This is a genomic window from Thiemannella venezuelensis (assembly GCF_014203605.1).
Classification (GTDB): domain Bacteria; phylum Actinomycetota; class Actinomycetes; order Streptosporangiales; family Streptosporangiaceae; genus Planomonospora_A; species Planomonospora_A venezuelensis.
The window spans coordinates 56,471-114,141 of record NZ_JACHJJ010000025.1 but is presented as its reverse complement, the minus strand read 5'-3'; the positions used below and the strand labels follow the sequence as shown (position 1 = coordinate 114,141).

Genomic DNA, 57,671 nt, shown 5'->3' with positions numbered 1-57,671 from the left:
TCCGTCGCGGCCTCGAACCAGCACCGGCCGGCCTCGGGGGTGTCGGGTCCCAGGAAGCGGATCCGGACGGTCCGGCCGCTCTCGCGGAGCCGGGCCTCGATCGTGTCGCCGTCCACGATCCGCACGACGGTCGCCTTCCTGACGCCCTTCGGCAGGCCGGACGGGGCCGCGGCGGCCGGTCCGGCCGTCACGGCGGTCACGGGAACGGCGGTGAGGACGGCGCCGGCCAGCAGGGACAGGCGGAGAAGACGTCGCACGGAGAACCTCTCGCTGACGGGGCGGACGGACCGGGCGCGGCGGCCGGTCCGGAGCATGCGGGAGGTCCCCCGCACAGCCCCGGCCAAACGCGGCCCCGCCCTCCGGCGGAGCCCCGAAAAGCCCGGTCTCACCGCAGAAGGCCCGTACCCCTCGTGATCGTCGAGGTAATCACCGCATTCGGTGAAGTGATCCCCTTGCTCGCGGAGGGTCCCGGCCGCGCGGCGCCCGCCTCCCGGACCGGCCGCCCACCGGGGAGGCCGGTCCGGGAGACGGGCGCCGGGAGCCGCGGGAAGGGTCCGGCTCCCCCCTCCGCGGAGCCGCGCGTTTGCGCTATGCGGAACATTCCGGCTTTCTCGTTGACGAGATAAATCGAATTCCTGTTGATTGGCATCGATCCTGTGGAGGTCTCCAGCGGAGTTCCCGGTCGCGATGTCTCCATCCGTCCAGGGTTGGTCCCCTGTTGTTTTTCGTATGCGACTTTCCGTCGCATGAAGGAGTAAGCAGATGTTGAGAAACCGCATCACGGCGTCCCTCTCCGCCATGGCGGTCGCGGGAGCGCTGACGGCGGTGCTCCCGGCGTCCCCCGCCCTGGCGGACTCCCCGGCGGTCACCCCGATCTGCGCGAGCGAGTGGAGCCCCGCGAAGGCGTACGCCGGCGGGCTGGTCGCCTCCCACAACGGCCGCAACTGGCGGGCGAAGTGGTGGAACCAGAACAACGTCCCGGGCGGGCCGTCCGGCAACTGGACGGACAAGGGGGCCTGCGAGCAGAGCGAGGGCAACTTCGTCGTCACCGAGGCCCAGTTCGAGCAGATGTTCCCGAAGCGCAAGCCCTTCTACACCTACGGCGGCCTGGTCACGGCCCTGAGCGCCTATCCGGAGTTCGCGAACGCGGGCTCCGACACCGCCAAGAGGCAGGAGGCCGCGGCCTTCCTCGCCAACATCAGCCACGAGACCGGCGGCCTGGTCCACATCGTGGAGGTGAACACCGCGAACTACTCCCACTACTGCCGGGACACCGAGCCCTACGGCTGTCCCGCGGGCCGGTCGTCCTACTACGGCCGCGGGCCGATCCAGCTGAGCTGGAACTTCAACTACAAGGCGGCGGGCGACGCACTGGAGATCGACCTGCTCAACAACCCGAACCTGGTGCAGAACGAGGCCTCGGTGTCGTGGATGACCGCCATCTGGTACTGGATGACCCAGAACGGTCCCGGCACGATGACGGCGCACGAGGCGATGGTCGGCGGGCACGGTTTCGGCGAGACGATCCGCAGCATCAACGGCTTCCTGGAGTGCGACGGCGCCGGCCCCCGGCAGGTGGACAACCGGGTGCGGCTCTATCTGGAGTTCGCCGGGATCCTGGGTGTCGACCCGGGCCCCGGCCTGCGGTGCTGACCGTGTGCGGGCACCCTGTTCCGCCCGGCGGCGGAACAGGGTGAGGGAAAGGGCGCCGACCGGGTTCCGCGCCCTTTCCCTGGTCACTCCTCCGCGTCGCCTCACTGATTCTCCATACCTTCGTCCGGAGAGGCGGACAGGTATGTGAGAAAAGTGATCGAGGCTTTCCGCCCTCAATCCGGAGCGACTGGGAAAGCCTTCCTAAGGAAGTCTCGCGACCGCGACCTTTCCATTTTCCCACAGGGCCGAGGCCCGGGTCGGCATTTGTTCCGCAGCTTCCAGAAACTGCAGGTGGAACAGAACCTGCATGACGTCGTTGAGCGCGCGTGCCGAGGCGCCGAGATCCTGCTGGACGTCGAGGAATCGACCGACCGCCGTCCCGGCGTCGTGGCCGAGGCAGGCCGAGGTGAAGATTCTACGGCTTCTGTCGCCTCGCTATGCTGACCTTTAATTCGTGATGTTAAGTGATCATGTGACCGCGCTGGGTTGTCGTGGTATGCCCAGAACATGCGGTACGCGCGAGGCGGCGGGCTGACCGCCGAACAACGAGTCAAACGCGAACAGGTACGGCTGCGCGCGGCCGAGCTGTTCGCCCGCGACTACACCGATGCCCAGGTGGCCAAGGAGCTGCGGGTCAGTCGGATGTCGGCCAACCGCTGGCGGCGCGCCTGGACCCGCGGCGGGGATGCGGCGCTGGCCTCCAAAGGCCCGGCCTCGCTGCCGGTGCTGGATGAGGCGCGCTTCGCCCGGCTGGAGGCCGCGCTGCTGCGCGGCCCGGCCGCGCACGGCTGGGACGACCGGTACTGGACCCTGGCCCGGATCCGGCGGGTGATCGGGCGGATGTTCCACCTGACCTACTCCTTGGCCGGGGTGTGGAAGCTGCTGCGGCGGCACGGCTGGTCGTGTCAGGTACCGGCACGCCGGGCCAGTGAGCGCGATGAGCAGGCCGTCGTGGTGTGGAAGACGCAAGGTGTGGCCGCTCGTGGAACAACCGCGGCGGACCTGGGTGCCTGGGTCTGCTTCGAAGACGAGTGCGGCCGGACGTTGAGGCCGTCGATCGCCCGTACCTGGGCTCTGTGCGGCGCCACGCCGGTGGTGAAGGTGCCGGGCGCACGCGCGGGCCGCATCTCGGTGGCCGCGCTGACCTGCTACCGGCCCGGCCGGCGGTCCCGGCTGATCTACCGGGTGCACGTCTACCGGCGACGCAAGGATGAGACGGCGAGCTTCACCTGGAGCGACTACCGCGATCTGATCATCATGGCGCGCCGGCAGCTCGACGCGCCGATCGCGGGTGATCTGGGACAACCTGAATCGGCACACCTGTACCCAGATGCGGCGGTTCATCGCCGACAACACCGGCTGGCTGCGGGTCATCCAGTTGCCGGCCTATGCACCCGATCTCAACCCGGTGGAGGGCATCTGGTCGCTGCTGAATCGCGGCGGGCTGGGCAACCTTGCGGTGACCGGCCTGGATCAGCTGGTGCGGGTGGTCAAGCGAGGGCTGAAGAAGATCCAGTACCGGCCGCACCTGATCGAGGGTTGCCTGGCCGAGACCGGCCTGGTCCTCAAACCGCTGTAACTTCACGGATTAAAGCTTAGTGAGCGTCATCCCGATCTCTACCTGGCCTTTCTCGCCCTTGGGGATCGAGCCGGGACGCCGGAACGGTGGGCGCCCGGCTCCGGGAGCAGGTGGTATGGCTGCGGCGGCATCTCGGGGAGCTGAGAGCGCGGGGGTACGGATGGTGGCGGGCGCGCCGCGGCACCCTTCTCGCTGACGGCAGTACGTGGGCCCGGAGAAGGCACGTGTGATGGGCAGCCTCTTCGAGGACCGCCTGGCGAAGGCGCTGGCCGCGCGTTCTCTGGAGTAGGACCCCTTGGGAGCTTAGATGTGACGTGAGGGATGGCGTGGTTTTGCAGGGGGTTTGCAAGGTCTCTGGAGGGTACGGGTGGACGCACGGCCTCTGGCGAGGGGGAGGAGTCGGTGAGGCGCCGTCCGTCCACGTTCGCGCTGGTGATCCTGATCGTCGACCTCCTGCTACTGATCCCGTTCACGATGAACGTGGCCACTGACGCGCTGCCGCCCGAGTGGGATCCCTATCTGTGGATCGCCCTGCCGGTGGTGGCGCTGCTGGGCGTCCCTGCCGTCGTCGTCGAGGTCCGCAACCGGCGTGCCGTGGGCGGTGTCGCGGACGGCGATGTGCCGGAGGCGGACCGGGCACCCTTCCCCGCCGACGGAAGGGCCTGGAACATTCCTGCGCCGACCCGGCTGTTCGGTGGGCGGGTGCAGGCGATGAAGGACCTCGTCCGGGCCTTCACCGTCGGTTGGAGCGGCGGCCCGCTTCGTGTGGTGGCGCTGTGGGGGCTGGCCGGGGTCGGCAAGACCCAGCTCGCCCTGGCGTATGCGGCCAGGCGGCGTCCGAAGCTGGAGGTGGGCTGGCTGGTCCCCGCGGCGGACCGGGTGGCGGCCGTGGCCGCGCTGGCGGAGCTGGCCGAGCGCCTGGGCGTGGGTGACGCAGATCAGGAGCGAGCCTGCCGGCGGGTGGTGGACCTGCTGGCCGGGCGCGCGAACTGGCTGTTGATCTTCGACTCGGTACTGGATCCCGCTGTGCTGGCCGACCTGCTCCCAACCGGGCCAGGCCAGGTCCTCATCGTCTCCACTCGCCCGGACTGGGGCGATCTGGCTCGATCACTGAAGGTGCCCCCACTCTCCCGGGAGGACTCGATCGAACTGTTGCAGGCCTTTCGGGGCCGGCCGTCTGGTCAGGAGCCGAACAGTGAGGAGGGGGAGTCGCTGGCGCAGGTGGCGGAGGAACTGGGCGGCCTGCCGCTGGCCCTGCGGCAGGCCGGCGCCTACGCGAAGGCCACCGCGCTCACCTGGACGAAGCTGCTGGAGCGCTACCACGAGAGCCGCACTGAGATCCTCACTCTGGCTCGCGGCGTGCCCGTGAACTACCCCGCGGCGGTCACGGTGACCTGGCGGCTTGCACTGCGGCGAGTCGACCGGACCTGCCGACCGGCGGGCCAGTTACTGCGACTCCTCGCCCATTTCGCTGCCGCGCCGATCCCGCGCGACCTGCCCCTTCGGCAGGTGACCGCGCTGCCGCGCGCGTTGCGCCGCGCCGCCGCCGGCCCGCTCCGGCTGGACGAGGCGGTCGCCGTCCTGCTGTCGTCCTCGCTGGTGACCGCTACCGATCCTGATGATGACTCGCCCGGTTCGGACCTGTCCGTCCACCAACTGGTGCAGGCCGTCGTACGCGATCACATCGGCGCCGACACGTCCGGGATCACCGGGCCGAGGTCCTTGCTGAGCCAGTTACCGCGGGCGTCTCAGCGCTGGGGAACACACCGCTGGCTGGAGGCGGCGGCCTCCGTACTGCTGGCCGCCACCCCCGAGGAGAATCACGATGCCCGTGTCTGGCCTCGGTACGCCGCGCTGCTCCCGCACGCCCAAGCCGTCTCCGCGCGCTCCGACCGGCTGGAGCTGCTCTCTCCCGCCATCGCCGCACTCCAGCACCTGTACGGGGAATACCTCGATCGTCGGCGACAGGACGCGGCAGCCCGTCAGCTGCTGGAACAGGCGCTACGCGCGCGTACCAGGCTACTCGGCGATGATCACCTCGACACCCTCAAGACCATGAGTCTTCTGGGTTTCGTCCTCCACCGAGATCCCGGTCAATTGCAGCGGGCGCACGATCTGGCCTTGCAGGCCGTGGCCGCCCATCAACAGCGGTACGGAAGCGGTGATCTGAACGCCTTCATGCTCATGCACAATCTCGCCCACACGTTGGGGGTGCTGGGGGAGTGGAAGGAGGCGCGACTGGTGGATGAGAAGGTACTGCGTGGTCGTCGGCTGATGCTGGGAGAGGATCACCCTGACACCTTGCGCGTCATGAGTAACCTCGCCTACGCGTTGTGCCGCTTGGAGGAGTGGGAGGAGGCACGTCGGCTGCATGAGCAGACACTGGAGCGGCGCCGGGTGGTGCTGGGGGAGGATCATCCGGACACCTTGCGGTCCATGGGAAACCTGGCCGACGCTCTGGGCGGGCTGGGAAGGTGGGAGGAGGCACGCTGGCTGCATGAGCAGACACTGGAGCGGCGCCGGGTGGTGCTGGGGGAGGATCATCCGGACACCTTGCGGTCCATGAACAATCTCGATGACATGGTCCGCCGGATGGAAGCGGAACGAGACGACCCGGGCGGTCCGACGGGCGAGGACGGGTAGCCGTAGGGTGCACGGGGACACGGGCGTCGTCTCGACCACGGTCGGACCCGGTGCCAGGCTGGAGGACGGGGGCTCTACGGACGAAGAACGCCGCGGGCTACTATCTCCTCGACTGCGGAGACGGCACCCTGGGCGCGAGCGCCGCGCTTCGGAGCCGGAAGCAGCCGCAGCCGCGGTGGCCGCCGTTAGTGCCCGCGCCGCCCGGCCTGCCGGACCCGCTCCAGGTAGCGGACCAGTTCGCGCATCCGCTCCGCCGGCCACGGCAGGCTCCGTCCGAGCTCCTCGCTGTGCTCCTCCCACATCCGCCGCGCCGCGGCCTTCGTCCGCTCGCCGTCCGCGCCCGTGCTGTGGAACCGGTTCCCCAGCGCGTCCCAGCGGCCGACCAGCTCCCGCACCCGCGGGTCGTCGGCGGGAGTGCCGTCCTGCACGTGCCGGAGGAGTTCCTCGACGAGTTCCTTCCATTCCAGCCCGGCGGCTTCGACGGCCTCCGGGCCGAGCTCGGCCCTCCTCCGGGCCAGTTGCTCCCGCTGCTCCGGGGTGAACGAGGCCTCGAACACAGAGATCATCTCCAGGGTCGTCATGAACTGGTCCGGATCGGGCATCGACGCGCCGTCGAGCCGCTCCAGCAGCCCGCGCAGCCGGTCGGTGAGCTGCCGGAGCCGTACGGCGTGCGCCTCCAGCCCGTGGAGCTGGGCCGCCAGCAGCCCGCGCATCGCCTCCAGGTCGTCCGCGGAGCCGTCGAGCACGTCCGCGATCTCCTCCAGCGAGAGCCCGAGCGTGCGCAGGGCCCGCACCCGGTACAGCCGCCGCACGTCGCGCCCGGTGTAGCGGCGGTGCCCCGAGGCGGTGCGCTCGCTCGCGCGCAGCAGGCCGATCTCGTCGTAGTGGTGCAGCGCCCGCACGGTCATCCCGCTCGCCCGCGCCACCTCGCCGATGCTCCACCGCCGCCCGGCGCCGTCTCTCCCGGTCACGGTCACCACGCTAGGACCTTCCGTCGCGTCAGGTTCAAGCCCGTCCGCCCGCCCGCGACGGAGCCGGTGGCCGGTGCGGCCGGAGGCCCGGCGCAGTGATCGGCAAGCGTCCCGCAAGAACGCGCCGCCACGCTTGCTCCCAGGAGAGCGAGGAGAGCGGATGCGGAGCACGAAGAGCGCGGCCCTGTGCCTGCTGGCGTCGGCCCTGTGCCAGCTGGCGGTCGCGGGAGCCGGCCTGGCCCTGATGCCCGGCCTCAGGGCGGAACTGGAGGAACAGGAGAGAACCGGCGACGGAACGAGCTTCTTCACCGAGTTCGCGCTCGGCAAGACCGAGGATTTCCTGTGGGCCTTTTCCGCGGCCGGCGCGGTCACGCTGGCCCTGGCGTCCATGGTGCGGTGGCGGGGCGGGACCCGGGCGGCGCGGAGCGCCATGGCGGTGAGTCTCCTGCCGGGCACGGTGTTCGGTCTTGTCCAGGCGTTCTCCGCGCTGTTCAGGGCCGAGGAGACGCTGACCGGATACTCGTACACGACCGCCTGGCTGACGGGCGCCGCGTGGCTCCTTCATCTCGCGGGCACGGTCCTGCTGCTCCTCCCGGCCGCCGTGACGTCCCGCGCGGGCCGTATGGGCCGGGGACCCGGCGCCGCGGCTTGACGCCTTGCGCGTCTAGGGGAAGTGTCCAGGTTGGAGGGGATTGTCGAGCGGTGGAGGGACCTGCGGTGCGGGATGTCCTGGACGCGATCCTGAGGTGGTACTCGGCGGGGGAGACGTTCGCCCTCGCCACGGTGGTGAGCACGTTCAGGAGCGCGCCGCGCGGACCGGGGGCGGCGATGGCGGTCTCCGCCGGGGGCGAGGTCGTCGGCAGCGTCTCCGGCGGCTGCGTCGAGGGCGCGGTGTACGAGGCGGCCCGGCAGGTCATGGAGTCGGGGCGGCCGGTCCTGGAGAGGTACGGCGTCAGCGACGACGACGCGTTCGCCGTCGGGCTCACCTGCGGCGGCATCCTGCACGTCTTCGTCGAACCGGTGAACCGGGAGACCTTCCCCGAACTGGCCGAGGTGGCGGCGGCGGTGGCCGGGCACCGCCCGGTCGCCGTCGCGACGACCGTCACCGCTCCCGGCACGGACGTCGCCGCTCCCGGCACGGACACCATGGCTCCTGCGGCTTCTACGGCTCCTGCGGACCCCGGTACGGCCGCCGCCGTGCTCGGCGGACGCCGGGTGATCTGGCCGGAGCACGCCTCGGGCTCGCTCGGCGCCGAAGGACTGGACGTGGCCGTGGACGACGACGCGCGCGGCATGCTCGCCCAGGGCCTGACCGGCGAGCGCCACTACGGGCGGCGCGGCGAGCGGCGCATGGACGAGGTCGCGGTGTTCGTGCAGTCGTTCGCGCCGCCGCCGAGGATGCTCGTCTTCGGGGCGATCGACTTCGCCGCCGCCGTGGCCCGTGTCGGCAGGTTCCTCGGCTACCACGTCACCGTCTGCGACGCCCGCGGCGTCTTCGCCACCCGCAAGCGCTTCCCGGACGCCGACGAGGTCGTGGTGCGCTGGCCGCACCAGTACCTCCGGGAGACCGAGGTCGACGGGCGCACGGCGATCTGCGTGCTCACCCACGACCCCAAGTTCGACGTCCCGCTGCTGGAGGTGGCGCTGCGCACCCCGGCGGGCTACATCGGCGCGATGGGCAGCCGCCGTACCCACGACGACCGGATGAAGCGGCTGCGCGAGGCGGGCTTGACGGAGGCGGAGCTGGACCGGCTGCACTCCCCGATCGGCCTCGACATCGGGGCCCGCACTCCGGAGGAGACGGCGGTGTCGATCGCGGCCGAGCTCACGCAGCACCGCTGGGGCGGCACCGGCATGCCGCTGAAGCGGACCGAGGGCCGCATCCACGGGACGCCGCCGGAGTGACGGAACGGGCCGCGTCCGGGTGGAGGGACGGGGGAGCGCGGTGGCGGCGGATCGGGTGGCGCGCCCTGGCCGCCGGCCGTCTCCGGCGGGTGCGACCCCGCCGGGTCACTCCGCCGGGGCCGCGAGCCGGTCGAAGAGTTCGAGGGCGGCCTGCCGTACCTCGTCGGGGGTGAGCCCGTCGAGGACGGCGCGGGCGTGGGCGGCGTCCCGGGTGGTGGCGCAGGTGATGGCTACCGAGGCGGCGGCGGCGTGGTCGATCGAGCCGGCCTGGGCGCCGTCGGCGATCTCCTGGGCGGTCGCGGCGAGGTCGAGGTTGTCCCTCTCGGATGCGGCGGTCAACGGGATCCTCCTGGGAAAGGTGGTGACTTTGAGTCATTGTGATGCTCTCAGATCCTCATGAGAATCCGGTTTACGGGATTCACCGTTATGCAGGGTCTTGCCCAGTAGTACGTTGGAGACCGTCCGGTCGGCCCGGCCCGGCCCGGCTCGCCGCCTCGGCCTCCGGCCCGGCCTGGGCCTGTCATGACCCGGCCGGGGCTCAGGCCGAGGCGGCGTGATCCTGCGCCTGCTCGCCCTGGCCGACCGGGCACGGCTCCGGCGCGAGCTCCCGGCCGAGCACCCCGGCGGCTCCCCCTGCACGCCCCTGCCGGATATCCTTGGAGGCGGCGCCGTCCCGCGCCGGACCTCCTGAGCCCGTGCCCACGCCGCGGGCCCCCGCGGAGGCAGAGGGGATCGTTGTCCTCGGGGCGTGATGGGTGTCATCCGGTCTGACTCGGCCCGTACGGCGCGGCGAGCACCGAGCGTGGGAGAGGTGCGCGCGTGCCGCCGCCCAGGAGCAGATCATGACCGACCGCAAGCACCTCAAGCGCCGGGTCCGCGAGCGCATGGCCAGGACCGGCGAGTCCTACACCGACGCGCTCCGCCACGTCCTCGCCGCCCGCGGCGCCGCCCCGGAGGGGCACCCGGCGGGCGGCCACCACGACGCGGCCCTCCTGCACCACCTGCTGCCCGGCCACAGCGAGGCGATGCTCGCCGGGCTCGGCGGCGGCATCGGGTTCATGTACGCCGTCTTCGAGTACAAGGGCCACCACCCGATGATGACGATCGTCGCCCAGGCCCACCCCGAACCGATGATCCCCGCGGCGCTCGCCCGCGCCGGCGTCGCCCACGAGGTGCGGCAGACCGGCTCCGCCCGCGTCGCCGAGCGCGCCCTGCGCGAGACCCTCCAGGCGGGCCGGACGGCGGTCTGCCGGGTCGGCCGGTTCTCCCTGCCCTGGCGGCCGGGCCTGCCGTTCCCCGACCCGCTGGAGGTCGCCGTCGTCGGCCTCGACGGCGGCGACGTGCTGGTCCGCGACGCGCGCTCCGAACCGGAGCGGCTCCCGCTCGGGGAGTTCATGACCGCCTGGTCCGCCCTGAAGAAGGCCAGGCACCACCTGGTCTCGGTCACCGGCCCGGCGGGTGCCGACCCGGCGGAGGCCGTGCGGAAGGCGATCGCCGCCACCGCGGCCGGGATGACCGGGCCGGTGCTGGGCAACGCCTTCGACGTCAACTTCGGGCTCTCCGGCATGAACCGGTTCGCCGGGCAGCTCGGCGACGCCAGGGGCAGGACCGGCTGGGCGCGGCGGTTCGCCCACCCCGAGGCGTTCTTCACCGCGATGACCCGGCTGCACGAGTGCCTGGAGAGCGAGTACACCGCGCCCGGCGCGACCCGCCCGCTGTACGCCGCCTTCCTGGACGAGGCCGGGGTCCTGCTCGGCGGTACGGCCTGCGCCCGGGCGGCCGGGCTCTACCGCGAGGCGGGCGGGCTGTGGTCGCGGATCGCGGCCCGGGCCGCCGAGCCGTTCCCGCGCTACCGGGAGCTGGCGGAGGAGAAGGCGGAGCTGCTGCTCACCGAGGGGGCCGGGGCCGCCGGGCGGCTCCGGGAGATCGCCGCGACGGGCGCCTACGAGGGGCCGCTGGGCGAGGACGAGCGGAGCGGCCTGCTGGCCGAGCTGGCCGAGCTGGCGGCGCGGGCCGTACGGGTCGAGGAGGAGGCCGCGGCGGCGCTGCGGGCCGCCTGACCCGGCCCCGCCGTCCGGGAGGCGGCCCCGGCCGGCGCCCCGCCGCCCGGGCCGCGGGCCCGCCGGGACTTCGGCGTGCCGGACGTCCGGCCGGGGCGGAATTAATCGGATGCGGCGTATTCCGATCGCCGCTACCGTTGTAAACGCCTCAGGTGCGAAGGTTCCGGCTACTTCTTCTCCCAAAAGAAACCCGCCGGGACCGATGTCGAACTCTGCGGCGTAATAAACCAGAGGACCTGATAAATGAATATGCGCTTCCCCGGTGCGAAGGAGACGGTTACTTCTCCTCTCAAGAGCGGGACGCGGGTTCGAATCCCGCCGTCGGCTACGGCCGACGTCGGCTGGCGGCCCACGTCACGTGCCGTCACCGGATCCGATCTCGGGGAAGCCGACCGATGCACCGGGCCTTCCCGGTGCGAAGGCCACGGATACTTCGATTAGGGATCGAGAAGCCCGGGTTCGACTCCCGGCGCGCCGCCGGAGACGTGCGGCGCGTGGTGTAGGGGCAGCACGCTTCGTACCGTCGCCGATCTTTTTGAACTCGGGAAGGCCCCGCAATTCCGTACGACAATTCCATACGCACCCCCGGTGCGAAGACAGCGGATACTTCGAGGTTCGACTCCCCGCGGCCCGACCCCGTCGGGCCGATGCCCGGCAGGCCGGGCGGTCCGCCGTCATCCCGACCTCGGGGGGACCGACGTTCCAGAACGTGCCCGGTGCGCAGGCGAGGGATACTTCCGCTGTCAACGGGGTGGTCGCCGGTTCGAATCCGGCCGGGGCCTCACAGCTGGTGGCCCCGTAGCTCAGCTGGCAGAGCACCTGATGTGCCTTCGCCGCTTCGACCTCGGGCACGTTCCGCACGGACGCCGGTCCCTCCTGCCTCACCGCGAAAGGAGCCGCGTCCATGTCCAAGTTCAACAGGATCCTCAACCCCGTGACGAGCCGCTCCGCCGTCTCCAGCCCGGTGACGACCGAGCGCGCGCCGTCCGGCCGCACCCACGAGGGAGCCCCCGGATACGTCCGCGAGGCCAAGGGGGAGCTCTTCCTGCTCGCGGTCTCGAACATGGTCGGCGAGGACACCTTCTACGAGGGGGCCGGTGAGCGCGACGAGCGCTTCCGCGCCCTCGTCCACCGGGTCGCCGTCTCCGACGGCGAGTGGATGGCCCGCTTCCTGCCCTGGCTGCGCGGGACGGCGAACATGCGTACCGCGCCGATCGTCGCCGCGCTGGAGTCGGTCAGGGCACGCCTGGCCGCCGGCGAGCACGGCCTCAACCGGCGGCTGGTGAGCAGCGTCCTGCAGCGCGCCGACGAGCCCGGCGAGGCGCTCGCGTACTGGATGTCCCGGTACGGCCGCGCCGTGCCCAAGCCGGTCAAGCGCGGCGTCGCCGACGCCGTCCGGCGGCTGTACGGCGAGCGCAGCCTGCTCAAGTACGACAGCGACGCCCGGGGCTTCCGGTTCGGCGACGTGATCGACCTCGTGCACCCCGCCCCCGCGGCGGACAGGCCGTGGCAGGGCGAGCTGTTCGCGCACGCCCTGGACCGCAGGCACGGCCGGGACAGGCCGATCCCCGAGGCGCTGGTGACGCTGCGCGCCCGCGCCGGGCTGACGGCCCTGCCGGTGGGCGAGCGCCGCGCCGTCCTGGCGGACCGCGACCGGCTGGCCGCCGCGGGCATGACCTGGGAGGCCCTCGCAGGGTGGCTGCAGGGCCCGATGGACGCCGGGGCGTGGGAGTCGGTGATCCCGTCCATGGGCTACATGGCGCTGCTCAGGAACCTCAGGAACTTCGACGAGGCGGGCGTCTCCGACGAGGCCGCGGAGCGGATCACCGCCAAGCTCGCCGACCCGGACGAGGTCGCCCGCTCCCGGCAGCTGCCCTTCCGGTTCTACTCCGCGTACCGGACGGCGCCCTCGCTGCGCTGGGGGCACGCGCTGGACCGGGCGCTGACGTCGGCGACGCGCAACGTCCCGTCGTTCGGCGGGCGGACCCTCGTCCTGGTGGACACCTCGTCGTCCATGACGGGCGGTGCGGTCTCGGCGCGCTCCACCGTCACACCGGCCCAGGCCGCCGCGCTGTTCGGCGTCGTGCTCGCCGCCCGCGGTGAGCGGGTGGACCTGTACGGCTTCGCCGACGGCGTGTTCCGGCACGAGGTCGGCCAGGGCGCGTCCGTGCTGAGGGAGGTGGAGAGGTTCTGCGCGCGGATCGGCGAGGTGGGCCACGGTACGCAGATCGCCGCCTCGGTCCGCAGGACGTACTCCGGGCACGACAGGGTCGTCATCCTGTCCGACATGCAGACGATGAGCGGCTACTCCAGCGAGGGCGTCGCCGGCGCGGCGCCGGGCCACGTCCCGATGTACGGCTTCAACCTGCAGGGGTACCGGCACGCGGCGATGCCGACCGGATCGGGCAACCGCCACGAGTTCGGCGGCTTCTCCGACGCGACGTTCCGGCTGATCCCCCTGCTGGAGGCGGGCGGGGCGGCGGGCTGGCCGTTCTGAGGCGGTCCGCCGGCGCCTCGCGGAGGTGCGGGCCGTACCCGGCGGGGCGGCCCGTGCCCCGGAAGCCGGGGTCCGGCCCGCATCCCCCGTGAGGCGGGGTGCGGGCCGTACGGACGGGCAGACGGACAGACCTCGTTTTTCACTCATGTACCGGGCGTGAGCATGTGTTTGGCAAACAGAGCGTCTTCGTTCTGGAATGATCGTCCCGATATCCCCCGGACATCGAGCTGACGGACCGTGACGTATGCCCCTTATCGATGAAATCGCCACCTATGTCTCGGACCAGCCGGTCAGAACGGTCATCATCTGCGTGGTCGGTCTGATCCTCGCGGTCCTCGCCTACTTCGTCCTGCGCACCGTCACCCGCGTGGCGACGGGGCTCTTCCACCGCTACGTCGCCCCCCGCCCGGTGGAGGACATCCTCACCATCGTCGCCGCCAGCATCGCCACCGGCGTCTCCGCCCAGGGCATGTGGAAGTTCGCCGGCGACGTCCTCGGCTTCGACGGGCCGCTCCGGCTGCTGCTCTTCGCGTTCATCGAGGTCGCGGTGATCACCAGCGCCGTCCGGGCCCGCCGCAACATGCGGGAGAACTTCTCCGCGGGCATCGACGGCGTCGCGGTGTGGGCGCTGACCTGCCTGACGGCGGTGCTGTCCAGCATGGACGCCCGCAGCGTCGCCGAGGCGGTCTTCCGGCTCGCCGCCCCGCTGGTGGCCGCGTGGCTCTGGGAGCGGGGCATGGCGATCGAGCGGCACCGCATCACCGGGCGCTCCCGCATCAACTGGCGGCTCACCCCCGAGCGCATGCTCGTCCGGATCGGGCTGGCCGAGGTCGGCGACCGCACGGCCGGCGAGGTCGACGCCCACCGGAGGCTGACCCGGGTCGCGCTGGCCGCCAAGAAGGCCCGCGCGCTGCGCGAGGCCGGGGCCTCCGACCGGAAGATGCGCGCGGCCCTGGCCAAGCTGGACCGCGAGATGGACCGGGCGGTGGAGCACACCGGCCTCGCGGTCGACCAGGCCCGCCAGGAGGCGCTGCTCTCGCAGATCGGGGCGCTCTACAACACCTCCGCCCTGATCGACCTGAGCCCGCCGGTCCCGTGGGCCCCCGAGTCCGAGGAGCCGTCCCCGGCGCTCCCGGCCGCGCCGCGGGTCACGGTGGCGGTCGACGACGACGATGACGAGGCCGAGGTGGTCGAGGGCACCGGCGTGGCGGTCGACCCGGCCCAGCGGGCGGCCCTGATGCGGGCGGCGCGCGAATACTGGGACAAGCAGATCGAGCGCAGGTTCGTCCCCCGGGCGGCCGACATCGCCCACGAGACCGGCATCCCGCTGGCCACCGCCCGGGAGTGCCGCGCCCTGTGGAAGCTGGAGCCGCGGGCGCACGCCCTGATCGAGGCCGCGCAGAGCGAGCACGGCCTCATCGACACCGGGACCTTCCCCGCCATCGAGGTGCCCGAGCCCGCCCTGACGGTGAACGGCTCGGGCCCCGGCCACTGACGCCCCGCCGCGGCGCGGGGACGGGCGCGCTCCCGTCCCCGCACGGCCCCGGAGGTCCACCGCGGACCCCGGCGGCGTCCCCGGTCCCGGCCGCGTGCGGCCTCCGCCTCCCTCGACGGCCCCACTGACCTGGGGATCCGTCTCCGTGTGATTGTCGTGCCACAGCGGGTACGTAGAGGCATCGCCGGAGATTGGAGGGGCCGATGACAGGCTCGGAGGACGTCAGTGTTTTCTTCGTCGGGAACGCCACCACGGTGATCCGCTACGGCGGGTTCACCGTGCTGACCGACCCGAACTTCCTCCACAGGGGCCAGCGGGCCTACCTCGGCTACGGGCTCAGCTCCCGGCGCCGCACCGACCCGGCGATCGACATCGGCGAGCTGCCGGCGCTGGACGCCGTGGTGCTCTCGCACATGCACGGCGACCACTGGGACCGGGTGGCCCGGCGGGGCCTCGACAAGGACCTGCCCGTCATCACCACGCCCCACGCCGCCCGGCGCCTGCGCCGCCAGGGGTTCCACCAGGCGCGGGGCCTGGAGACGTGGCGCCAGCACGAGCTGCGCCGGGGAGAGCGCACGCTGACGGTCACCGCGCTGCCCGGCCGCCACGCCCCCGGACCGGTCCGGATGCTGCTGCCCCCGGTGATGGGCAGCATGCTGGAGTTCGCCCGCGCCGGGCGGGTGGAGCTGCGCCTGTGCATCAGCGGCGACACCCTGATGGGCCGGGAGCTGGACGGGATCCCGCGCCGCTTTCCCGAGGTCGACCTGGCCCTCGTCCACCTGGGCGGCACCAGGGTCCTCGGTGTGACGGTGACCATGGACGGCAGGCAGGGCGCCGACTGGCTGCACCTGATCGGCCCGCGCGTCGCCGTCCCGGTGCACTACGACGACTACGAGGCCTTCACCTCGCCGATCGAGGACTTCCGCAACCACGTCGAGATCGCCGGCCTGACCGACCGGGTGCGCTACATCGAACGCGGCGAGACCCTTGAACTGCCCGTGTGGCGCGCGTACCGGGACGAACGCCTCCCGACGGGGCAGGGGTCCTCCGCGGTCCCCGGGTACGGCGGGCCGCACGACTGAGGGCCCCGCCGGGGCCCGGACCGAGATCGGAGAGGGAGAGGCACATGACCGAGACGGACCCGCAGGGCGCCGAGGCGGACGAGCCGGAGGCCCGGGTGCCCGACGACCGCGAGGACTCGGCGGGCGCCGGCGCCCCGAGCGGGAACGACCCCGGGGGCCCTGCGGCCCAGGTCCCCGACGACCGGAAGGCTGCCGCCAAGTCCGAGATGCCGGACCCCTGACCGGAAGCCGCCGGACGGGGCCGCGGACGGGACCCCGTCCGTCCCCGTCCGGACGTCCCGGCGTTTTCGCCGAGCCGCCCGGGGCACTGGGCCGGGATGGGGAACGAGACAGACGACGTGGCCGTCCTGGCCCTGTGCGAGGATGGTCCGCTGCTGCTCCGGGGGACGTTCCGGCTCACGACTCAGGACGGCCGGCCGATCGATCCGGGCCGGGCGACGGTGGCCCTGTGCCGCTGCGGCCGATCGTCGGCCAAGCCCTTCTGCGACGGATCGCACAAGGCGACCGGCTTCCGGGCGCCGGGCGAACCCGATCCACCGCTCTGACGGTGCTTCCTCAGCCACCGCGACGAGTGCGCGGCCACGCGCAGCCGAGGACCGCCCGGTGGCGCCCGTGGAGGAGCCCGGCGGCGAGGCAGGGCAGGACGGACAGGAAGAAGGCCATCCGGGCCGGTTGCGCCAGATCGTCGTAGGCCTGCCGGACACGCTGCGACCAGAACCGCGCCGGGTCCGGAGGCAGGCGGCGGACGTACAGGTCCAGCGGGCGCAGCTCGCGGCCGCCGTGGGCGCGGACGGTGCGGATGAGCTCAAGGTTCTCGAACAGTACGTTCCCGTCGTAGCCTCCCATCGCCAGGAAGGTCGAGCGGCGCACCCCGAACGTTCCGGGGTAGTCGGCGGCCAGACTGCGGTTGAGCAGCGTGCGGGCGGTGTCCCAGCGGGCGTGCCAGGGCAGCGGATGGAAGTGGTTCTGCGGCCTGACCAGGTCGGCCCGGTCCAGCAGGGCGCGGACGCGGGCGAGCCCCGCCGCGTCGTACCGGACGTCGTCGTCGGCGATGACGACGTGCTCGGCGGTCGCCGCCCGCATCCCGGTGACGACCCCGGCCACCTTGCCGTTGGCGGCGTCGAGGGCGGGGTCGGGCCGCACATGCGCGACGAGCCCGCACCAGCGGCGGGCGTGCCGGCCGAAGATCTCGTCCGGGGAGCCGTCGACGACGATGACCCGGGCGCGACGGCTCAGCCACCGCAGATAGAAGGTCAGCTCGTCCAGCCCCGAGTCCTCCTCCCAGCGCAGCGGCAGCACGTAGCCGAGCTCCGGCACGTGGGCGGGGTCCGTGCCGGGACCCGTCACGGGCACCCCACCGCCAGGTCCGCCTCGCGCAGTGACGTGGCCCCGTCCCGCCAGCGGTTCAGGACGTACCCGGCGAACATCCGGTCGAGAGCCAGGGCGCAGGCGGCGCCGTACAGGATGTCTCCGGTCAGCGAGGGGTGGGCGGCGGCGAAGGAGCCGCACATGTCGTGCAGGGCGATCTGCTCGTGTACGGCGTCGGCCTGCACGTGCTCGTCGTAGAAGCGGCGGGCGGCGGCGTCGCCGCCCAGCCGCCGCAGCCCCCGGCTGTACTTGAGGTTGGGCACCGAGGACGTCGTCTCGAGCGCCGCGAGGTGGCCCAGCAGCGCGCCCCGGTGCCGCCGGTGGAGCCCGAACATCGACATGGCGTTTCCGATCGCCAGCGTGACGGCCGGGACCCGGTCGAGGTAGGCGCCGTAGGAGTCGTCCAGGTCCAGCCCGCGCATGGTGGCGCGGAAGAGCTCCGAGTGCATCCGCTCCGGTCTGCCGCCGCCGTACTCGTCGGCCTGGATCTCCACCAGGGCCGCCTTGGCGCGGCCGTGCAGCCGGGGGACGGCCCAGGTGTGCGGGTCGGCCTCTTTCAGGTGGTAGATCGAGCGGTGCACCACGAATTCGCGGAACTGCTCCAGATCGGCGTTCTGCTGGAGGAAGGCCGCGAGCGGGGGCCCGTCGGCGGTGGCCAGGCCGGTCAGCGCCCGGCACAGGTGCGCGGGCGGTACGGCGGGCGGGCGCGGCACGGCTGCGGCCAGGCCGTCGCCGAACCGCCGTTCCAGCGTCTCGCGCACCCCGAGCAGCGACGGGTTCCACTCCCAGCGGTCGTCCACCCCGGCGAAGCCCCGGTAGTGCAGCTCATAGCAGGTGAAGAGCGCCAGCTGCAGGTCCTCGTCGTCCAGGGGAGGCTCGGCGAAGCGCAGGGGCGGGCAGGCGAAGGCGTGCGGCGGACGCGCCAGCACCTCGGTGAGCCAGGCGGTGATCGGACCTCGGGGCGCGGGCAGTCGCATCGTGGCCTCCAGGGAAGGGCGCGGGTCAGAGGTGGTGGGCCGGGACGTGGGCGCGGCCGTCGGCGGGAAACGCCGTACCGCCCGGCGCTTCCCGGGCAGGCCTCCGATACCCGTGCCGCCCCGCCGTACACCTTGGGTGCCTGATCCGTCCGGTGCACGGCTCGCTGAACCCTGTCGCGGCCGGTGGCGGCGTTCTAGCGTGAACCCGTGAACGATGCGCGAAGCGGCCGGGTGGTCGTGCTGGTGCTGCCGGATGTGAACCTGCTCGACCTGGCCGGTCCGGTCCAGGCCTTCGACGCGGCGGCCCACCTGGGCGCGCCCTACCGGGTGGAGTACGTCGCGGAGACGCCCGAGGCGGTCTCGGCGCAGGGACTGCGGTTGGCCGGGCTGGGACCGCTGGGAGCGGTCGGGCCGGGAGATCTCGTGCTGGTGCCCGGGCACCGGCTGTACGAGCCCCGCCCCGGGGAACTCCTGGTCTCCACGACGGTGGTGGAGTGGCTGCGGGCCGCCTGCCGGGCCGGGGCGCGGATCGCCTCGGTCTGCAGCGGGGCGGCCGCGCTCGGCGAGGCCGGGCTCCTGGACGGCCGCCGCTGCACCACCCACTGGTCGCTGATCGACGCCATGCGCGAGCGCTACCCCGCGGCCCGGGTGCAGGAGGCGGTGCTCTACGTCCACGACGGGCCGGTGAGCACCAGCGCGGGCATCGCCACCGGACTGGACCTGGCGCTCTCGCTGGTCGAGCGCGACCACGGGCCGGCGCTCACCGCCGCGGTCGCCCGGCAGCTCGTGGTCTACCTGAGGCGTTCCGCGACGGACGGGCAGATCAGCGCGTTCCTGCAGCACCGGGCCCACCTCAACGAGGCCGTGCACCGGGTCCAGGACCACCTGGCGCAGCATCTGGACACCCCGCACACCCTCGCCGAGCTCGCCGCCGTGGCGCACCTGTCGCCGCGCGGGCTGAGCCGCGCGTTCACGGCCACGGTCGGGATCACCCCGCTGGAGTACCGGCAGCGGCTCCGGCTGGAGTTCGCGGCGACGCTGCTGGCCGAGACCGGCCTGACCGTCGAGGCGGTGTCCGCGCGGTGCGGGTTCCGCGACGCGCGCCACTTCCGGAGGCTCTTCACCGCCCGGTACGGCAGGCCGCCGTCGGCGTCCCGCCCCGGCCCGGCGGGCTCGCGGCCCCTCCGCACCGCTCCGGCCCCGCCGCCGTCCTGATCCTCCCGGGCCCCGGCCCGCCCCCGTCCCCTCCGGCTCCCGTCCCGGCCCCTCGGCCGGTTCCCGGCTCCGCCGTTCTCCCCGGGCTCCGGCCCGTTCTCCGCCCCCGTCGTCGAGGAGTTCCGCCATGCCTCCGGCCCCGCGCCGCCGCCTCCGCTCCCTGCCCCGCCTCCTGCCCCGCGTCCTGCTCGGCCTCGCGCTGTCCACCGCCGTCCTCGCCGCCGCCGGCTCGGCCGGGGTGGCGGTGACGATGGGCGAGAGCTTCCCGTCCGAGCCGCTGCCGGCGCCGCCGGAGGGGTGGCCCGCCGCGGCGCCGGTGCCTCCCGGGCGGACGGTCGTCGCGGTGGTGCTCGGCGCGACCGGTTCGGTGGCCGGCGACGTGCTCCCGCCGTACGAGGTGTTCGCGCGCTCGGAGCGGTTCGCCGTGTACACCGTCTCCGAGCGCCGGGAGCCGGTGGCGCTCTCCGGAGGCCTGAACGTGCTCCCCGACCACACCCTCGGCGAGGTGGAGGCCGGAGGCGTGCCGGAGCCGGACGTGGTCGTGGTGCCCGCGGTGGTCGAGCCCCGCGGCGAGCGGGAGGCCCCGCTGCGCGCGTGGATCGCCCGGCAGGCCGGCCGGGGCGCCCGGATTCTGGGCGTGTGCGCGGGCTCGGACCTGCTGGCCGCGGCCGGCGTGCTGGACGGCCGCCGGGCGACCTCGTTCTGGGACCGGATCGGCTCGCTGGAGAAGACCGATCCCGAGGTGGAGTGGGTGCGCGGCCGGCGGTACGTCCAGGACGGCCCGGTCACCACGACCGCGGGTGTGACCTCGGGCGTCGTCGGCGCGCTGCGCCTGGTCGAGGAGCTGGCCGGGGCCGCGGAGGCCGGGCGGATCGGCGGGGACGTGGCCTACCCGGGCTGGTCGGCGGGAGGCCCGACGGAGATCCCGGTCAACGGGCTGGTCCTGTCCGACCTGCCGTACGGGATCAACGCCGCCTTCCCGTGGTGGCGTCCGGCGCTCGGGATCGGGCTGGCGGAGGGCGTGGGAGAGCTCGACGTCGCCGCCGCCCTGGAGGCCTACTCGGGCACGTCGTTCGCCTTCCGCACGGTGCCCGTCGCCGCCGGGCGCACGGTCAGGACCCGGCACGGCATGACGCTGCTGGCCGAGCCCGCGGGTGAGGGGACCGCCCCCGTGGACCGGCTGGTGGTGCCCGGCGTGCGGAGCGAGGGCGAGGCCGGGCCGGAACTGGCCGCATGGGCGGCCGGACGCGGGCTCCGGCTGGAGCTGCCCCACCGGGACCGGGCGGGAGGGGAGTCCGGGTTCGACCCGGTCCTGCGCGATCTGGCCGCCCGCACCGACCTGGCCACCGCCCGCACCACCGCGAAGTTCATCGAGTATCCCGCGGCGCACCTGGAGCTCACCGGGGCCGCCTGGCCCTGGCGCCCGACCGCGCTGCTCGCCGTGGTGCTGGCGGCCGCCGCCGGAGCCGGTCTGCTCCCCTTCCTCCGCCTGCGCCGCCTTCTCGCCCGGCCGGGCGTTTTCCGGAGTGTCTGATGTGTTCTTGCTTGCCGGGAAGGTCGGAGTGATTACCCTGGTCGTTGTGGGTAGCAGGATGGTCACGCCTACACCATGAAGGAGCAACCATGGCTCTCCCCGCCCTTACCCCCGAGCAGCGCCAGGCCGCCCTCGCCAAGGCCGCCGAGACCCGTACGGCCCGCGCCAAGCTGCTGGCCGACGTCAGGTCCGGCGCGGTCACCCTCAAGGAGCTGCTGGACCGCGACGACGACGTCGCCAAGCGCATCAAGGTCTCCCAGGCGCTGCGGGCGCTGCCCGGCGTGGGCAGCGTGAAGGCCGCGCAGCTGATGGCGCGGGCCGACGTGGACGAGGCGCGCCGGCTCGGCGGGCTCGGCGCGCAGCAGCGCCGCAAGCTGATCGAGGCCACCACGCGCTGAACCGCGTCCGGCGGCCCCGACGGTGTAGGTGGCGACGTGCTCCCGGGACGGGGTGGCGCCGTAGATCTCGTCCAGGCGGGCGCGCGCCCGCGGCTCGTCGGCGTCCGAGGCCGTCCCCAGGACCATCGTCCCCTCGGGCAGCCGGCCCGGATTCATCGCCTTCCTGACCTCGCAGGAGGCGGTCAAACCCGGCCGGGCCTGCACGGACGAGGAGTACCGGGCGCCCTGCCGGGTACCGCCGCGTCATGAGTGAGGACCGTCCCGATCCGCGGCACCGCAGGCCCGAGGGGCTCGACGACGCCACCGTCGAGGCGCTGGGCAAGCTCTCGGAGGCCCTTGAGACGACCGAGCGCGCCCGCGGGCACCTGTACACCTTCCACCAGCTCACCGGCCATGCCGACCTGATGCTCGACGAGGCCGTGGAACTGCTGCACGCCGCCGGGCACGGCGCGTACGCCGAGGAGGTCCGCACCGAGCTGGTCGGGCGCAATGTGATCGAGGGCCGGTGGACCTTCCAGATCGTCGAGGACTACGACGACGGGTACCACCGCTGCTTCCGCGAACTGGAGGAGAGGGTCAGGAACGCGCTGGCGGGCGGGCGCCGCCATCTCTACGAGGCGGAGATGAAGGAGCGCCGCCGCACACGCGGCCTCCCCGGTCACGAGGCCGTGCCCGAATGAGCCGGAGCGGCCGACGCCCCGCCTCGGCCGGGAGGGAATGACGCCCGGCCGCGGGGGGAGGGGAGCGGTATGAACGACGAACGCGATCCTGACGAGACCTCCTCCCCGCGACCGGAACCCTCCCCGCGACCGGAACCGGAAGGCGGGCGACCGCCGCAGGACGGCGGTGACGCGCCGCCCGCCGCGCCGGGCGCGGACGTGGGGGAGAGCCGGACGGTGGCGGCGCGCTCGGGCGCCGACACGGGCTTCCCGGACCGGCCGCTCCCGGCGGATCCGGTCGAACCCTCCCCGCCGGAGGGCGACGGCGGGGACGGGGCCCGGGCTCCGGAACCGGACATGGGCCCGTCGTCCTGACCTCTCGTCCTGACCTCTCGCCCGGCCCGCGCGGACGGGGTGCGCGCCGCGTGCCGGCACGCGCGCCGTCCGCGCGTGCCGGCACGCCCGTGCCGACACGGGCCTCTCAGACGAAGGCGCCGATCCCGGTGATCGCGCGTCCCACGATCAGGCTGTTGATCTCGCGGGTGCCCTCGTAGGAGTAGATCGCCTCGGAGTCCGCCACGAACCGGCCCATGCCGTAGTCGAGGACGATCCCGTTGCCGCCCATGATCTCGCGGCCCCAGCCCACGGCCTCGCGCATCCGGGCCGTGCAGAAGGCCTTGGCCATGGCCGAGTGCTCGTCCCGGTAGACGCCCGCGTCCTGGAGCTGCGCCAGCCGGACCACCATCCCGAGTGAGCAGGTGACGTTGCCCAGCATGCGTACCAGCAGGTCCTGCACCAGCTGGAAGCCCGCGATCGGCCGCCCGAACTGCTCGCGCTCCCCGGCGTAGGCCAGGGCCGTCTCGTAGGCGCCCGTCATGCAGCCCACCGCCTGCCAGGCGACCCCGCCGCGGGTCTGGCGGAGGATGGCGGAGGTGTCGCGGAAGCTGCCGGCCCCCTGCAGGCGGTTGGTCTCCGGGACCGGGCAGTCGGTCAGGGTGACGTCGGCGTTCTGCACCGTCCGCAGGGCGATCTTGTTCTCGATCCTCGTGGCGGTGAAGCCCGGGGTGCCCTTCTCGACCACGAAGCCCTTGACCTGCCCGTCGGCCTCGTCCTTGGCCCAGACCACGATCAGGTCGGCGAAGGTCGCGTTCCCGATCCACCGCTTGGCGCCGTTGAGCACCCAGGTGTCGCCCTCGCGCCGGGCCGTCGTGCGCAATCCGGCGGCCACGTCGGAGCCGCCCTCGGGCTCGGTCAGGGCGAAGGCCCCGATCTTCTCCATCGCGGCCATCGGCGGCAGCCACCGCTCCCGCTGCTCCGCCGAGCCCAGCCGGTCGATGCTCCCCATCGCCAGCCCGTTGTGCACACCGAAGAACGTCCCGATCGACGGGTCGACCCGGTTCATCTCCAGCACCACGAACCCGGTCAGCAGGCTCCGGGCCCCCCGGTACGGCAGGCCCGCCACGTCCAGTTTGGCCAGTTCCGGGATCAGGTGGTGCGGGAACCGGGCGTGCGTCCACATCTCGTCGGCCACCGGCGCGACCTGGTCGGCCATGAACTCCCGCACCCGCAGCAGGATCTCCTTCTCGGTCCCGTCGAGCAGGTCGGCGTAGTCGTAGAAGTCACCGGTCGTCATCGTGTCGGTCTCCCCTTCGCAGCGTGTCCCGCTTCACTGCCCACGGGGGAGGAGGTCAACCGGGGCGATCACCGGTGCGGGCCGCCGACGCGTGAGGCCCGGGGTCGCCCCCGGGCCTCACGCGTCATCTGCGGATCGGCGGTCTGCCGGTCACCGGGCTCCGGCGGCCGGAAGACGGCCGCCGGAGCCCGGACCGGTCACCGGTGCCAGCGCTTGACCTTGACCCAGTCCGGGCGGCTGGAGCTGTCGTCGAGCCTCCGGTCGCCGTCGAAGACGGCGCGGAACTCACCGCTCCGGTACGCGCGGGTCTTGGCGTGGAACTTGCCGTCCCACCGGGTCTCGGCCGAGGTCACGTACTTCCAGGCGCTGGAGTGGCCGGACCGGAAGTAGATCTCCACTTCCTCGCCCCGCACGCCGCGCCACTTCCAGTGGTCGCGGGCCTGCAGGCGGCCGGAGAAGTAGAGCGTGCGGCCCTTGCGGACCGGCTCCGGACCGGCGTCGAAGTCGGCCAGGCGCGTGTCGGCCTTCTTCCAGCCGCCCACGTACTTGACCGTGAAGCCGGTCGTGTCGGTCGCCTTCTTGCCGTCCTTGCCGTAGGCGTCGGCGATCGCCACCCAGCGGCCGCGGTAGTCGGACTTGTCGAAGCTGGTGACATAGCGCCACAGCTCACCGTCGCGGACGAGCTTCGGCTCCTTCGCCACGAGGGTGTGGGGATCGTCGGTGTCCGGCCGGAGCCGGAGCTCGACGCGCTCCGCCTCGGTGGCGCGGACCTCGATGGTGACCTCCACGTCCCGGCCGCCGCGGACGACGACGGGATTCGGGCTCACCTCGCTGATGTTCACGCCGAGTTCGGCCTGCGTGGCGGAGGCCGTACCGGCTCCGGCGGCCAGGACCAGGGAGGCACCCGCGGCAGTGGCCAGGGCGCCTGCGGTGATTCTCTTGAACAAGGCTGTTCCTTTCCCCGTTGCTTCGGAAGCGATGCTCGGGTGATCGCTTCCACCCGGTTAACGCGCGGGCGTGAAGGGAGAGGTGGGGTAAAAGCTCCATATATTTGATGTCAAGTGACTTTTTGATCACGATTCGAGCGCAAGATCGCAGGTCGACCGCATCTTTTCCGGGCGGCTCTCCCGGCTGGAAAAAACCCGGAAGCTGTCCGATTTGCCGGGAATATAGTTGGCAGGACGCCTCGGAGCCCGTTCGGCGCTTGTGCCGGAGGCCGGTAGCGTTCCTCCCATGAGCGCCACCATCGTCGCCAAGGACCTGTCCGCCGGGCACGGCGACCGCGCCCTCTTCTCCGGCCTGGACCTGGTCGTCGCCCCCGGCGACGTCGTCGGCCTGGTCGGCGTGAACGGAGCGGGCAAGTCCACGCTGATGAGGATCCTCGCCGGTCTGCTCCCGCCCGAGCACGGTGCCGTACGGCTCAGCCCGCCCACCGCCACGGTCGGATACCTGCCCCAGGAGCGCGAGCGCCGGGCCGGTGAGACGGTCGCCGCCTTCCTGGCCCGGCGGACCGGGGTGGCCGGAGCGCAGCGCGCGCTGGAGGCCGCCACCGAGGGCCTGGTCGAGGGCCGCCCCGGCGCCGACGACGACTACGCGGCGAGCCTGGAGCGCTGGCTGGCCCTGGGCGGCGCGGACCTGGAGGAGCGGGCCGAGGAGGTCGTCGCCGACCTCGGTCTGGAGGTGGGCCTGGACCGCCCGATGACGGCCCTGTCCGGCGGTCAGGCCGCCCGGGCGGGCATGGCCTCCCTGCTGCTCAGCCGCTACGACGTCTTCCTGCTCGACGAGCCCACCAACGACCTCGACCTGGACGGCCTGGAGCGGCTGGAGCGCTTCGTCGCCGGGCTGCGCGCCGGGACGGTCCTGGTCAGCCACGACCGCGAGTTCCTGGCCAGGACGGCCAACCGGATCGTCGAGCTCGACCTGGCCCAGCAGCAGGTCCGCGCCTACGGCGGCGGCTACGAGGCCTACCTCGCCGAGCGCGAGGTCGCGCGCAGGCACGCCCGCGAGGAGTTCGAGGAGTACGCCGGCACCGTCGCCGAGCTCAAGGCCCGGGCCCTCACCCAGCGCAACTGGATGGAGAAGGGCGTCAAGAACGCCCGGCGCAAGGCCACCGACGGGGACAAGATCGGCCGGAACTTCCGCGTCGAGGCGACCGAGAAGCAGGCCGCCAAGGCCCGCCAGACCGAGCGGCTGATCGAGCGCCTGGAGGTGGTCGAGGAGCCCCGCAAGGAGTGGGAGCTCCGTATGGAGATCGCGGTGGCCCCGCGGGCCGGGGCGGTCGTCGCGACGCTGCGCGGGGCGGTCGTACGGCGCGGCGCGTTCACCCTCGGCCCGGTGGACCTGCAGATCGGCTGGGCCGAGCGGGTGGCCGTCACCGGGGCCAACGGCTCGGGCAAGACCACGCTGCTGGGCGCGCTGCTCGGCCGGATCCCGCCGGACGAGGGCCACGCCTCCCTCGGGCCCGGCGTGGTCGTGGGCGAGGTGGACCAGGCGCGCGGGCTCTTCCTGGGCGACGAGCCGCTGCTGGAGGCGTTCGCCGCGGCGGCGGGCGGCATGGTCCCGGCCGACGCGCGGACGCTGCTGGCCAAGTTCGGCCTGCGCGCCGCCCACGTGCTGCGCCCGGCCGCCACCCTCTCACCGGGGGAGCGGACCCGCGCCGCCCTCGCGCTGCTCCAGGCCAGGGGGGTGAACCTGCTCGTCCTCGACGAGCCCACCAACCACCTGGACCTGGCCGCGATCGAGCAGCTGGAGTCGGCCCTGGCCTCCTATCCGGGCACCCTCCTGCTGGTCACCCACGACCGCCGCATGCTGGAGGCCGTGCACACCACCCGCCACCTCCACGTCGACGCGGGGAAGGTCACCGAGGGCTAGAAGCCGGCGGCGCCCGCCCCGGTCGCCGGCCTCCGGGCGTCGTCCAAGGAACCGCAACACGAAACCCAACATGTATTCCGGGCGGTTTCGTGAACCGGCGCCCGGGGATCACGGGGACTGCCGGGCGGAAACGTCGTGAAGCCCACGCCCGGAGGCCGGAGGAAAGGGCAGAGGATGCGCCTGCTCCGCCTGCTGGTCCCCGCGGGGGTGACGCTGGTCCTCCTGGTGACGGCGGGCTTCGCCGGCCACTTCGGGATCGAGGACCTGGGTGAGGCCCTGGCGTTCACCGGGAGGTTCACCGGAGCTCTCTTCATCGCCGCCTCGGCGGTGATGGCCGTATCGGTGATCGCGGTGCTGGACCACTGGTTCTGGAAGAGCTACCAGCATTCCGGCCCGGTCGTCCTGGTCGGCACCGGTGTCGCGTTCGTCGTGAACTCCATGCTGGTGATCACGATGATCAGGGACGGGGAGCAGAAGCGGTACCTGTTCTACTGGCTGGTCCTGGCCGCCGGGTCGGCGTGGGCGCTCTACGTGAGCTACCGGACGGACATCCTGATCCCCGCCCCCAAGCGGTTCGGGATCGCGGTGATGGCGACCACCGTCGTCGCCGTCACCGACTTCGGCTACTCCCAGCTCTACGAGCCGTACGAGCAGCCGACGAACATCGTGTTCGAGGCGAGCCTCGGTGACCCGGTGTACACCTCCGAGTCGACGGTCGTCTCGCTGTCCGCGGAGATAAAGATCGTGAACGACGGCAAGACCGGGATATACGTGCTGGCGACCGAGTACCAGGTCCTGGGGCGGAGGGCGGTCGTCCGCCCGGACGGCCGCAAGAGGGACGAATGGCGGGCGGACGCGGCGGCGGACTACCCCATCTCCCGGTACACGGAGATCGAGTATTTCGATCTGGTCAGGAAATCGAAGTTCCTGCCCACGTACGGGGAGTGGCTGAACCCGGGGGAGGAGATAAACGTCACCCAGATAGTGGACGTTCCGGTCGCCGCCTCCTACGACACCATTCAGCTCCAGGCGTTCGCCGTCATCTCGCGGAAGGACAGGATGAACCTCGAAGGAGGGCTGTGGCTGCCGGTGAACTTCTCCTGGGAGAATCCGGGCGAATCCGGGAGGGAAGTCGATTTCATCGAATTCCGCAGCAGGATACATGAGAACAATTCCATCGCGGAGCTGACGAGGCATCCCAGGTCCATCATCGTGCGCCAGTACGTGAACGACGCCTCCTTCCCGGAGGTCGCCATCGTGCGGGAGCGGGAGGGATACCGGGAGATGTCCCTCGCCGAGTCCGACGACATGGCCACCCGGTACGGGCTCATCAACATCACCACGGGCTGGAAGGAGAAGTCCCTGCGGAGGGAGTGAATTCCGCGCGGATTCCGGCCCGGGGCGCGAGCGCGGTTCCCGCGTGCCGTTCTACACCCCGCGGGCCTTCTTCCCCACCCGCTTCGAGCGGGTGGGCGTCCCTCCGGGGCAGGAGCCGAACCTGTCCTGGCCCACCACGGGATCCTCGCCGGGAAGCTGGATCATCCCGGAGTAGCGGATGCACTTCACGTTCGTCCTCAGCTTCAGGGGACCTATGTAGCGCTTGTACCTTCCGGTCATCTCCTGCATGGAGAGCAGGGCGCGGGTCATCGTCCCGAGGCCCACCCTCATTCTGGCCGCGGCCCTCGGGGAGGCGGTCTTCATGGTGACCGCGCAGTACTCCCTCGTGGCGGACCTGTACAGGAGGTAGACGTTGCCGATGACAGGCGACCCGGGCGGGTCGGAAGCCTGGACACCGGTCTCCGAGACCTTCTTGAATCCCGCGCCGCACACACCCTGGGGCGTGAAGGGGGCGGCGGCGGAAGCCGAGGCCTCCTGGGCGGACAGCGGCATGGCGGCGACGGCGACGCCCAGCGCGGCCGCGACGGCCTTCTTTTCGAAGAACCCCACGAGTGCCCCCCGGTGTGATTCCCTGGAGCTCCGTTTCCTGTGAATTCCTTTTATGGCCATCCTCCGGCGGGAGGCGCCGGAGGAACAAGGGGCATCGCGCAAAGCTTGCCCATGCCTTCGGCCGGCACTCCTTTCGGCCGCGTCCGGGGAAGGCTCCGGCGGGTTTGACCTCGAGCAGGCTTGAGGTTGCACAGTGGCGGCGGAGCACCGCAACGCCAGGAGGACGCCATGCTCGACGTCGCCGTCATCACCGCCACCAGCCCGCAGGGCCGTTCCGGCGCCAACGTGGTCCGGTGGTTCCTCGGGCAGGCGGAGCGCCGGGGCGACCTGCGCCTGGACGTCGTCGATCTCAACCGCGTCCCGCTCCCGCCGTTCCATCCCGAGCGCCCCCCGGCCGGCGCGTCCGCGGCCACGCGCGACCTGGCCGCCCGGATCGGCGCCGCCGACGGCTTCGTGGTGGTCACTCCCGAGTACAACCACGCCTATCCGGCGGTCCTCAAACTGGCCGTCGACGCGGTCCGCCGGGAGTGGGCCGCCAAGCCCGCCGGATTCGTCTCGTACGGCGGGCAGTCCGGCGGCCTGCGCGCGGTGGAGCAGCTCCGGCTCGTCTTCGCCGAGTTGCACGTCGTCTCCCTGCGCGACACGGTGAGCTTCCACCGGGTGGAGGGCTGCTTCGGCGAGGACGGCGAGCCGCTCGATCCGGCGGGGGTCGGCGGCGCGGCCAAGGTGCTGCTGGACCAGCTCATCTGGTGGGGTACGGCGCTGCGGGAGGCCCGCGCCGCCCGGCCGTACACGCTCTGAGCGCGTGGCCCGGCGCCCGTGCCCGCATCCGGGCCCCGTGGCCCCGGCGGCGGATCCGGCGGACCGCGGGCGGAGCCCGAACCGCGGGCGCGGGCCGTACCCGCGCGCTCTGGCGGGGCGAAACATTCGCGAAATCTCCACAGGAGAGGATGAGGGGGAGATCTATCCGGATATGGGGGATTAGTGGTCGGCGCTCTCGATCATCGTTACCGGGGTGAGCACCCCGTCCGCACGCTCGCCTACCTCTTCAAGGAGGAGCGGCCCAAGCTCCTCGTCGCGGTCCTGGCCTTCCTGGTCAAGCACAGCCCGATCTGGGTCCTGCCACTGGTCACCGCGAACATCATCGACGTCGTGGAGCACCGCAGCCCGGTGGCGAGCCTGTGGGCCAACACGGCGGTGCTGCTGGCCCTGCTCCTGCTCAACTACCCCCTGCACCTCCTCTACGTCCGCTGCCTGCACGGGGCGATCCGGCGGGTGGGCACCGGCCTGCGCTCCGCGCTGTGCCGCCGCATGCAGCACCTGTCCATCGGCTACCACTCGCGGGTCAGCGCCGCCGTGCTGCAGACCAAGGTGATCCGCGACGTCGAGAACATCGAGCAGACCGCCCAGCAGACGGGTGACATGGGCCTGTCGGCGCTGACCACGCTGGCCGGCGGCCTGGTGATGGTCGCCTTCCGGGTGCCCGCCGCCATCCCGGTCTTCCTGGTGGTCGTGCCCGCCGCGGCGTACCTGGTCATGCGGATGCGCGCCCGCATGCGCGAGGACAACGAGAGCTTCCGCCGCGAGATCGAGAAGCTCTCCGCCCGGGTCAGCGAGATGACCACGCTGATCCCGATCACCCGCGCGCACGGCCTGGAGCGGGACGCGCTGCACCGGGTCGACGGCACGCTGACCAGCGTGCTGCGCAAGGGCCTCCGGCTCGACCTGGTCAACGGCAGCTTCGGCGCACTGGCCTGGATCCTGCTCAACGTGCTCGGCGCGGCCGTCCTGGCCGGGTCCGCGCTCGTCGCCTACCACCAGGTCATCCCGGTCAACAGCGGGGACGTGGTCATGCTGAGCACCTTCTTCCCGATCCTCACCTCGGCGGTCACCTCGCTGCTCAGCCTGACCCCGGTGATCAACAAGGGGCTCGCCTCGGTGCGCTCGGTCGGCGAGGTGCTCCAGGCACCCGACCTGGAGCACAACGCGGGCAAGGCGGAGGTGGCCTCCGCCCGCGGCGAGGTGGAGTTCCGCGGCGTCGGGTTCGCCTACGGGGACCCGGACGAGGCCCCGGCGGTGAAGGACTTCACGCTGAAGGTGAGCCCCGGTGAGACGATCGCGCTGGTCGGGCCCTCCGGGGCGGGCAAGTCGACCGTGCTCAACCTCGTCATCGGCTTCCTCCGCCCCACCGCGGGCCGGATCCTGCTCGACGGCCGCGACATGGAGGGGCTCGACCTGCGCACCTACCGCAGGTTCCTGTCGGTCGTGCCCCAGGAGTCGATCCTGTTCGAGGGGAGCATCAGGGAGAACGTCACCTACGGCCTGACCGGCGTCTCCGAGGAGCGGGTGCGGCGGGCGCTGGAGGACGCCAACGCGACGGAGTTCATCGACCGGCTCCCCGGCGGGCTCGACACGGTCGTCGGGGAGCGGGGCGCCCGCCTCTCCGGCGGCCAGCGGCAGCGCCTGGCCATCGCCCGCGCGCTGATCCGGGACCCGCGCGTGCTGATCCTGGACGAGGCGACCTCCGCGCTGGACACCCGCTCGGAGGCGCTCATCCAGCAGGCGCTGGCGCGCCTGGTCGCCGGCCGCACGGTCTTCGTCGTCGCCCACCGGCTGTCCACCATCCGCGGCGCCGACCGCATCGTGGTGATGCGGGACGGCGGGATCGAGGAGGTCGGCACCCACGAGGAGCTGATGCGCCTGCGCGGCGTCTACGCCGGGCTCCAGGGGGCGCAGCCCGCCTGAGCGCGCCTCGCGGCGGAGGCGTCCCGCGTCCTGACGGCCGTCCCGGACGCGCCGGCGCCGCCGCGGGCGCCGCGCGCGGAGGCCCGGCGAACCCCGAGGCCGTTCTTTTGCCGTCCCCTCTCGTGGGTAGGGGGCGGCGAGGAGGAAGACCATGCGAGCACTGGGAATCGACATCGGAGGCTCGGGGATCAAGGGAGCCCCGGTGGATCTGGAGAGGGGCGAGCTGACCGAGGAGCGGCTGCGGATCCCGACCCCCGCCCCGGCCACGCCCGAGGCGGTCGCCGAGGTGGTCGGGCGGATCGCGGGCCACTTCTCGTGGAGCGGGCCGGTCGGGGTGACCTTCCCCGGGGTGGTGCTGGACGGCATCACCATGACGGCGGCCAACATGAACCCCGGCTGGGTCGGGGTGGACGCGCGGACGCTGTTCGCCGCGGCGACGGGCGACCCCGTGGCCGTGCTCAACGACGCCGACGCGGCGGGGCTCGCCGAGGTGGCGGTCGGCGCGGCCAAGGGGGAGGCCGGGGTGGTGCTGATGCTGACCTTCGGCACCGGGATCGGCAGCGCCCTGTTCGCCGACGGCCGCCTGGTGCCCAACACCGAGCTCGGCCACCTGGAGATCCGCGGGAAGGACGCCGAGAAGCGCGCCTCCGACCACGCGCGCGAGCACCACGACCTGAGCTGGGAGGAATGGGCCGGGCGGGTGGAGGAGTACCTCCGCCACGTCGAGATGCTGTTCTCCCCCTCGCTGATCGTCATCGGCGGCGGGGTCAGCAAGAAGGCCGACAAGTTCCTGCCCCACGTGAGCGTGCGGACCCGCCTCGTCCCGGCGGTGCTGCGCAACGAGGCCGGGATCGTCGGCGCCGCGATGGCCGCCGCGGACCTTTGATCGACTTGTGCGTCATATGCCGGAAAGGCCGTCCAGCCTTTGGTCGTACTTTGCCGGACACGCTCTCTGACCTGGGTAGATAGGGGAGGTCAGCAAGATCCGATCGAGGGCGGGGCGAGATGGCGCGGCGCACGGGTGTTCTGGGACGCTGGATCGGGGCGGTCGCCGCGGCGGCCGCCGTGGCCGCGGGGGCGGCCTCGCCCGCCGCGGCGCTCCAGGACGACGTGGAGGTCTCGCCGGCCAGGGTCGAGCCCGGCGGCGGTGTCGAGATCACGGCGCACGACTGCGGGGGGACCGCGATCGCCAAGTCCGAGGCCTTCCAGGACGACGTCGAGCTCACCGGCGGGAGCGAGGGCGACCCGGCGGGCTCGGCGAAGGTGGCTGCGGCGGCCGAACCGCGCAGCTATGTCGTGGAGGTCGAGTGCGAGGGCACCGGCGTCACCCTCTACGGCTCCTACGAGGTCGTCGGCGACGGCGGCCCGGACACCGGGGGCGGCGGCCTCGCCCTGGCCGGGGGAGCGGCGGAGCACGGGACGGCGGCGGCCGCGGACGGGCCGTCGGGGACGGCGGTGGCGGCGTGGGGCGCCGGCTGCGCCGCCCTGCTCGCCGGGACCGCCGGGCTGGCGCTGGTACGGCGCCGCCGGGCGGCGGGGCGTGGCTGACCGTCCCGGGACGGACGGCGGGTGCGCGCCCGCGGCCCGGAGCGGCGTGCCGGGGGCGCGGGAGCGCGCGACGGCGGCCGCACGGTCCGTCGCGGAGGCCGTCCGGCGGCTGGTTCCGGCCTCGGGCCTCGGGACGGCGGTCCCGGCGCTGGGTCTCGGGACGGTCCTGCTGGCCGGCGGGTGCATGGCGGGAACCGGGGAGAGGGCGGACCCGGCCCTGGCCCGCTCCCTTCCGGTCATCGCGCCGGTCCTCCCCGGGGCGTCCGCCGTGCCGGTCCCGCCGGCGGCGGCCGCGGGAGCCGGTAGGCGCGCCCGGGAGAAGGGGCGCGGGTGGCCCGCCCCGCTGCCCGGCATGCCCGGCGCGGCCGAGCCGCTGTCGCTCGTGGTCCCGCGCGCCGGGGTCAACGCCCCGATCACCTGGACGGGCTCCACCTCCGAGGGCGTCCTGGAGGCGCCGCCGCTCTGGCAGGCCGATCTGGCCGGCTGGGACAGGACCGGCCCGATGCCGGGCGAGCCGGGGCCGGCGGTCATCGTCGGTCACCTGGACACCAGGACCGGCCCCGCCGTCTTCGCCCGGCTGCCCCGCCTGGTGAGGGGCGACACGGTGGCCGTGATCCGCCGGGACGGGAGCGTGGTGGTCTTCCGGGTGACCGCGACCGAGCGGGCACCGAAGACGGACTTCCCGGTGAGCCGGGTCTACCGGGCACGGCCGTACCCGACGATCCGACTGGTCACCTGCGGAGGGCGCTACGACCCCGCGCGCCACTCGTACGAGGAGAACCTGATCGTCTACGGCGACTTCGCGGCCTGGTACCGGTTGGCGGACTTCCCCGGGTGACGGCCGGCCCGCGATCTGAAACTTTCATCGGGTCGTGATGGCGTTCCCCGAGGTCAGGCGGGAGAAAGGCGTCGCGGAGCCGTCTGCGGAAGGTTGAACGCTGTACACATTCCGGAAACGTCCGGACTATGGGAGCGCTCCCACTCTTCCTCTGGAGATGACACCCATGAGAGCTCATCCGCGCCGCCATGCCTGGCGCAACCGGGCTGCGACCACGGCGGCCCTGCTGGTGGCCGCCGCGGGCCTGGCCGCAGGTCAGGTCGGGACGGCCCACGCGGCCGTCGCCTGCGACGTCGCCTACTCCACCAACGACTGGCAGGGCGGTTTCACCGCCAACGTCACGATCAAGAACCTCGGCGACGCGCTCGACGGCTGGACCCTCGGCTTCACCTTCACCGGCGGCCAGAGGCTCCAGCAGGGCTGGTCGGCCACCTGGGCCCAGGCCGCGGGCTCGGACAAGGTCACCGCGAAGAACCTCGAGTGGAACGGCAAACTCGCCACCGGCGCCTCCACGAGCATCGGTTTCAACGGCTCGTGGACCGGCTCCAACCCCAAGCCGACGGACTTCACGGTCAACGGCGTCTCCTGCGGCGGGCAGCCCCCGGTCAACCAGGCCCCGACCGTCAGCCTGACCAGCCCGGCGAGCGGCTCCTCGCACGCCGCCGGCGAGGCCGTACCGCTCGCCGCGACCGCCTCCGACGACGGCGCGGTCAGCAAGGTCGAGTTCTACGTGGACGGCGCGCTCGTAGGCACCGACACGACCGCCCCCTACACCCACTCCGCCACCGGGCTGGCCGCCGGCTCCCACACCGCCACGGCCAAGGCCTACGACAACGGCACCCCGGTCCTCAGCAAGGAGAGCGCCGCGGTCCCCTTCACCGTGACCGGGACGAGCACCCCGTCGATCGTCGCCTCCGCGGCCTCGGTCAGCGTCCCCGAGGGCGGCAGCAAGACCGTCGGGTTCAAGCTCAGCCGGCAGCCGTCGGGCAACGTCACGGTCAACCTCGCCAAGACCGGTGACGCCGACCTCACCGTCGCGCCCTCCTCGCTGACCTTCACCGCCTCCAACTGGAACACGGCGCAGAACGCGACGGTCTCCGCCGCGGAGGACTCCGACGAGGCGAACGGCACCGCCACCATCGCGGCCGCCGCCACCGGGCACACCGGCGCCTCGGTCACCGCGACCGAGGAGGACAACGACGGCGACACGCCGCCGGTCGGCGAGCACGTCGACAACCCCTACGAGGGCGCCACCGGCTACGTGAACCCGCAGTGGTCGGCCAAGGCCGCCGCAGAGCCGGGCGGCGACGCGGTGGCGAACATCTCCACCGGCGTGTGGATGGACCGCATCGCGGCCATCGAGGGCGCCGGATCGGCCATGGGCCTGCGCGACCACCTCGACGAGGCGCTGAAGCAGGACGCCGCCAACGGCAGCAAGCCGCTGACGATCCAGATCGTCATCTACAACCTGCCCAACCGCGACTGCTCGGCGCTGGCCTCCAACGGCGAGCTGCTCATCGCGCAGGACGGTCTGAACCGCTACAAGACCGAGTACATCGACCCGATCGCCGCGATCATGAAGGACCCGAAGTACGCGGCGCTGCGGATCGTGACGGTCATCGAGATCGACTCGCTGCCCAACCTGGTCACCAACCTCAACGTGGCCAAGTGCCAGGAGGCCAAGGACAGCGGCGCCTACGTCAACGGCGTGCGCTACGCCCTCGACAAGCTGCACGCCATCACGAACGTCTACACCTACATCGACGCCGCCCACCACGGCTGGATCGGCTGGGACACGAACTTCGGCCCGTCCGCCGAGCTGTTCGCCACCACCGTCGCCGGCACCGCCAAGGGCTTCGAGAGCGTCGACGGCTTCATCACCAACACCGCCAACTACTCGGCGCTGAAGGAGCCGCACTTCACCATCAACACCACGGTCAACGGCCAGACGATCCGCCAGTCCAAGTGGGTCGACTGGAACTTCTACGTCGACGAGCTCTCCTTCGCCCAGGCCTTCCGGCAGGAGCTCATCCGGCGGGGCTTCAAGTCGACCATCGGCATGCTGATCGACACCTCCCGCAACGGCTGGGGCGGCACCGCCCGCCCGGCGGCGCCCAGCACCTCCACGGTGATGGACACCTTCGTCAACGACTCGCGCGTCGACCGCCGGATCCACGCCGGCAACTGGTGCAACCAGAGCGGCGCGGGCCTCGGCGAGCGGCCGCAGGCCAACCCGGCCCCGGGACTGGACGCCTACGTCTGGATCAAGCCGCCGGGCGAGTCCGACGGCTCCAGCAAGTTCATCCCGAACGACGAGGGCAAGGGCTTCGACCGGATGTGCGACCCGACCTACGAGGGCAACGAGCGCAACGGCCACAACAAGAGCGGCGCCCTGGCGGACGCCCCGATCTCCGGGCAGTGGTTCTCCGCCCAGTTCCAGGAGCTGCTCAAGAACGCCTACCCGCCCGTCCAGTAGTCCCCTGACGGTTCGGTAGAGCCCGGCCCCGCCGTCCCCCACGAGGGGGCGGCGGGGCCGTACCGCGTGGAGGGGCCCGGCGGATATTGGGATGCGCGCGGGGAACGGGTCAGGCACCATGGGCGGTTGGCTCCTGACCCGTGGGCCGAAAGTATCCTGGCAGCAGTATGGGAACGCCTCCGTTGACACCTCCACTCGCCGAGCTCCACGCTCGCCTGCCCGAGCTGACCCTCCGCGACCAGCGGCGGCTGGGGCGGCGGCTCGACGGCGCCCGCAAGGTCAGGAACCGCTCCGCGCAGCAGAAGATCGCCGCGGAGATCGGCGCCGACATCGAGCGGGCCGAGCGGCGCATCGCCGTACGGCGCGCGGGCGTGCCGGCGGTGAGCTACCCGCAGGCGCTCCCGGTCAGCCAGCGCAAGGACGACATCCTGGAGGCGGTCCGCGACCACCAGGTGGTGATCGTCGCCGGTGAGACGGGCTCGGGCAAGACCACCCAGCTCCCGAAGATCTGCCTGGAGCTGGGCCGGGGCGTCCGGGGCCTGATCGGGCACACCCAGCCCCGCCGGATCGCGGCCAGGACCGTGGCCGAGCGGGTGGCCGAGGAGCTCGACACCCCGCTCGGCGAGGCGGTGGGCTACAAGGTGCGCTTCACCGACCAGGTGAGCGACGGCACGCTCGTCAAGGTCATGACCGACGGCATCCTCCTGGCCGAGCTGCAGGGCGACCGCGACCTCGCCCAGTACGACACGCTGATCATCGACGAGGCGCACGAGCGCAGCCTCAACATCGACTTCATCCTCGGCTACCTCAAGCAGCTCCTGCCGCGCCGCCCCGACCTGAAGGTGATCATCACCTCGGCGACCATCGACCCGGAGCGCTTCTCCCGGCACTTCGGCGACGCCCCGATCGTGGAGGTGTCCGGCCGGACCTACCCCGTCGAGGTGCGCTACCGGCCGGTCGCCGAGGACGACGACCAGATCCAGGCCATCGGCAACGCGGTGGACGAGCTCTGCCTGGAGGGCCCCGGCGACGTCCTGGTCTTCCTCAGCGGCGAGCGGGAGATCCGCGACACCGCCGACGCGCTCTCCAAACGCGGCGACATCGAGGTCCTGCCGCTGTACGCGCGCCTGTCGGCCGCCGAGCAGCACCGGGTCTTCCAGCCGCACCGGGGCCGCCGCGTCGTGCTGGCCACCAACGTGGCCGAGACCTCCCTGACCGTGCCCGGCATCAAGTACGTGGTCGACCCCGGGTTCGCCCGCATCTCCCGCTACAGCCACCGCACCAAGGTCCAGCGCCTGCCGATCGAGGCGGTCTCCCAGGCCTCGGCCAACCAGCGCAAGGGGCGCTGCGGCCGCGTCTCCGAGGGCGTGTGCATCCGGCTCTACGAGGAGGAGGACTTCCTCGCCCGCCCGGAGTTCACCGACCCGGAGATCCTGCGCACCAACCTCGCCTCGGTCATCCTGCAGATGACCTCCATCGGCCTGGGCGACATCGCGGCCTTCCCGTTCGTCGAGCCGCCGGACCAGCGCCAGGTCAAGGACGGCTTCGACCTGCTGCGCGAGCTCGGCGCCTTCGACGAGGACAAGCGCATCACCCCGCTGGGCCGCAAGCTCGCCGGGCTCCCGGTGGACCCGCGGCTGGCCCGGATGGTGCTGGAGGCCGACCACAACGGCTGCGTCCGCGAGGTCATGGTCATCGCCGCCGCCCTGTCCATCCAGGACCCGCGCGAGCGCCCGGCCGACAAGCAGCAGGCCGCCGACGAGATGCACCGGCGCTTCGCCGACTCCGAGTCGGACTTCGTCTCCTACCTGAACCTCTGGAACCACCTGCAGGACAGGCAGAAGGAGCTCTCCTCCAGCGCCTTCCGGCGGTTGTGCAAGGCCGAGTTCCTCAACTACCTGCGGGTACGCGAGTGGCAGGACGTCTACAGCCAGCTCCGCCAGATGTCGAAGTCGCTCGGCGTCACGCTGAACAGCACGCCCGGAGACGAGCAGAAGATCCACGTCTCGCTCCTGTCCGGCCTGCTCTCCCACGTCGGCGTCAAGGACATCGACAAGAAGACCGCGCAGGACGGCCCGCGCCGGCCCATGACGGAGTACATAGGAGCCCGCAACGCCCGCTTCGCGATCTTCCCCGGCTCCGCGCTGGCCAAGAAGCAGCCGCTCTGGGTGATGTCCGCCGAACTGGTGGAGACCTCCCGGCTCTGGGCCCGGGTCAACGCGAAGATCGAACCCGAGTGGGTGGAGCCGCTGGCCCAGCACCTGATCAAGCGCACCTACTCCGAGCCGCACTGGGAGAAGAAGCAGGCCGCCGTCGTGGCCTACGAGAAGGTCACCCTGTACGGCGTGCCGATCGTGGCCCAGCGCAAGATCAACTACGGCCGGATCGACCCGGAGACGAGCCGGGAGCTGTTCATCCGGCACGCCCTGGTCGAGGGCGACTGGGAGACCCACCACGCCTTCTTCGCCGAGAACCGCAGGCTCCTGTCGGAGGTCGAGGAGCTGGAGGAGCGCGCCCGGCGCCGCGACATCCTCGTCGACGACGAGACGCTCTTCGACTTCTACGACCAGCGTGTCGGCGCCGACGTCGTCTCCGGGCGGCACTTCGACTCCTGGTGGAAGAAGACCCGGCAGACCGACCCCGACCTGCTGAACTTCGAGAAGTCGATGCTGATCAGCGAGACGGCCGGGGACGTCAGCCAGCGCGACTACCCCGACGTCTGGCGGCAGGGCGGCCTGCGGTTCCCGCTGACCTACCAGTTCGAGCCCGGCGCCGACGCCGACGGCGTCACCGCGCACATCCCGCTCTCCCTGCTCAACCAGGTCAACGTCGAGGGCTTCGACTGGCAGATCCCCGGCCTGCGCGAGGAGCTCCTCACCGCGCTGATCCGCTCGCTGCCCAAGAACATCCGGCGCAACTTCGTGCCCGCCCCCAACTACGCCAGGCAGGTCCTGCAGCGGGCCGAGCCCACCCAGGAGCCGCTCCTGGCCGTGCTGGAGCGGGAACTGCTCAACCTCACCGGCATCCGGGTCCCGCGCGACGCCTGGCAGCTCGACCAGGTCCCCGACCACCTGAAGATCACCTTCCGGGTGGTCGACGGGCGCAAGCACAAGCTCGCCGAGAGCAAGGACCTGGCCGGCCTCAAACGCAAGCTCGCCCCCAAGCTCCGCCAGACCCTCTCCAAGGCCGCCGGAATCGAGCAGACCGGGCTCACCACCTGGAGCCTGGGCGAGCTGCCGAAGACGTTCGAGCAGCGCAGGATGAAGGCCTATCCCGCGCTGGCCGACGAGGGCGCGAGCGTGGCCGTGCGGATGTTCGAGACCGAGGCCGAGCAGCGCCGCGCCATGTGGGAGGGCACTCGCAGGCTGCTGCTGCTCAACACCGCCTCCCCGGCCAAGCAGATTCTCGGCGGCCTGGACAACCAGGCCAAGCTGGCGCTGAGCCGGAGCCCGCACGCGGGCGCCACGGCGCTGTTCGACGACTGCATCGCCTGCGCCGCCGACAAGCTCATGGGCGAGTACGGCGGGCCGGTCTGGGACGAGTCCGCCTTCACCACCCTGCACGACAAGGTCCGCGCCGAGCTGTTCGACACCACCGCGGAGGTGGTCGACCGGGTCCGGGGCATCCTGGCCGTCTGGCACGCCGTCAGCACCCGGCTGGCCGAGTCGCGCTCCACCCCGGCGGTGGAGGACATCCGCGGCCAGGTCGCCGACCTCGTCTACCCCGGCTTCGTCACCGCCACCGGCCACGCCCGCCTGCCCGACCTGCTGCGCTACCTGAAGGCGGCCGAACGCCGCCTGGAGAAGCTCCCCGACGACCCCTACCGCGACGAGGAGCGCATGCACAGGATCCACGACATCGAGGACGACTACCACGACCTGGTCGAGAAGCTCCCGCCCGCCCGCCGCGGGGACGAGGACGTCCGGAAGATCCGCTGGATGATCGAGGAGCTCCGGGTCAGCTACTTCGCCCAGACCCTCGGCACGCCGTACTCCATCTCCGACAAGCGCATCCGCAAGGCGATGGAGGGCATCGACCTGGGGGTGTCCTTCCAGCGCTAGGAGAGCGCCGGGGGTCTCGCCGTGATGCGCGACGCGGCGGCCTGAGCGGCCCGGGCGCTTCGCGCATCACCCGGCGGATCCGTCCTCAGCTCTCCCCGCTGGTCCTGGTGAGGGTGTAGGTCATCATGGGGGCCCACCGGTCGTCGCCGACGGGCACCTCGGAGTCGACGGTGACGGAGCCGTCGGCGCCGGGGGTGCGGATGATGCGGGCCGGGCCGGTCACCACGAGGGCGTCGCCGTCGAAGCCGCCGTGGTACTTGCTGCCGGTCTCGTCGTACGGGCCGAGGCTGTTGAAGAAGTGGGTGCGGTACCGCTCGGTGGCGGGGTCGTAGTCGTAGAACTCGTACCCGGAGTCGACGACCTGGGCTCCGGCGACCTCGAAGGTGCTGGTCCAGCGGTGGACGAGGAAGAAGCCGCCCTCCATCCACTCATAGGTCTCCCAGCCGGTGATCTCGGTGGCCGGGCCCATCGGCCCCTCGACGGTGGAGCCCTTCAGGTCCCAGGAGCCGACCAGGAAGTCGAGCCGCTTGAGGGCGGGGTGGGGGACCGGCATCTCGAACTCGGCGTTCTCGGACATCTTCTCTTCCCTTCGCCTCCGCCGCGTGCGGCGGTTCGTTGTTTCTTATGTCCCTATCGTGCTCCGGCGCGGTACGGGCCGGCATCCGTGGCGACCACCTGCCCGGTACGTGGAGACCACGTGGTCGCCACGGGGTGCGGCGGGCGAGTTGACAGGAAATGATCACTTGGATCCGATAAGTCGTTCATGATGAGTGCCGTGGAGCAGACGCAGCCTGTCGTGGTGTCCGCGCGCGAGGCCGAGGTCCTGGCCCTGCTGGGCGCGCACCTGTCCAACGCCCAGATCGCCGGCCGCCTGCACATGTCGGTGCGCACCGTCGAAGGCCACGTGTCGTCGCTGCTGCGCAAGTACGGCGTCGGCGGCCGCAGGGCGCTCGCCGACCTGGCCGGGACGGCATCGCAGGGCCCTCCGGCCCCCGGCCGGATACTGGGCCTGCCCGCGGCCCGCACCTCGTTCGTCGGGCGCTCCGCGGAGCGCGACCTGGTGCTGGCCGCGCTGGAGCAGGGCCGGCTGGTGACGATGACGGGCTCCGGCGGGGCCGGCAAGACCCGGCTGGCGGCGGTCGTCGCCGGAGCGGCCGCGTCGCTGTTCCCCTCCGGCGGGGCGTTCGTGGACCTGGTGCCGGTGGAAGGGGAGTCCCTGCTCCAGGCGGTGGCATCGGCGCTGGAGGTGGCCGAGCGCCCGCCGCAGCCGCTGCGGGAGACGGTCGCCGAGCGGCTGGGCCGGGGCCGCTGCCTGGTGGTGCTGGACAACTGCGAGCACCTCCTGGAGGCGGTCACCACGTGGGTCGAGCAGATCCTGGCGGCCTGCCCGGACCTGGTGGTCCTGGCCACCAGCCGGGAACGGCTCGGCCTGTCCGACGAGCAGACCGTCCCGATCGGACCGCTGCCGCTGGCCTCCGACGCCGAACAGCTGTTCCGCGAGCGCGCCCTGGCCGCCGACCCGCACCACGCGGCCGACCCGGCGGTCATCACCGACCTGTGCGGCCGGCTGGACGGGCTGCCGCTGGCGATCGAACTGGCCGCGGCCCGCAGCGCCTCCCTCGGCGCCACCGGTCTGCTCACCGGGCTGGGCGACTACCTGCGGCTGCTGGCCGGCGGCCGCGGGGCGGCGGTACGGCACCGCTCGCTGCGCGCGGTGATCGACTGGAGCCACGAGCTGCTGGACGAGGAGGAACGCGCGCTGCTGCGCCGGCTGGCCGTCTTCACCGGGGGCTTCACCCTGGACGCCGCGGTGGAGGTGACCGCCGCCGGCGACCACGCGGCGGTCGCCGACGTCCTCGGCCGGCTCGTCGACAAAAGCCTGGTCTCCCGGCGCCCCGCAGCGGGCCGGTGGCACCTGCTGGAGACCATCCGCGCCTTCGCCGCCGAGCAGCTCGACATCAGTGGCGAACGGCCCGGCACGCGGAGGCGGCACCTGCACTGGGCGGCCTCCGCCGCCGCCTCCCTGGAGGCCTCCCTGGACGGCGACCGGTGGCGCGACGACCTCGACGACGTCAGCGGCGATCTCCAAGCAGCCCTGGACGGCGCGGACCGGGCGGATGAGAACGCCCACCGGCTCGCCCGCTCACTCGCGCGCCTGACCTACGCCCGGCACTTCCCCGGGCGGGCCCTGGAGCTGTTCCGCCTGGCCGCGGCACTCGCCCCCACCCCTGGCCAGGCCGCCCTGGACCTGTGCGGCGCCGCCGATACCAGCCACGTCGTCACCGCCTCCACGGGGGAGGCCTTCGAACTGCTGCTGGCCGCGGCGGAGCGCTACCGGCTCGCCGGCGACGGCGACGGCCGGGCGGTCTGCCTGGCCCGGGCGGTGGAGACCGCCTGCCGTTACCCGGCCGGGCTGCCCGAGCCGATCCCACCGGCCCGGCTGGCCCGGCTGCTGGCCGACGCCACCGCGGCCGGCGACCCCGCCGTCCCCCGCGTCGCCGCGCATCTGGCGGCCGCGGCGGCGTGGGTCCCCACCGGCGACCAGCCCGGACCCGACCCCGCACGCGCCCGGGCCGCGCTGGAGGCCGCCCACCGGACCGCGGACCCCGTACTGGTCGGCGCCGCCCTCGACGCCGTGTGCACGGCGGCCAAGAACGCCGGACGGCTGCGTGAAGCACACCGGCACTCCCTCCAGCGCCTGGCGCTGCTGGAGAGCATGGACCACCACGACCCGCGCGCGACAGCGGAGATCGAGGACGCCTTCCTGGCCGCGAGCACCCTGGCCATCGCCGTCGGCGACCTGCCCGCGGCCCTGACCACCGCCAGACGCGCCGCCGGCAGCGCGCTCATCGGCGAGGCGCCCTTCATCACCGCCAACCAGCTCATCCCGGTTCTGGTGCTGACCGGCGGCTTCGACCAGGCCCAGCACCACGCCGAGGCGCTGTGGAACTGGTGGCGGCAGAGCGGCCGGCCGGCAGCGGGCCGGACGTGGCCGGCGTTCGCGATGAGCATGCTCCTGCACGGGCTGCGCGGCGATCGCGAGGAGCAGCGGCGGTGGCACCGCCGCACCTGCGAGGCCGTCGGGCCGCACAACGCCCACTGGCTGGGTGAGTCGTCCCTGACCGCCTTCATCGACCTGCGGCTCGCCGTCCACCATCACGACACGGCCGCCGCGCCACGGCTCGTCGACCGGATCTTCGCCGACTCCGGCGGGGTGTCCCACCTCGTCTACACCCGTGCGCTCGCCGCCGAACTGGCCGTCATCGCCGCTCTGCCCGCCGCCGACGACCACCTGGCCGCCGTGGAGGCCGACGCCGGCGAGAACGACTGGGCGCTGGCCTGCCTCGCCCGCGCCCGCGGCAGACTGCACGAGGACCCGCGGCAGGTGACCGCCTCGGTCGAGGGCTGGGAGCGCATCGGCGCCCGCTTCGAACGCGCCCAGACGCTGCTGCTGCTTCCCGGCCGGACCGCCGAGGGACTCGCCGAACTGGCCGCCCTCAGTGCCTCGCCTGTGCGGACGGGGGCCGCCCTCGTCTTCGGCTGAACGGCACCCCGCCCCTGCGGGTCACCCGCCGCCCGCCCAGCCGGCGGGGCGGGCGGCGGGTGACCCGGCCGTGCCGGGGCCGGTCCTACGCCCGGCCGACGTAGTCGCGCAGATGCACGGCGGTGAGGGACGTGCCGCCGTCGACGAGCTCGGCGGGGGTGCCGGAGAAGACGACCCGGCCGCCGTCGTGGCCGGCGCCCGGGCCGAGGTCGATGATCCAGTCCGCGTGCGCCATCACCGCCTGGTGGTGCTCGATGACGATGACCGTGTTGCCGTCGTCGACCAGCCGGTCCAGCAGGCCGAGCAGGTGGTCGACGTCGGCCAGGTGCAGCCCGGTCGTCGGCTCGTCCAGGACGTAGGTGGTGCCGTTCCTGGCCATGTTGACGGCCAGCTTCAGGCGCTGCCGCTCGCCGCCGGACAGGGTGGTGAGCGGCTGGCCCAGGCCCAGGTAGCCCAGCCCCACCGCGGTCAGGCGGCCCAGGACGGCCTGCGCGGGACCGGTGGTGAAGAACTCCGCCGCCTCGGCGACCGGCATCTCCAGCACCTCGCTGATGTTCTTGCCGCGCAGCGTGTACGAGAGCACCTCGGGGGTGAACCTCCTGCCCTCGCACTCCTCGCACACCGTCGCCACCCCGGCCATCATCGCCAGGTCGGTGTAGATGAGGCCGATGCCCTTGCAGGCGGGGCAGGCGCCCTCGGAGTTCGCGCTGAACAGCGCCGGCTTCACCTTGTTGGCCTTGGCGAACGCCGTGCGGATCGGGTCGAGCAGGCCGGTGTAGGTGGCCGGATTGCTCCGGCGCGAGCCGCGGATCGGCGACTGGTCGGCCACCACCACGCCCTCCCGGCCGGAGACGTAGCCGTGGATGAGCGAGCTCTTGCCGGACCCGGCGACCCCGGTGACCACGGTCAGCACGCCGAGCGGGATGTCGGCGTCGACGCCGCGCAGGTTGTGCAGCGTGGCGCCCCTGATCGGCAGCCAGCCGGTGGGGCCGCGGAAGCTCTCGCGCAGCCCGACCCGGTGGTCGAGGTAGCGGCCGGTCAGGGTGCCGGAGGCGCGCAGCCCCTCCAGGTCGCCGGTGTAGCAGAGCCGGCCGCCCGCGGAACCGGCGCCGGGGCCGAGGTCGACCACGTGGTCGGCGATCCCGATCATCTCCGGTTTGTGCTCCACGACGAGCACGGTGTTGCCCTTGTCGCGAAGCTGGAGCAGCAGGCCGTTCATCCGCTGGATGTCGTGCGGGTGCAGCCCGGCGGTGGGCTCGTCGAAGACGTAGGTGACGTCGGTCAGACTGGAGGTGAGGTGCCGGACCATCTTCACCCGCTGGGCCTCGCCGCCCGAGAGCGTGCCGGACTCCCGGTCCAGGCTCAGGTAGCCCAGGCCGATCTCCACCAGCGAGTCCAGCGTCGACCTCAGGTTCTCCAGGACCGGTTTGATGGCGGGATCGCTGATCTTCCGGACGAACTCGGCCAGGTCGTTGATCTGCATCGCCGAGCACTCGGCGATGCTGAGACCCTCGATCTTCGCCGAGCGCGCCGCCTCGTTCAGGCGCGTGCCGCCGCAGTCGGGGCAGCCGGTGAGCTTGACCGCGCGGTCGGCGAACTCGCGCGCCTGCCCCTTCATCGACTCGCGGTCCTTGCCGAGGTACTGCCTGCGCACCCGGACGGCGAGCCCCTCGTAGGTGAGGTTGCTGGTGCCGACCCTGACCTTGGTGGAGGGCCGGTGGAGGAAGTCCTCCCACTGCTGCGGCGTGAAGTCCTTCAGTTTGACCGCCGGGTCGTAGAAGCCCGAGTTCGCCATCACCTGCCAGTACCAGGTGTCCACCCCGAACCCGGGCACCTTGATCGCACCCTCGTTCAGGGAGAGGTCCCGGTCGACCAGTTCGCCGACGTCGATGTCGGTGATCATGCCGAGCCCCTCGCAGGCCGGGCACATGCCCTGGGGGGTGTTGAAGCTGAAGGCGTAGGCGGGGCCGACGTGCGGGGTGCCGATCCGGCTGAACACGATCCGCAGCATCGTGTAGGTGTCGGTGGCGGTGCCCACGGTCGAGCGGGCGTTGGCGCCCATCCGCTCCTGGTCGACGATGATCGCCGCGCTCAGGTTGTGCAGCGCGTCCACGTCGGGCCGGTTGAGGCTCGGCATGAAGCCCTGGATGAACGCGGTGTAGGTCTCGTTGATCAGCCGCCGCGACTCCGCGGCGATCGTGTCGAAGACGAGTGAGGACTTGCCGGAGCCGGAGACCCCGGTGAAGACGGTGAGCCGCCGTTTGGGGATGTCGAGGGAGATCCCGGTGAGGTTGTTCTCCCGGGCGCCGCGGACCTGGATGTCATCGTGGCTGTCCGCGGCGGTGCGGTCCGGTCTGCGCGGATCGCCGTGGGGACGGGCGCCGCCGTGGCGACCGGAGGCCGCGGCCGGCGCGTCCCCCGCCGCGGTTCCGCCTTCCGGCAGGCGGTCGTTCTCTTCCGATGAAAGCTGACGCGTCGATGCTCCTGAACTGCTGCCGACATTCATGCCTTCAAGTCTCTCATTGAAGTCCCTATGAAGACTTTTCTGATCGAACGGCGAATAATGCTGCGTATATGGACGGCAACCTTAAACCAGGAGGCGAATGCCGGCCGATGGCGGGCGGAGCCGGAGACCGCGGAGCGGCCGGGTCGCGCCCCGTCGACCTGGCCCGGCTGGCGGGCGTCTCGCCCCAGCAGATCCGCAACTACGCCGACATGGGCGTCCTGCCCGCGGTCCCCCGTACCCCCTCCGGTTACCGCAGGTTCGACGGCCGGCACCGCCGGGCCCTGCTCGCGTACCTGGCGCTCGAACGGGGGTACGGCCTGCACGCCGCTCGATCGATCATGCAGGCCGTCCACGCGGGAGACCTGCCCCGGGCGCTCATGCTCGTGGACGCCGGTCACGCCGCGCTGCACGAGCAGCGGCTCTCCCTGCGGGCGGCGGGCGAGGCGCTGGAGGCGGTCGCGGCGCGGGCCCCGGAGGCCGCGGGGGTGCCGCGGTCGGGCATGCGCATCGGGGAGGTGGCCGCCTACCTGGGCGTACGCACCTCCGCCCTGCGGCTGTGGGAGTCCACCGGGCTGCTGACCCCCCGGCGCGAGGAGGGTACGGGATACCGCCTGTTCGACCCGGCGGACGTCCGGGACGCGCGGATGGTCCACATGCTCCGCCAGGGCCGCTACCCCCTGGCCCGGATCGGGCCCATCCTCGACGGCCTGCGCCGTACCGGCGGCAGCGACGCGCTGCGCGCGGCCATCGCGCAGCGCCAGGCGGAGCTGACCGAGCGGTCGGCCGCCATGCTCGAAGGCTCCGGCCTCCTCCACGGCCACGTGACGGCGCTGGGCTCCGCAGCGGGCGGGGACGGAAGCGCACTACCGGGCAACTAGGATTCGGAAGGCTCATCGAAGGGGGAGGATGCCGTGATCCGGGCGCTGGTGTTCGACGTGGGGGAGACCCTGATCGACGAGACGCGGATCTGGTCCCGCTGGGCGGACCGGCTCGGCGTCACCCGGGCCACGATGCTCGGCGTGCTGGGCGGCATGGCCGCGCTCGACCGGTCCCACCGCGACGCCTTCCAGATCGTCAGGCCGGGGATCGACGTCGAGGCCGAGCAGGAGGCGTGGAAGCGCGACGATCCCGACGGGCTCCGGGTGAACTTCGACGCCGACGACCTCTACCCGGACGTCCGGCCGGGCCTGACCGCGCTCCGCGGGCTCGGCTACGAACTGATCATCGCCGGGAACCAGCCGCCTCAGGCCCACGACGCGCTGGCCGCGATGGACCTGCCGGTGGACGGCATCTACACCTCCGACGGCTGGGGGATCAGCAAGCCCGACCCCGCCTTCTTCGCCAAGGTCGTCGCGGTCTCGGGCCGCGAGCCCGGCGAGATCCTCTACGTGGGCGACCGCCTCGACAACGACGTCTTCCCGGCCCGTGCAGCGGGCATGCGCACGGCGCTGATCCGCCGGGGACCCTGGGGGCACCTGCACGCGGCCCGGCCGGAGGCGGCCCAGGCCGACCACGTCGTCGACGGCTTCCCCGGCCTGGTCGCCGCCGTACGGCCCTGACGCCCGCCGCCGTACGGCCCTGACGCCCGCCGCCGTACGGCCCTGACGCCCGCCGCCGTACGGCCCTGACGCCCGCCGCGGTACGGCCCGGGCGGCTGCGGGGTGCGGTCCCGGCGGTCCGCTCCCGGCCCGGCGGGGCGCACGGGGTACCGGCCCCCGCGGCCTGGCCGCAGGAGCGCCGGAGACGACCGCGGCGGGCTATCTGCCACGGTCGATGCGGATCGCGCGCTCCTCGGCCGACAGGTCGTTGCGGTCGACGTCGGTGATGTAGGAATCCTGTACCTCGTCGGAGCCGGGTGCGACCAGCCGGCCCTCCTCGCGCGGGACCCGCTCGCGTTCCGGGGCCTCGCGGCGGAGCCGCTCGTCCAGGGTGTCCCGGTGCCAGGGGTCGTCCTCGAGGATCCGATGGTTGAAGCCGAGGTCGCTGGTCGCCTGCTCGACCTCGATCGACTGTTCGTCGCTCATTCCGTAGCGATCTGGAAATAGTTGGCTCATACCGGAGGAACTACCCGATATAGGACAGGGAAACCGCAGGTCAGGGCGGACGCGTCCCACGGGCGCGGAGGGCCGGGACGGGCCCGCCCGGGGTCCGGGCCGGCCGTGCGGCCCTCCGGGCATGGCCGGCCGCGCGGATCTCCGGTCCGGGTCGACCGCGCGGCCCTCCGGTCACAGCCCGGCGGCGGCCCCGATGAGCGAGCGCGGGTCGGCGGCCCCGGCCAGCACCCCCGAGGGGAGCAGGTCGATCAGGTGGGCGTGGCCGAAGGCGGAGCCGTACGGCAGCGCGCCGACCGGGTGGCCGCGCCGCGCGAGGCCCTCGCCCCACGGGCCGCCCTCCTCGACCTCGACCACGGCCTCGTCGGGGACCTGCCAGGTGTCGAAGCCGGTGCCGCCGGAGCCCAGCCGCCAGCGCGGGGCCCCGATCGCCTCGCCGGGGCTCTGCCCGCAGGCGAGCAGCCGGGTGAGGACCTGGAGCAGGATCTGCGGCTGCGCGTCGCCGCCCATGGTGCCCGCGACCGAGCGGAGCGTGCCGTCGGCCCGGGTGACCAGCGCCGGCACCAGGGTGTGCGGAGGGCGGCGGCCGGGACCGTACTCGGCGGGGTGCCCGGCGGTGAGGGAGAAGCCGATGCCCCGGTTGTGCAGGTTGATGCCGGTACGCGGCTCGAAGATCAGGCTGCCGAACCCGGCGGCGTTGGACTGGATCAGGGAGACGCCCATGCCGTCGCCGTCCACCGCGCACAGGTAGGTGGTGTCGCCCGGAGCGGCCAGGTCGCGGACGGCGAGCCGCCGGGCCGGGTCGATCAGGGCACGGCGCGCGGCGGCCGAGTCCAGGGCGGCGGTGACGGACGCACCCTCGAACAGCAGGTCGGGCCGGTCGTGCCCGGCGACCCGCGCGGACTCGGCCAGCAGGTGCGCCCAGAGCGGGTCGGCCGGGTCGGCGGGCAGGTCGAGCCCCTCCGCGACCGCCAGCCCGAGCAGCAGCAGGTAACCCTGGGAGTTGGGCGGCGCCGTCCACACGTCGTGCCCGAAGACCCGCACCCGCAGCGGGTCCACCCACTGCGCGCTCTGCCCGGCCAGGTCGTCCTCGGTGTACTCGCCGCCGCCGGCCGCGAGCAGCCCCTCCCCGAACTCGCCGAGGTAGAAGCCGTCCCGTCCGCCGGCCAGCGCCGTCAGCGCCCGGGCCACCCCCGGCCGCCGGACCAGGTCGCCGGCGGCCCGCGCCGGGGCGAAGTCCTCGCACAGGGGGCCGACCCTCGCCAGGCCGGGGGCCAGGAGCGGGGAGACCGGGAAGCCTCCCGCGGCGTGGCCGATCGCCGGGGCGAGCACCTCGGACAGCGGCAGCCTGCCGTACCGGCCGTGCAGCGCCAGCCACCCGTCCGCGCAGCCGGGCACCGGGACCGAGCGGATGTCGTGGTGGAACGGCATGTGCGTGCGCCCCTCGGCCCGCAGCCGCTCGGGATCGGCCCCCGACCCCGCCCGCCCGGAGGCGTTGAGCGCGGCCGGGGCCCCGGACCCGTCGTGCACCAGGGCGAACAGGTCCCCGCCCAGCCCGCACATGTGGGGCGCCGTCACCGCCAGCACGGCGTTGGCCGCGACGGCCGCGTCGGCCGCCGACCCGCCCCGCTCCAGCATGGTGACCCCGGCCCGCGAGGCCAGGTGATCGACGGTGCAGACCATGCCGGAGCGCGCGTAGCGGGTGTTGTGCATGTCCAGAGCGTACGGCCCCGCCACCCGGCCGGGGCCCCGCCTCCGGTGCGGGGCCGGTCAGGGAACCCCCCTCCGCACCTTAAGAGAACCTCCGCACCTTAAGAGAATCCAGCGGCGTCCGCGCTCGCCACGGGCGGGGACGGCGGAGGCGGACTCCCGGCCGCGACGGGAGCGCCACCGCTGCCATAGGGTGTCGGGCGTCCCCGGATCCGCCGGGCCGCGTCGTCCCCGCAGGAGCACTCGATGGCAGGGCATCGGATTCTCGTCGTCGACGACGATCCGGCGATCCTGCGCTCTCTGGGCAGGGGCCTGCGACTGGCCGGATTCTCCGTGGAGGCCGCCGGCTCCGGGACGCGGGCGCTGGAACTGGCCGGAGGGGCCGACGCGATCGTCCTCGACGTCTCGATGCCCGGGATGACCGGGACGGAGGTGTGCGCCCGGCTGCGGGCCTCGGCCTCGGACGTGCCGGTGCTGATGCTCTCGGCCATGGACGAGACGGCCGACCGGGTGGCCGGGCTGGCCGCCGGGGCCGACGACTACGTCGTCAAGCCGTTCGACCTGGAGGAGCTGGTGCTCCGGCTGCGCGCCCTGCTGCGCAGGGCCGGCGGCGCCTCCGGCGCTCCCGGCGCGCCGGTCCGGGCGGGCCCGCTGACGGTCGACCCGGACACCCGCCGGGTCACCCTGAACGGCCGGGAGATCGAGCTGACGCGGCGGGAGTTCGACCTGCTGGAGGTGCTGGCGCGCAACGCCGGGGTCGTGCTGTCCCGGCCGGTGCTGCTGGAGCGGGTCTGGGGGTACGACTTCGCGGTGACCGGCAACGCAGTGGACACCTTCGTCGGCTACCTGCGGCGCAAGCTGGAGGCCGGGGGAGAGCCCCGCCTGGTGCACACGGTGCGCGGCGTCGGATTCGTGCTCCGGGACCCCCGGCGGTGAACCCGCCTGCCGGGGAGCCCCGGAACCCGTCCCCCGCCCTCTCCGGAACGGGCGGGAGTCCCCCCTCCGCCGCTCCGGGGACGGTCACGGGCCCGCCGGCCGCGGCCCGGGGAACGGCCGGGAGCCGGTTCACGGGACGCCCGGCCGTGCGGCTGTCCACCCGCTTCGCCGTCTGCCTCGCCGTACTGGTCCCGCTGCTGGTGCTGCTGGCCGGGGCGCTCGTGCTGGGCCTGGCCGCCCAGGACCTGCGCGCCGAGCGGGACCGGCAGCTGACGGTACGGCTGCGCGCCCTCACGCCGATGGCCGCCGCCTACGCCCGGCGGACCGGCCTCGCCCCCGGCGGCACGCCGGAGCTCCTCGGCCGCCGGCTGGCGACGGCGGCCGCGGGAGCCGAGAGTCCGGGCGGGATGTACCTGGAGGCGCCCGGGGCCGAGCCGCTCGTCGTCGGAGACGTGCCCGGGACGCTGCCCGCCGAGACGCCCGGCGGGGCCGTCAGAGGAGAGGACGGATCCGCCACCGGGACGCCCGGCCGGGTCACCGCCGAGGAGGACGGACCGGCGGCCACCGGAGGGGGCGGAGTCGTCGGCCCGGCCACCTTCACCGAGGGCGGGCGGCGGTGGCGGTTCGCGGCGGTGGATCTCGGCGTGCGCGGCGACCGGGGCCGGCTGTGGGTGTTCGACCCGGAGGACCGCCTGGCCGGGCAGTTCCGGACACTCGTCAGGAGAGTGGGGCTGACCACGCTGATCGCGGCGGGTGCGGGGGCCGCGGCCGGTCTGGCGCTCGGCCGCTTCGCGGTCCGGCCGCTGACGGCGCTCCACGGGCAGGCGCGCGGGATCGACGAGCCGTCCCGGACGGGGACCCGGCTGGGGACCGCCTCCGGGGTGACCGAGATCGACGAGCTGGCCGCCCTGCTCAACGAACTGCTCGACCGGCGGGACGCGGCGGTGGCGCGCACCGGCGAGGCCCTGGAGACCGCCCGCGCCTTCGCCGCCACCGCCGCGCACGAGCTGCGGACCCCGCTGACCAGCATGGGCACCAATCTGGACCTGCTCGGCCACCCGGAGCTGGACCCGGCCGGGCGCGCCGAGACCCTCGCGGACCTGGTCGCCGAGCACGCCCGGATGCAGCGGCTGATCACGATGCTGCGCGCGCTGGCCCGCGGCGAACTGCTCGACCCGGGGGCCTTCACCGAGGTGGACCTGACCGAGGTCGTCGCCGCCGCGGCCGAGGACGCCGACCGCCGCCACCCGCACGCCGTGATCACCACCGCGCTCGCGGACGGCCTCCCCGTCCGCGGATGGCCGGAGGGGCTGCGGATGATCGTGGACAACCTCCTCGACAACGCCGCACTCCACGGTACGGACGCCCGCGGCCGGGCGGAGATCACCGTCACCCTGGCCCCGGCAGCCCCGGCAGCCCCGGCGGCCCCGGCAGCCCCGGCGGCCCCGGCGGCGGCCGGTCCGGCTCCCGCCCGTCCGGCTCCGGACGGCGGCGTCGCCGTACTCGCCGTCCGCGACACCGGTCCCGGCATCCCGCCCGCCGACCGGGAGCAGATCTTCGACCGCTTCCACCGCCGCCCCGGCAGCCCCGGCTCCGGCCTCGGCCTCACCCTGGTCCGCCGGCAGGCGGCCCTGCACGGAGGCGCCGCCGCCGTGACCGGACCGTGCGACGCAGCCGGAACGAGCGGCCCCGGGACGGCCGGCGCCGGAACACGGGTCGAGGTGCGCCTGCCGGCAGTCGTCCGCCGGGCGGAGGGGGAGCACGGGACGACGGCGTAGCCGGTGGCGGGGGCCGGCGGCGGGCGCGGGCCGTACGGAGGTCCGGCCTCGCTCGGCCTGGTGTCGCCCCGGTTGTCGCCGCCGGTGGTGCCGCCGTCCCCGATGTGGTGCCTGGCGGTGGCCAGGACCGACGTCCGGCCGTCCAGCGACACCTTTGACAGCAGGTCGGCCACCCGGGCCGGAACGCTCAGCGACGGGCCCGGACGCGTGTCACGCCGGACGGTTCATGCGGTGGCGGTGGCGTCCGCCGGTCCGGCGGTCTGCCGCGGGGCCGTACGCCGCCAGGCGGGGCGGCCTGCGGTGTAGGCGGCCAGGCAGCGGCCCGGGCCGGCGTGGAGCAGGGCGGTGCAGGCGGCCGCCGCGTCGGCCTCGACCGCGAAGACGGCGAAGTCGGCGCGGCTGCCCGGTTCCAGGCGGCCCAGGCGACCGGGACCGTCGGCCAGGCCGAGGGCCCGGGCGCCGCCGAGGGTCAGGGCCTCGATCAGGAGGCGGTCCAGGCCGGGGTCGCGGGGGAGCGCGCGGCTGATCCGGCGGGCGGCGGCCAGCGGGTCGCCGCCGGCGCGGGTGCCGAGGGCGACCGGGTTCCCGCCGTCCAGCAGTCCTTCGGCGGCGAACGGGGAGGTGACGGCCGCGACGGTGCCCCGGACGCGCAGGAGCTTGCGGTCGGCCTCGTCGAGCGGGGCGGAGAGCGCCACGTGGGTGCCGGGGCCGAGGGCGCCCACCTCCTCGAGGAACGCGGGGCTCAGGGGCCGGGCGCCCGGGAACGCCTCGTCCGGGGATCCGGCGTCCGGCGGGGCGGCGGGGCGGTGACCGAGCTCGACCAGGAGCCGCAGGCCGAACGTCCGGGACAGGATGGCCAGGTCCTCCAGGACCAGGGGGTCGGGGGAGTGCGCGGCGATGCCGATGATCCCCGGATGGTCGACCTCGCGGATGGCGGTGATGAGCCGGTCGCGCTCGCCCGCCTCCCAGAGGACCTCGCTCGCGCAGCGCGTCTCCAGGTAGGTCACCCCTGCCAGAGCGGCCTCGCCGGGCAGGGAGGCGGCGTCCAGGTCGGCGGCCACGCCTCCGGCCGCGGTGACGCCGTGGGCGGAGGCGGACAGGAGACCGCGGCCGAGCCGGACGTGCGCGTCGACCAGCCCGGGAACGATCATGCCGGGCCAGCGCGTCGGCCCGGAGCCGGGATAGGCGGCCTCGATCTCCTCGCGGGGACCGACGGCGACCACCCGGCCGCTCCGGACGGCGAGCGCGCCGTCGGCGACCGGCGGCCCGGAGACGGTCAGGACCAGCGGAGCGCTGTGCACCGTCACCGCGGGGAGCGCGTGCGCGCCGGAGAGCGGTCCGGCACGCATGGGCATGTGGATGCTCCCGTCTGGTCGTCCCCTTGGGAGAGATTAAAGGGATCTGTCGGCACTTCTCAATCATCCTGAGGGTTCCCGGGGCCGGCCGGTTGCGCGGGGCGGCCCGCGGCCCCGGAACCGGCGTGCGTCCGCTCCGCCACGCCCGGCGGCGGATCCGGGGGGTATCTGCGGCCTTGCGCCCTTCCACTGCCTAACGTGGCTGCTGGGGCCTGGTTCGGCGGGTGCGGACAGCGCGGGGGGACGGATCGTGGAGACGGCGGATCGTGTTCGCGACGCGCGGCGGCTGCAGGCGCTGCGCGCCACCGGCCTGCTCGACGCCGCCCCGGTGCCGTCGCTGGACCGGGTCACCCGGCTGACGGCCCGGTTGCTGGAGGCGTCCGCCGCGATGGTGTCCCTGATCGACCTGGACCGGCAGGTGGTCGTCAGCGCGGCGGGACCCGGCGTGCGGCAGGCGGTGCGGGACACTCCCCTGTCGCAGTCCATGTGCGTCCACGTCGTGGTCGCCGACGAGCCGCTGATCGTGGCCGACGCGAGGGCCGACAGGCGGTGGTGCGGCCTCTCCGCCGTGTCCGAGGGCGAGGTGGCGGCCTACGCCGGGGTTCCGCTGCACGCCTCCGGCGACCAGGTGCTGGGCACGCTCTGCGTGGTCGACGCCGAACCCCGCCGGTGGAGCCGGGAAGAGCTGGAGGAACTCGAGAACCTCGCCGCGATCGCGGAGTCGGAGATCGCGCTGCGGCTCGCCAGGACCGAGGCGCAACTGTCGGAGACGCGGATGCAGACGGTGCTCGACCGGGCCCCGGACGCCTTCGTCTCGATCGACGGCGGCGGGGCCGTGACGGCGTGGAACGCCGCGGCCGAGCGGCTGTTCGGCTGGTCGCCCGCCGAGGCCGTGGGCCGGCCGGTCAGCGACCTGATCATGCCGGAGCGGCTGCGGCGGTCCTACGGCGAGGCCCTGATCCAGGGACGCGGCGGCGGCGCGGCGCTGGACGGGAGGCGGCTGGAGCTGACCGTCGTGGACCGGACCGGGCAGGAGTTCCACGCCGAGGTGGTCCTGCAGGCCTGCAGCGAGCGCGGCGAACCGGTCTACCACCTGTTCCTGCACGACATCACCGACCGGCGCCGGATCGCGGTCCTGCGCGACGCGCAGCAGGCCGTGGCCCAGGCGCTGGCCGACGCGGGCTCCGCCGAGCAGGCCGCCGCCGACGTGACCGCCGCGGTCACCGGCGTGCTGGGCTGGGCGTGCGGCGAGTACTGGCAGGTCGAGCCCGGCGGCGATCTCATCTCCCGCACCGGCCTGTGGACCGGGCCGGGCCGGGACCTGTCCCCGCTCACCAGGGACCAGCCGTCGTCGTTCCACCGCGGAGAGGGGCTGGCGGGGCTGGCGTGGGCGGCCGGCCACGAGATCTGGATCCCCGACCTGCGCGCCGACCCGCGCGACTTCATCCGCAAACCGGCCGTGCTCCGGGTCGGCCTGCGCGCCGCCATGGCGCTGCCCGTCCGCAGCGGCCGGCAGGTGCTGGGCGTGCTGACCTTCTTCTCCGACACCGTCCAGGAGCCCGACGACGACCTGGCCGGGCTGCTCGACGGGATCTGCGCCCACGTCGGCCGGTACATGGAACGGCGCCGCGCCGAGGAGCTGACGCTGACCCTCGCCGCCAGCCGCCGCCGCTTCGAGCAGGTCGTCACCAAGATCGACGACCATGTGTGGAGCGTCGAGGTGGCCGCGGACGGGGTGATCAAGCCGGTGTACGTCCCGTCCAACAGCACCAAGGTGTTCGGCGGCACGCCTCCCGTCGGCTCCGACATGGTCGCCGTCACCCGTGAGCGCCTCCACCCCGACGACCTGGCCGTCTTCACCGAGTTCCACACCACGCTCGCCTCCGGGAGAGCAGCCGAGGTCGAGTGCCGCTTCATCGGCCTGGACGGGGTCACCCGCTGGGTGTGGAGCCGCGCGACGCCCCGCCGGGAGGGCGACCGGCTGCTCATCGACGGCATCTCCACCGACATCACCGAGCGCCACTACCTGGCCGAGGAGCGCGAGCTGCTGCTCGCCAGGGAGCGGCAGCAGGTCCGCCGGCTGCAGGAACTCGACCGGATGAAGGACGAACTGGTGGCGGTGGTCAGCCACGAGCTGCGCAATCCCGTCGGCACCATCCGCGGCTACGCCGAGATGCTCGCCGGGGACCCCGAGCTCACCGGTGAGCACCGCCTGTTCGCCGACGTCATCGACCGCAAGAGCGCCCACCTGCAGAACCTGGTCGACGACCTGCTGGACCTGGCGCGCTTCGACGCCGGGCACGTCGACATCGACCCCCGCCCCGTGTCGCTGGCCCGGCTGGTGCGCCTGGCCGCCGACGAGCACCGGCCCGCCGCCCAGGCCAAGCGGCTGACGGTCAGTGTCGAGCCGGCGGGCCTGCTGCCCGTGCACGCCGACCCGGTACGGCTGCGCCAGGCGCTGGACAACCTGCTGTCCAACGCGATCAAGTACACCCCCGACGGCGGCGCCGTCACCGTCACCGCCGGGCGCGAGGGCGGCGAGGTGGTGCTGAGCATCGCCGACACGGGCATCGGCATTCCCCCCGAGCAGTACCCGCAGCTGTTCACCCGCTTCTTCCGCGCCTCCACCGCGCTGGAGTCGGGGGTCAAGGGCACCGGGCTGGGCCTGGCCATCACCCGGGCGATCGTCACCGCGCACGGCGGCACGATCGCGGCCCGGCCCGGGGACGAGGGCGGGACGGTCTTCGTCGTACGGCTGCCGGCCGACCCGCCCTCCTCGCCCGGATCCGCGCCGCCTGCGGAGGCGTCCGGAGCCTGATCCTTACCGCAGACCGTTGATCTCCTGTAAAGAGATCTATAGCGTCATTTATCGTGATCAAACCCCCCAGGTTGGCGAAGGCGCTGATCGCGGCAGTGATCCTGCTCCCTCTCGGCCTCGCCTCCATCCCCGCGTCCGCCGAACCCGCCCCCGACCCAGAACACCCCTGGCGGCTGAACCACTGGCCGCAGCAGCAGCCCTGGCAGCAGGACGCCCCGGCGGCCGCGCTGCGCGGCGGCCGGCCCGGCGCCCCCGCCCCGATCGATCCGCAGAACTGGAAGAACCCGGACCACATGACGTGGGCCGACTACGTCAAGCCCCCGGGCACGAACTGGGCCGATCCGGCGGTCCAGGGCTCCGTACGCACCTTCCGCGGCGCGCTGGTCCTGCTCGACTACCCCGGCCAGCCGTTCGTGGTCACCCGGCCGAAGGGGTCGACGGTCTTCGGCAACCCCAGCGCCGAGGCCCACGACGTCCCGCGCGAGCAGGTCGCCGGGTTCTACAAGGACTTCCTCAACACTCCGAACCGGCTCAACCGCGGCCACACCATCCACGAGTACTGGATGGAGGACTCCGGCGGGCGCTACGGCGTCGACCTGACCGCCTTCGGGCCGTACCAGATGCCCGGCAAGTCCCACGAGTACGCCATGGAGTTCCAGGGCGGCACGGCCTGCCCGGCCGGGGACACCTGCACCAGGAACATCAGGACCGACGGGCGGGCCGCGTGGACCGCCGACGTGGGCGAGGAGGTCCCCGCCGGGTTCGACTTCGTCTTCTACCTGAGCGCCGGGCAGGACGAGTCGGCCACCTGGCAGGAG

General features: G+C 73.1%; 45 protein-coding genes and 1 pseudogene (2 of these 46 running past the window's edge). 33 read left to right on the top strand and 13 right to left on the bottom strand.

The annotated features are described in order from the left end of the window. On the bottom strand, positions 1-257 hold the 5' portion of the coding sequence (locus FHS22_RS29570; RefSeq protein ID WP_184947014.1) for a thermonuclease family protein. 268 nt of this gene lie to the left of the window's left edge; 257 of the gene's 525 nt are visible here — the first part of the coding sequence; it begins with the start codon at positions 255-257; its stop codon lies beyond the left edge, outside the window. Positions 258-762: 505 nt separating this feature from the next. On the opposite strand from FHS22_RS29570, the gene FHS22_RS29565 reads away from it, so the two are divergent. The 4 genes and pseudogenes from FHS22_RS29565 to FHS22_RS29545 all read left to right on the top strand — a co-directional run bounded on the left by FHS22_RS29565 (position 763) and on the right by FHS22_RS29545 (position 5,875). Further along, positions 763-1,653, top strand: coding sequence for a glycoside hydrolase family 19 protein (locus FHS22_RS29565; RefSeq protein ID WP_184947012.1), 891 nt, complete (start codon positions 763-765; stop codon positions 1,651-1,653). 291 nt (positions 1,654-1,944) lie between these two features. Next, the gene (locus FHS22_RS29560) at positions 1,945-2,097 is read left to right on the top strand and encodes a hypothetical protein (RefSeq protein WP_184947010.1); all 153 of its coding nucleotides are present in this window, start codon (positions 1,945-1,947) and stop codon (positions 2,095-2,097) included. Between the two features lie 63 nt (positions 2,098-2,160). Continuing rightward, a pseudogene (locus tag FHS22_RS38525) lies at positions 2,161-3,232 on the top strand (IS630 family transposase). A 432-nt stretch (positions 3,233-3,664) separates the two neighbouring features. Continuing rightward, on the top strand, positions 3,665-5,875 hold the full coding sequence (locus tag FHS22_RS29545) for a tetratricopeptide repeat protein (protein WP_184947008.1): 2,211 nt from the start codon (positions 3,665-3,667) through the stop codon (positions 5,873-5,875). Positions 5,876-6,060: 185 nt separating this feature from the next. Here FHS22_RS29545 and FHS22_RS29540 read toward each other — a convergent pair whose 3' ends face one another. Beyond that, positions 6,061-6,846, bottom strand: coding sequence for a MerR family transcriptional regulator (locus FHS22_RS29540; RefSeq protein ID WP_221474267.1), 786 nt, complete (start codon positions 6,844-6,846; stop codon positions 6,061-6,063). 160 nt (positions 6,847-7,006) lie between these two features. Between FHS22_RS29540 and FHS22_RS37485 the strand changes: the two genes are divergently transcribed. Both FHS22_RS37485 and FHS22_RS29530 read left to right on the top strand, forming a co-directional pair. Beyond that, positions 7,007-7,498 (top strand): hypothetical protein, encoded by a 492-nt coding sequence (locus FHS22_RS37485; RefSeq protein WP_221474266.1) that lies wholly within the window; start codon positions 7,007-7,009, stop codon positions 7,496-7,498. A gap of 65 nt (positions 7,499-7,563) precedes the next feature. Next, complete coding sequence (locus tag FHS22_RS29530; protein ID WP_184947005.1) at positions 7,564-8,751, top strand: XdhC family protein; 1,188 nt, start codon at positions 7,564-7,566, stop codon at positions 8,749-8,751. A 105-nt stretch (positions 8,752-8,856) separates the two neighbouring features. Here the strand turns inward: FHS22_RS29530 and FHS22_RS29525 are convergent, their stop codons facing one another. After that, on the bottom strand, positions 8,857-9,090 hold the full coding sequence (locus FHS22_RS29525; RefSeq protein ID WP_184947003.1) for a hypothetical protein: 234 nt from the start codon (positions 9,088-9,090) through the stop codon (positions 8,857-8,859). 214 nt (positions 9,091-9,304) lie between these two features. On the opposite strand from FHS22_RS29525, the gene FHS22_RS29520 reads away from it, so the two are divergent. The 7 genes from FHS22_RS29520 to FHS22_RS29490 all read left to right on the top strand — a co-directional run bounded on the left by FHS22_RS29520 (position 9,305) and on the right by FHS22_RS29490 (position 16,430). Further along, positions 9,305-9,442: a hypothetical protein gene (locus FHS22_RS29520; RefSeq protein WP_184947001.1), complete on the top strand. Its 138-nt coding sequence runs from the start codon at positions 9,305-9,307 to the stop codon at positions 9,440-9,442. Between the two features lie 151 nt (positions 9,443-9,593). Continuing rightward, the gene (locus FHS22_RS29515) at positions 9,594-10,811 is read left to right on the top strand and encodes a BtrH N-terminal domain-containing protein (RefSeq protein ID WP_184946999.1); all 1,218 of its coding nucleotides are present in this window, start codon (positions 9,594-9,596) and stop codon (positions 10,809-10,811) included. A 904-nt stretch (positions 10,812-11,715) separates the two neighbouring features. Further along, positions 11,716-13,308, top strand: a complete 1,593-nt coding sequence (locus FHS22_RS29510; RefSeq protein WP_184946997.1) for a TROVE domain-containing protein — start codon at positions 11,716-11,718, stop codon at positions 13,306-13,308. Between the two features lie 244 nt (positions 13,309-13,552). After that, positions 13,553-14,803, top strand: a complete 1,251-nt coding sequence (locus tag FHS22_RS29505; RefSeq protein WP_184946995.1) for a hypothetical protein — start codon at positions 13,553-13,555, stop codon at positions 14,801-14,803. A 203-nt stretch (positions 14,804-15,006) separates the two neighbouring features. Continuing rightward, entirely contained in the window at positions 15,007-15,885 is an 879-nt protein-coding gene (locus tag FHS22_RS29500) for an MBL fold metallo-hydrolase (RefSeq protein WP_184946993.1), read from the top strand. Positions 15,886-15,929: 44 nt separating this feature from the next. Then, positions 15,930-16,106, top strand: coding sequence for a hypothetical protein (locus tag FHS22_RS29495; protein ID WP_184946992.1), 177 nt, complete (start codon positions 15,930-15,932; stop codon positions 16,104-16,106). A 96-nt stretch (positions 16,107-16,202) separates the two neighbouring features. Further along, positions 16,203-16,430, top strand: a complete 228-nt coding sequence (locus FHS22_RS29490) for a CDGSH iron-sulfur domain-containing protein (RefSeq protein ID WP_184946991.1) — start codon at positions 16,203-16,205, stop codon at positions 16,428-16,430. A 10-nt stretch (positions 16,431-16,440) separates the two neighbouring features. Here FHS22_RS29490 and FHS22_RS29485 read toward each other — a convergent pair whose 3' ends face one another. Together FHS22_RS29485 and FHS22_RS29480 are read right to left on the bottom strand one after the other, a co-directional pair. Next, positions 16,441-17,232 carry a glycosyltransferase family 2 protein gene (locus tag FHS22_RS29485; protein ID WP_184946990.1) on the bottom strand — a complete coding sequence of 264 codons (792 nt, stop codon included), beginning with the start codon at positions 17,230-17,232 and terminating at the stop codon, positions 16,441-16,443. After that, entirely contained in the window at positions 17,229-18,230 is a 1,002-nt protein-coding gene (locus tag FHS22_RS29480) for an iron-containing redox enzyme family protein (protein ID WP_184946989.1), read from the bottom strand. The genes FHS22_RS29485 and FHS22_RS29480 overlap by 4 nt, the downstream gene beginning before the upstream one ends. Positions 18,231-18,437: 207 nt before the next feature. Here FHS22_RS29480 and FHS22_RS29475 point away from each other — a divergent pair, with 207 nt between their 5' ends. The 4 genes from FHS22_RS29475 to FHS22_RS29460 all read left to right on the top strand — a co-directional run bounded on the left by FHS22_RS29475 (position 18,438) and on the right by FHS22_RS29460 (position 22,057). Beyond that, complete coding sequence (locus tag FHS22_RS29475) at positions 18,438-19,445, top strand: GlxA family transcriptional regulator (protein WP_338048011.1); 1,008 nt, start codon at positions 18,438-18,440, stop codon at positions 19,443-19,445. Between the two features lie 127 nt (positions 19,446-19,572). Then, entirely contained in the window at positions 19,573-20,979 is a 1,407-nt protein-coding gene (locus FHS22_RS29470) for a DJ-1/PfpI family protein (RefSeq protein WP_184946988.1), read from the top strand. A gap of 89 nt (positions 20,980-21,068) precedes the next feature. Then, on the top strand, positions 21,069-21,377 hold the full coding sequence (mihF, locus tag FHS22_RS29465; protein WP_184946987.1) for an integration host factor, actinobacterial type: 309 nt from the start codon (positions 21,069-21,071) through the stop codon (positions 21,375-21,377). Between the two features lie 245 nt (positions 21,378-21,622). Continuing rightward, entirely contained in the window at positions 21,623-22,057 is a 435-nt protein-coding gene (locus FHS22_RS29460; RefSeq protein WP_184946985.1) for a hypothetical protein, read from the top strand. A gap of 460 nt (positions 22,058-22,517) precedes the next feature. Here the strand turns inward: FHS22_RS29460 and FHS22_RS29455 are convergent, their stop codons facing one another. Further along, positions 22,518-23,669 carry an acyl-CoA dehydrogenase family protein gene (locus FHS22_RS29455; RefSeq protein ID WP_184946983.1) on the bottom strand — a complete coding sequence of 384 codons (1,152 nt, stop codon included), beginning with the start codon at positions 23,667-23,669 and terminating at the stop codon, positions 22,518-22,520. Positions 23,670-23,866: 197 nt separating this feature from the next. After that, the gene (locus FHS22_RS29450) at positions 23,867-24,616 is read right to left on the bottom strand and encodes a hypothetical protein (protein WP_184946981.1); all 750 of its coding nucleotides are present in this window, start codon (positions 24,614-24,616) and stop codon (positions 23,867-23,869) included. A gap of 286 nt (positions 24,617-24,902) precedes the next feature. On the opposite strand from FHS22_RS29450, the gene FHS22_RS29445 reads away from it, so the two are divergent. Beyond that, positions 24,903-26,540: an ABC-F family ATP-binding cassette domain-containing protein gene (locus tag FHS22_RS29445; protein WP_184946979.1), complete on the top strand. Its 1,638-nt coding sequence runs from the start codon at positions 24,903-24,905 to the stop codon at positions 26,538-26,540. A gap of 174 nt (positions 26,541-26,714) precedes the next feature. Beyond that, on the top strand, positions 26,715-27,917 hold the full coding sequence (locus tag FHS22_RS29440; protein ID WP_184946977.1) for a hypothetical protein: 1,203 nt from the start codon (positions 26,715-26,717) through the stop codon (positions 27,915-27,917). Between the two features lie 51 nt (positions 27,918-27,968). Here FHS22_RS29440 and FHS22_RS29435 read toward each other — a convergent pair whose 3' ends face one another. After that, positions 27,969-28,487 carry a hypothetical protein gene (locus tag FHS22_RS29435; protein ID WP_184946975.1) on the bottom strand — a complete coding sequence of 173 codons (519 nt, stop codon included), beginning with the start codon at positions 28,485-28,487 and terminating at the stop codon, positions 27,969-27,971. 228 nt (positions 28,488-28,715) lie between these two features. On the opposite strand from FHS22_RS29435, the gene FHS22_RS29430 reads away from it, so the two are divergent. From FHS22_RS29430 to hrpA, 7 genes are all read left to right on the top strand, one after another. Next, on the top strand, positions 28,716-29,288 hold the full coding sequence (locus tag FHS22_RS29430; protein WP_184946973.1) for an NADPH-dependent FMN reductase: 573 nt from the start codon (positions 28,716-28,718) through the stop codon (positions 29,286-29,288). 183 nt (positions 29,289-29,471) lie between these two features. After that, positions 29,472-31,232 (top strand): ABC transporter ATP-binding protein, encoded by a 1,761-nt coding sequence (locus tag FHS22_RS29425; RefSeq protein ID WP_184946972.1) that lies wholly within the window; start codon positions 29,472-29,474, stop codon positions 31,230-31,232. Positions 31,233-31,383: 151 nt separating this feature from the next. Continuing rightward, positions 31,384-32,118, top strand: a complete 735-nt coding sequence (gene ppgK / locus FHS22_RS29420; RefSeq protein ID WP_184946970.1) for a polyphosphate--glucose phosphotransferase — start codon at positions 31,384-31,386, stop codon at positions 32,116-32,118. 119 nt (positions 32,119-32,237) lie between these two features. After that, positions 32,238-32,780: a hypothetical protein gene (locus FHS22_RS29415; protein ID WP_184946969.1), complete on the top strand. Its 543-nt coding sequence runs from the start codon at positions 32,238-32,240 to the stop codon at positions 32,778-32,780. Continuing rightward, positions 32,773-33,618 carry a class F sortase gene (locus FHS22_RS39400; protein ID WP_338048010.1) on the top strand — a complete coding sequence of 282 codons (846 nt, stop codon included), beginning with the start codon at positions 32,773-32,775 and terminating at the stop codon, positions 33,616-33,618. The genes FHS22_RS29415 and FHS22_RS39400 overlap by 8 nt, the downstream gene beginning before the upstream one ends. A 166-nt stretch (positions 33,619-33,784) precedes the next feature. Further along, on the top strand, positions 33,785-36,094 hold the full coding sequence (locus FHS22_RS39395; protein WP_184946967.1) for a glycoside hydrolase family 6 protein: 2,310 nt from the start codon (positions 33,785-33,787) through the stop codon (positions 36,092-36,094). Positions 36,095-36,261: 167 nt separating this feature from the next. Next, a complete protein-coding gene (hrpA, locus tag FHS22_RS29400) occupies positions 36,262-40,155 on the top strand; it encodes an ATP-dependent RNA helicase HrpA (RefSeq protein ID WP_184946965.1) in 3,894 nt (1,297 codons plus the stop codon). Between the two features lie 85 nt (positions 40,156-40,240). Here hrpA and FHS22_RS29395 read toward each other — a convergent pair whose 3' ends face one another. After that, positions 40,241-40,732: a DUF1579 family protein gene (locus FHS22_RS29395; RefSeq protein WP_184946963.1), complete on the bottom strand. Its 492-nt coding sequence runs from the start codon at positions 40,730-40,732 to the stop codon at positions 40,241-40,243. Positions 40,733-40,930: 198 nt separating this feature from the next. On the opposite strand from FHS22_RS29395, the gene FHS22_RS29390 reads away from it, so the two are divergent. Next, positions 40,931-43,699 (top strand): winged helix-turn-helix domain-containing protein, encoded by a 2,769-nt coding sequence (locus FHS22_RS29390; protein WP_184946961.1) that lies wholly within the window; start codon positions 40,931-40,933, stop codon positions 43,697-43,699. Between the two features lie 85 nt (positions 43,700-43,784). Here FHS22_RS29390 and FHS22_RS29385 read toward each other — a convergent pair whose 3' ends face one another. Next, a complete protein-coding gene (locus FHS22_RS29385; protein WP_184946959.1) occupies positions 43,785-46,205 on the bottom strand; it encodes an ATP-binding cassette domain-containing protein in 2,421 nt (806 codons plus the stop codon). Between the two features lie 107 nt (positions 46,206-46,312). Here FHS22_RS29385 and FHS22_RS29380 point away from each other — a divergent pair, with 107 nt between their 5' ends. Continuing rightward, entirely contained in the window at positions 46,313-47,083 is a 771-nt protein-coding gene (locus tag FHS22_RS29380; RefSeq protein ID WP_184946957.1) for a MerR family transcriptional regulator, read from the top strand. 33 nt (positions 47,084-47,116) lie between these two features. Then, positions 47,117-47,764 (top strand): HAD family hydrolase, encoded by a 648-nt coding sequence (locus FHS22_RS29375; protein WP_184946956.1) that lies wholly within the window; start codon positions 47,117-47,119, stop codon positions 47,762-47,764. 198 nt (positions 47,765-47,962) lie between these two features. On the opposite strand, the gene FHS22_RS29370 is transcribed toward FHS22_RS29375, so the two are convergent. Next, on the bottom strand, positions 47,963-48,229 hold the full coding sequence (locus tag FHS22_RS29370; RefSeq protein ID WP_260408408.1) for a hypothetical protein: 267 nt from the start codon (positions 48,227-48,229) through the stop codon (positions 47,963-47,965). 201 nt (positions 48,230-48,430) lie between these two features. Further along, positions 48,431-49,969, bottom strand: a complete 1,539-nt coding sequence (locus FHS22_RS29365; protein ID WP_184946952.1) for a gamma-glutamyltransferase family protein — start codon at positions 49,967-49,969, stop codon at positions 48,431-48,433. A gap of 243 nt (positions 49,970-50,212) precedes the next feature. On the opposite strand from FHS22_RS29365, the gene FHS22_RS29360 reads away from it, so the two are divergent. Together FHS22_RS29360 and FHS22_RS29355 are read left to right on the top strand one after the other, a co-directional pair. Continuing rightward, positions 50,213-50,902, top strand: a complete 690-nt coding sequence (locus FHS22_RS29360) for a response regulator transcription factor (protein WP_184946950.1) — start codon at positions 50,213-50,215, stop codon at positions 50,900-50,902. A gap of 146 nt (positions 50,903-51,048) precedes the next feature. After that, the gene (locus FHS22_RS29355) at positions 51,049-52,680 is read left to right on the top strand and encodes an ATP-binding protein (protein ID WP_184946948.1); all 1,632 of its coding nucleotides are present in this window, start codon (positions 51,049-51,051) and stop codon (positions 52,678-52,680) included. A 224-nt stretch (positions 52,681-52,904) separates the two neighbouring features. Here FHS22_RS29355 and FHS22_RS29350 read toward each other — a convergent pair whose 3' ends face one another. Beyond that, a complete protein-coding gene (locus tag FHS22_RS29350) occupies positions 52,905-54,035 on the bottom strand; it encodes an amidohydrolase family protein (RefSeq protein WP_184946946.1) in 1,131 nt (376 codons plus the stop codon). Positions 54,036-54,285: 250 nt separating this feature from the next. Here FHS22_RS29350 and FHS22_RS29345 point away from each other — a divergent pair, with 250 nt between their 5' ends. Both FHS22_RS29345 and FHS22_RS29340 read left to right on the top strand, forming a co-directional pair. Further along, positions 54,286-56,853, top strand: a complete 2,568-nt coding sequence (locus tag FHS22_RS29345) for an ATP-binding protein (RefSeq protein WP_184946944.1) — start codon at positions 54,286-54,288, stop codon at positions 56,851-56,853. 53 nt (positions 56,854-56,906) lie between these two features. Continuing rightward, positions 56,907-57,671, top strand: the 5' end (the start) of a protein-coding gene (locus FHS22_RS29340) for a M6 family metalloprotease domain-containing protein (protein ID WP_338048009.1). The gene runs 1,335 nt beyond the window's last position; the window shows 765 of its 2,100 coding nt (coding positions 1-765); it begins with the start codon at positions 56,907-56,909; its stop codon lies beyond the right edge, outside the window.

Excerpts from the sequence above, each read along its gene's own strand:
- ppgK (WP_184946970.1), top strand. The coding sequence starts at position 31,384 with ATGCGAGCACTGGGAATCGACATCGGAGGCTCGGGGATCAAGGGAGCC.
- mihF (WP_184946987.1), top strand. The coding sequence starts at position 21,069 with ATGGCTCTCCCCGCCCTTACCCCCGAGCAGCGCCAGGCCGCCCTCGCC.
- FHS22_RS29565 (WP_184947012.1), top strand. The coding sequence starts at position 763 with ATGTTGAGAAACCGCATCACGGCGTCCCTCTCCGCCATGGCGGTCGCG.
- FHS22_RS39395 (WP_184946967.1), top strand. The coding sequence starts at position 33,785 with ATGAGAGCTCATCCGCGCCGCCATGCCTGGCGCAACCGGGCTGCGACC.
- FHS22_RS29510 (WP_184946997.1), top strand. The coding sequence starts at position 11,716 with ATGTCCAAGTTCAACAGGATCCTCAACCCCGTGACGAGCCGCTCCGCC.
- FHS22_RS29415 (WP_184946969.1), top strand. The coding sequence starts at position 32,238 with ATGGCGCGGCGCACGGGTGTTCTGGGACGCTGGATCGGGGCGGTCGCC.
- FHS22_RS29460 (WP_184946985.1), top strand. The coding sequence starts at position 21,623 with ATGAGTGAGGACCGTCCCGATCCGCGGCACCGCAGGCCCGAGGGGCTC.
- FHS22_RS29395 (WP_184946963.1), bottom strand. The coding sequence starts at position 40,732 with ATGTCCGAGAACGCCGAGTTCGAGATGCCGGTCCCCCACCCCGCCCTC.
- FHS22_RS29440 (WP_184946977.1), top strand. The coding sequence starts at position 26,715 with ATGCGCCTGCTCCGCCTGCTGGTCCCCGCGGGGGTGACGCTGGTCCTC.
- FHS22_RS29445 (WP_184946979.1), top strand. The coding sequence starts at position 24,903 with ATGAGCGCCACCATCGTCGCCAAGGACCTGTCCGCCGGGCACGGCGAC.
- FHS22_RS29385 (WP_184946959.1), bottom strand. The coding sequence starts at position 46,205 with ATGAATGTCGGCAGCAGTTCAGGAGCATCGACGCGTCAGCTTTCATCG.
- FHS22_RS29430 (WP_184946973.1), top strand. The coding sequence starts at position 28,716 with ATGCTCGACGTCGCCGTCATCACCGCCACCAGCCCGCAGGGCCGTTCC.
- FHS22_RS29370 (WP_260408408.1), bottom strand. The coding sequence starts at position 48,229 with ATGAGCGACGAACAGTCGATCGAGGTCGAGCAGGCGACCAGCGACCTC.
- FHS22_RS29495 (WP_184946992.1), top strand. The coding sequence starts at position 15,930 with ATGACCGAGACGGACCCGCAGGGCGCCGAGGCGGACGAGCCGGAGGCC.
- FHS22_RS29515 (WP_184946999.1), top strand. The coding sequence starts at position 9,594 with ATGACCGACCGCAAGCACCTCAAGCGCCGGGTCCGCGAGCGCATGGCC.
- FHS22_RS29470 (WP_184946988.1), top strand. The coding sequence starts at position 19,573 with ATGCCTCCGGCCCCGCGCCGCCGCCTCCGCTCCCTGCCCCGCCTCCTG.
- FHS22_RS29480 (WP_184946989.1), bottom strand. The coding sequence starts at position 18,230 with ATGCGACTGCCCGCGCCCCGAGGTCCGATCACCGCCTGGCTCACCGAG.
- FHS22_RS37485 (WP_221474266.1), top strand. The coding sequence starts at position 7,007 with ATGCGGAGCACGAAGAGCGCGGCCCTGTGCCTGCTGGCGTCGGCCCTG.
- hrpA (WP_184946965.1), top strand. The coding sequence starts at position 36,262 with ATGGGAACGCCTCCGTTGACACCTCCACTCGCCGAGCTCCACGCTCGC.
- FHS22_RS29500 (WP_184946993.1), top strand. The coding sequence starts at position 15,007 with ATGACAGGCTCGGAGGACGTCAGTGTTTTCTTCGTCGGGAACGCCACC.
- FHS22_RS29350 (WP_184946946.1), bottom strand. The coding sequence starts at position 54,035 with ATGCCCATGCGTGCCGGACCGCTCTCCGGCGCGCACGCGCTCCCCGCG.
- FHS22_RS29505 (WP_184946995.1), top strand. The coding sequence starts at position 13,553 with ATGCCCCTTATCGATGAAATCGCCACCTATGTCTCGGACCAGCCGGTC.
- FHS22_RS29455 (WP_184946983.1), bottom strand. The coding sequence starts at position 23,669 with ATGACGACCGGTGACTTCTACGACTACGCCGACCTGCTCGACGGGACC.
- FHS22_RS29380 (WP_184946957.1), top strand. The coding sequence starts at position 46,313 with ATGGCGGGCGGAGCCGGAGACCGCGGAGCGGCCGGGTCGCGCCCCGTC.
- FHS22_RS29490 (WP_184946991.1), top strand. The coding sequence starts at position 16,203 with ATGGGGAACGAGACAGACGACGTGGCCGTCCTGGCCCTGTGCGAGGAT.
- FHS22_RS29360 (WP_184946950.1), top strand. The coding sequence starts at position 50,213 with ATGGCAGGGCATCGGATTCTCGTCGTCGACGACGATCCGGCGATCCTG.
- FHS22_RS29365 (WP_184946952.1), bottom strand. The coding sequence starts at position 49,969 with ATGCACAACACCCGCTACGCGCGCTCCGGCATGGTCTGCACCGTCGAT.